This window comes from Snodgrassella sp. CS2 (assembly GCF_050310315.1).
GTDB classification, from domain to species: domain Bacteria; phylum Pseudomonadota; class Gammaproteobacteria; order Burkholderiales; family Neisseriaceae; genus Snodgrassella; species Snodgrassella alvi_E.
The window spans coordinates 1-57671 of the sequence record NZ_JBNPBA010000004.1 but is presented as its reverse complement, the minus strand read 5'-3'; the positions used below and the strand labels follow the sequence as shown (position 1 = coordinate 57671).

46 protein-coding genes, 2 tRNA genes and 1 riboswitch are annotated in these 57671 nt (G+C 42.9%); of the genes, 33 read left to right on the top strand and 15 right to left on the bottom strand.

What is annotated here, in order from left to right; all coding sequences use genetic code 11:
* The first annotated feature begins 399 nt into the window (after window positions 1-399).
* The 5 genes from ACQP6D_RS07015 (at window position 400) to ACQP6D_RS06995 (ending at window position 15817) form a co-directional block, all read left to right on the top strand.
* Window positions 400-473, top strand: a tRNA-Gly gene (locus ACQP6D_RS07015).
* Window positions 474-1228: 755 nt separating this feature from the next.
* Complete coding sequence (locus ACQP6D_RS07010; RefSeq protein WP_427857779.1) at window positions 1229-12175, top strand: ESPR-type extended signal peptide-containing protein; 10947 nt, start codon at window positions 1229-1231, stop codon at window positions 12173-12175.
* 97 nt (window positions 12176-12272) lie between these two features.
* Window positions 12273-13418 (top strand): DUF2827 domain-containing protein, encoded by a 1146-nt coding sequence (locus ACQP6D_RS07005; RefSeq protein ID WP_267390981.1) that lies wholly within the window; start codon window positions 12273-12275, stop codon window positions 13416-13418.
* 3 nt (window positions 13419-13421) lie between these two features.
* Window positions 13422-14552, top strand: coding sequence for a DUF2827 domain-containing protein (locus ACQP6D_RS07000; protein ID WP_427857778.1), 1131 nt, complete (start codon window positions 13422-13424; stop codon window positions 14550-14552).
* Between the two features lie 77 nt (window positions 14553-14629).
* Window positions 14630-15817, top strand: coding sequence for a DUF2827 domain-containing protein (locus ACQP6D_RS06995; protein WP_267390982.1), 1188 nt, complete (start codon window positions 14630-14632; stop codon window positions 15815-15817).
* Window positions 15818-15823: 6 nt separating this feature from the next.
* Here ACQP6D_RS06995 and ACQP6D_RS06990 read toward each other — a convergent pair whose 3' ends face one another.
* Window positions 15824-16756, bottom strand: a complete 933-nt coding sequence (locus tag ACQP6D_RS06990; RefSeq protein WP_427857777.1) for a D-2-hydroxyacid dehydrogenase — start codon at window positions 16754-16756, stop codon at window positions 15824-15826.
* Between the two features lie 100 nt (window positions 16757-16856).
* Here ACQP6D_RS06990 and ACQP6D_RS06985 point away from each other — a divergent pair, with 100 nt between their 5' ends.
* Complete coding sequence (locus ACQP6D_RS06985; RefSeq protein ID WP_427857776.1) at window positions 16857-17183, top strand: FKBP-type peptidyl-prolyl cis-trans isomerase; 327 nt, start codon at window positions 16857-16859, stop codon at window positions 17181-17183.
* A gap of 78 nt (window positions 17184-17261) precedes the next feature.
* Entirely contained in the window at window positions 17262-18635 is a 1374-nt protein-coding gene (gene mnmE, locus ACQP6D_RS06980) for a tRNA uridine-5-carboxymethylaminomethyl(34) synthesis GTPase MnmE (RefSeq protein WP_370388458.1), read from the top strand.
* Between the two features lie 72 nt (window positions 18636-18707).
* On the opposite strand, the gene ACQP6D_RS06975 is transcribed toward mnmE, so the two are convergent.
* Complete coding sequence (locus ACQP6D_RS06975) at window positions 18708-18917, bottom strand: DUF1653 domain-containing protein (RefSeq protein ID WP_267390984.1); 210 nt, start codon at window positions 18915-18917, stop codon at window positions 18708-18710.
* A 132-nt stretch (window positions 18918-19049) separates the two neighbouring features.
* On the opposite strand from ACQP6D_RS06975, the gene cysI reads away from it, so the two are divergent.
* Window positions 19050-20819 (top strand): assimilatory sulfite reductase (NADPH) hemoprotein subunit, encoded by a 1770-nt coding sequence (cysI, locus tag ACQP6D_RS06970; RefSeq protein ID WP_427857775.1) that lies wholly within the window; start codon window positions 19050-19052, stop codon window positions 20817-20819.
* 100 nt (window positions 20820-20919) lie between these two features.
* Here cysI and ACQP6D_RS06965 read toward each other — a convergent pair whose 3' ends face one another.
* Entirely contained in the window at window positions 20920-21939 is a 1020-nt protein-coding gene (locus ACQP6D_RS06965; protein ID WP_370388460.1) for a sulfate ABC transporter substrate-binding protein, read from the bottom strand.
* 202 nt (window positions 21940-22141) lie between these two features.
* Between ACQP6D_RS06965 and ACQP6D_RS06960 the strand changes: the two genes are divergently transcribed.
* Window positions 22142-23437: an MFS transporter gene (locus ACQP6D_RS06960; protein ID WP_267390989.1), complete on the top strand. Its 1296-nt coding sequence runs from the start codon at window positions 22142-22144 to the stop codon at window positions 23435-23437.
* Between the two features lie 90 nt (window positions 23438-23527).
* Here the strand turns inward: ACQP6D_RS06960 and secB are convergent, their stop codons facing one another.
* Window positions 23528-23992, bottom strand: coding sequence for a protein-export chaperone SecB (gene secB, locus ACQP6D_RS06955; protein WP_267390990.1), 465 nt, complete (start codon window positions 23990-23992; stop codon window positions 23528-23530).
* 85 nt (window positions 23993-24077) lie between these two features.
* Window positions 24078-24335: a glutaredoxin 3 gene (grxC, locus tag ACQP6D_RS06950; protein WP_100141223.1), complete on the bottom strand. Its 258-nt coding sequence runs from the start codon at window positions 24333-24335 to the stop codon at window positions 24078-24080.
* A 144-nt stretch (window positions 24336-24479) separates the two neighbouring features.
* On the opposite strand from grxC, the gene ftsE reads away from it, so the two are divergent.
* The gene (gene ftsE, locus ACQP6D_RS06945) at window positions 24480-25133 is read left to right on the top strand and encodes a cell division ATP-binding protein FtsE (RefSeq protein WP_100141019.1); all 654 of its coding nucleotides are present in this window, start codon (window positions 24480-24482) and stop codon (window positions 25131-25133) included.
* The gene (ftsX, locus tag ACQP6D_RS06940; protein ID WP_427857889.1) at window positions 25124-26041 is read left to right on the top strand and encodes a permease-like cell division protein FtsX; all 918 of its coding nucleotides are present in this window, start codon (window positions 25124-25126) and stop codon (window positions 26039-26041) included. Before ftsE ends, ftsX begins: the two co-directional genes overlap by 10 nt.
* A gap of 333 nt (window positions 26042-26374) precedes the next feature.
* On the opposite strand, the gene aroG is transcribed toward ftsX, so the two are convergent.
* On the bottom strand, window positions 26375-27430 hold the full coding sequence (gene aroG, locus ACQP6D_RS06935; protein ID WP_267408696.1) for a 3-deoxy-7-phosphoheptulonate synthase AroG: 1056 nt from the start codon (window positions 27428-27430) through the stop codon (window positions 26375-26377).
* Between the two features lie 269 nt (window positions 27431-27699).
* A riboswitch (PreQ1 riboswitch) is annotated at window positions 27700-27744 on the top strand.
* 6 nt (window positions 27745-27750) lie between these two features.
* Here aroG and queF point away from each other — a divergent pair.
* The 5 genes from queF (at window position 27751) to purB (ending at window position 32522) form a co-directional block, all read left to right on the top strand.
* Complete coding sequence (queF, locus tag ACQP6D_RS06930) at window positions 27751-28221, top strand: preQ(1) synthase (protein ID WP_267390993.1); 471 nt, start codon at window positions 27751-27753, stop codon at window positions 28219-28221.
* Window positions 28222-28314: 93 nt separating this feature from the next.
* Window positions 28315-28974 (top strand): 7-cyano-7-deazaguanine/7-aminomethyl-7-deazaguanine transporter, encoded by a 660-nt coding sequence (locus tag ACQP6D_RS06925; RefSeq protein WP_370388738.1) that lies wholly within the window; start codon window positions 28315-28317, stop codon window positions 28972-28974.
* A 129-nt stretch (window positions 28975-29103) separates the two neighbouring features.
* A protein-coding gene (gene prfB / locus ACQP6D_RS06920) for a peptide chain release factor 2 (protein WP_267390995.1) occupies window positions 29104-30208 on the top strand; the annotation gives its coding sequence in 2 pieces (ribosomal slippage) (window positions 29104-29184 and window positions 29186-30208; 1104 coding nt in all).
* A gap of 61 nt (window positions 30209-30269) precedes the next feature.
* On the top strand, window positions 30270-31082 hold the full coding sequence (locus ACQP6D_RS06915) for a glycosyltransferase family 2 protein (RefSeq protein ID WP_367490149.1): 813 nt from the start codon (window positions 30270-30272) through the stop codon (window positions 31080-31082).
* 69 nt (window positions 31083-31151) lie between these two features.
* Complete coding sequence (purB, locus tag ACQP6D_RS06910) at window positions 31152-32522, top strand: adenylosuccinate lyase (protein ID WP_427857774.1); 1371 nt, start codon at window positions 31152-31154, stop codon at window positions 32520-32522.
* A gap of 147 nt (window positions 32523-32669) precedes the next feature.
* On the opposite strand, the gene ACQP6D_RS06905 is transcribed toward purB, so the two are convergent.
* The 5 genes from ACQP6D_RS06905 to ACQP6D_RS06885 all read right to left on the bottom strand — a co-directional run bounded on the left by ACQP6D_RS06905 (window position 32670) and on the right by ACQP6D_RS06885 (window position 37660).
* Window positions 32670-33059 carry a VOC family protein gene (locus tag ACQP6D_RS06905; RefSeq protein ID WP_267391000.1) on the bottom strand — a complete coding sequence of 130 codons (390 nt, stop codon included), beginning with the start codon at window positions 33057-33059 and terminating at the stop codon, window positions 32670-32672.
* 341 nt (window positions 33060-33400) lie between these two features.
* A complete protein-coding gene (gene hisD / locus ACQP6D_RS06900; RefSeq protein ID WP_427857773.1) occupies window positions 33401-34690 on the bottom strand; it encodes a histidinol dehydrogenase in 1290 nt (429 codons plus the stop codon).
* A gap of 48 nt (window positions 34691-34738) precedes the next feature.
* Window positions 34739-36226, bottom strand: a complete 1488-nt coding sequence (locus ACQP6D_RS06895) for an NYN domain-containing protein (RefSeq protein WP_427857772.1) — start codon at window positions 36224-36226, stop codon at window positions 34739-34741.
* 30 nt (window positions 36227-36256) lie between these two features.
* The gene (gene hisG / locus ACQP6D_RS06890) at window positions 36257-36910 is read right to left on the bottom strand and encodes an ATP phosphoribosyltransferase (protein ID WP_427857771.1); all 654 of its coding nucleotides are present in this window, start codon (window positions 36908-36910) and stop codon (window positions 36257-36259) included.
* A 99-nt stretch (window positions 36911-37009) separates the two neighbouring features.
* A complete protein-coding gene (locus ACQP6D_RS06885) occupies window positions 37010-37660 on the bottom strand; it encodes an SCO family protein (protein ID WP_427857770.1) in 651 nt (216 codons plus the stop codon).
* Window positions 37661-37865: 205 nt separating this feature from the next.
* Here ACQP6D_RS06885 and ACQP6D_RS06880 point away from each other — a divergent pair.
* The 3 genes from ACQP6D_RS06880 to nfsB all read left to right on the top strand — a co-directional run bounded on the left by ACQP6D_RS06880 (window position 37866) and on the right by nfsB (window position 40077).
* Window positions 37866-37950: transfer RNA gene (locus ACQP6D_RS06880), tRNA-Leu, on the top strand.
* Between the two features lie 273 nt (window positions 37951-38223).
* Window positions 38224-39162, top strand: coding sequence for a nuclease-related domain-containing protein (locus ACQP6D_RS06875; RefSeq protein ID WP_427857769.1), 939 nt, complete (start codon window positions 38224-38226; stop codon window positions 39160-39162).
* A 270-nt stretch (window positions 39163-39432) separates the two neighbouring features.
* Complete coding sequence (gene nfsB / locus ACQP6D_RS06870) at window positions 39433-40077, top strand: oxygen-insensitive NAD(P)H nitroreductase (protein WP_427857768.1); 645 nt, start codon at window positions 39433-39435, stop codon at window positions 40075-40077.
* A 189-nt stretch (window positions 40078-40266) separates the two neighbouring features.
* Here nfsB and ACQP6D_RS06865 read toward each other — a convergent pair whose 3' ends face one another.
* Window positions 40267-40869 (bottom strand): 5-formyltetrahydrofolate cyclo-ligase, encoded by a 603-nt coding sequence (locus tag ACQP6D_RS06865; protein WP_427857767.1) that lies wholly within the window; start codon window positions 40867-40869, stop codon window positions 40267-40269.
* A 200-nt stretch (window positions 40870-41069) separates the two neighbouring features.
* Here ACQP6D_RS06865 and rpsB point away from each other — a divergent pair, with 200 nt between their 5' ends.
* The 13 genes from rpsB to lpxA all read left to right on the top strand — a co-directional run bounded on the left by rpsB (window position 41070) and on the right by lpxA (window position 53863).
* On the top strand, window positions 41070-41819 hold the full coding sequence (rpsB, locus tag ACQP6D_RS06860; RefSeq protein ID WP_100141004.1) for a 30S ribosomal protein S2: 750 nt from the start codon (window positions 41070-41072) through the stop codon (window positions 41817-41819).
* A 115-nt stretch (window positions 41820-41934) separates the two neighbouring features.
* Complete coding sequence (gene tsf / locus ACQP6D_RS06855; protein ID WP_100141003.1) at window positions 41935-42807, top strand: translation elongation factor Ts; 873 nt, start codon at window positions 41935-41937, stop codon at window positions 42805-42807.
* Between the two features lie 171 nt (window positions 42808-42978).
* Window positions 42979-43698: a UMP kinase gene (gene pyrH / locus ACQP6D_RS06850; protein WP_100141002.1), complete on the top strand. Its 720-nt coding sequence runs from the start codon at window positions 42979-42981 to the stop codon at window positions 43696-43698.
* A 130-nt stretch (window positions 43699-43828) separates the two neighbouring features.
* Window positions 43829-44386 carry a ribosome recycling factor gene (frr, locus tag ACQP6D_RS06845; RefSeq protein WP_100141001.1) on the top strand — a complete coding sequence of 186 codons (558 nt, stop codon included), beginning with the start codon at window positions 43829-43831 and terminating at the stop codon, window positions 44384-44386.
* A 28-nt stretch (window positions 44387-44414) separates the two neighbouring features.
* Entirely contained in the window at window positions 44415-45164 is a 750-nt protein-coding gene (locus ACQP6D_RS06840) for an isoprenyl transferase (protein WP_427857766.1), read from the top strand.
* 3 nt (window positions 45165-45167) lie between these two features.
* Window positions 45168-45977, top strand: a complete 810-nt coding sequence (locus ACQP6D_RS06835) for a phosphatidate cytidylyltransferase (protein ID WP_427857765.1) — start codon at window positions 45168-45170, stop codon at window positions 45975-45977.
* A gap of 7 nt (window positions 45978-45984) precedes the next feature.
* On the top strand, window positions 45985-47187 hold the full coding sequence (gene ispC, locus ACQP6D_RS06830) for a 1-deoxy-D-xylulose-5-phosphate reductoisomerase (protein WP_367577492.1): 1203 nt from the start codon (window positions 45985-45987) through the stop codon (window positions 47185-47187).
* Window positions 47188-47201: 14 nt separating this feature from the next.
* Complete coding sequence (gene rseP / locus ACQP6D_RS06825) at window positions 47202-48542, top strand: RIP metalloprotease RseP (RefSeq protein WP_367420831.1); 1341 nt, start codon at window positions 47202-47204, stop codon at window positions 48540-48542.
* A 3-nt stretch (window positions 48543-48545) separates the two neighbouring features.
* Window positions 48546-50921 (top strand): outer membrane protein assembly factor BamA, encoded by a 2376-nt coding sequence (bamA, locus tag ACQP6D_RS06820; RefSeq protein WP_100156584.1) that lies wholly within the window; start codon window positions 48546-48548, stop codon window positions 50919-50921.
* Between the two features lie 24 nt (window positions 50922-50945).
* Window positions 50946-51446 carry an OmpH family outer membrane protein gene (locus tag ACQP6D_RS06815; RefSeq protein WP_267408708.1) on the top strand — a complete coding sequence of 167 codons (501 nt, stop codon included), beginning with the start codon at window positions 50946-50948 and terminating at the stop codon, window positions 51444-51446.
* Window positions 51447-51454: 8 nt separating this feature from the next.
* Window positions 51455-52516, top strand: a complete 1062-nt coding sequence (gene lpxD, locus ACQP6D_RS06810) for a UDP-3-O-(3-hydroxymyristoyl)glucosamine N-acyltransferase (protein WP_370469824.1) — start codon at window positions 51455-51457, stop codon at window positions 52514-52516.
* A 4-nt stretch (window positions 52517-52520) separates the two neighbouring features.
* Window positions 52521-52979, top strand: a complete 459-nt coding sequence (fabZ, locus tag ACQP6D_RS06805) for a 3-hydroxyacyl-ACP dehydratase FabZ (RefSeq protein WP_267391021.1) — start codon at window positions 52521-52523, stop codon at window positions 52977-52979.
* Between the two features lie 107 nt (window positions 52980-53086).
* Window positions 53087-53863, top strand: a complete 777-nt coding sequence (gene lpxA / locus ACQP6D_RS06800; protein WP_100151456.1) for an acyl-ACP--UDP-N-acetylglucosamine O-acyltransferase — start codon at window positions 53087-53089, stop codon at window positions 53861-53863.
* Window positions 53864-54334: 471 nt separating this feature from the next.
* Here the strand turns inward: lpxA and ACQP6D_RS06795 are convergent, their stop codons facing one another.
* The 3 genes from ACQP6D_RS06795 to ACQP6D_RS06785 form a co-directional block, all read right to left on the bottom strand.
* Complete coding sequence (locus ACQP6D_RS06795) at window positions 54335-54748, bottom strand: ExbD/TolR family protein (RefSeq protein WP_100151455.1); 414 nt, start codon at window positions 54746-54748, stop codon at window positions 54335-54337.
* Window positions 54749-54751: 3 nt separating this feature from the next.
* On the bottom strand, window positions 54752-55417 hold the full coding sequence (locus ACQP6D_RS06790) for a MotA/TolQ/ExbB proton channel family protein (RefSeq protein WP_100140989.1): 666 nt from the start codon (window positions 55415-55417) through the stop codon (window positions 54752-54754).
* A gap of 82 nt (window positions 55418-55499) precedes the next feature.
* Window positions 55500-56267, bottom strand: coding sequence for an energy transducer TonB (locus ACQP6D_RS06785; RefSeq protein WP_427857764.1), 768 nt, complete (start codon window positions 56265-56267; stop codon window positions 55500-55502).
* A gap of 262 nt (window positions 56268-56529) precedes the next feature.
* Here ACQP6D_RS06785 and ACQP6D_RS06780 point away from each other — a divergent pair, with 262 nt between their 5' ends.
* Window positions 56530-57330, top strand: a complete 801-nt coding sequence (locus ACQP6D_RS06780; protein ID WP_427857763.1) for a DUF3472 domain-containing protein — start codon at window positions 56530-56532, stop codon at window positions 57328-57330.
* The last annotated feature ends 341 nt before the right edge of the window (window positions 57331-57671 follow it).

The window sequence follows — 57671 nt, the reverse complement described above, 5'->3', positions numbered from 1 at the left end:
AGAATACAAAAAAATTCATATGAACAAAATATAATAGGTAGTTAGTATGCTTAAATTTTAAGCTTTTTGCTTTTTATAAATTAGCGAATGTATATAATTTATTATGTATTACACATATAAAATTGGTCTACAATAAACTTTAATTTTTAGTAGATACATAAATGTATAAAATTTTGGTATTTGGCTATCAGCGAATAAATATAAACTAAAAGTATAAATGCTATGCTTACCTAATTGATTAATTATTTACAAATGGAATTTATCTGGACTTATTTGTATAAATAGAAAATACTAGTCAAAAAGCCTGATATAAATGTTGATGATTTCCTGATGATAAAAACGTAAATTGTATTAAATTGATTTCAAGTTTATATGTTAATAAAGCTTAAGAAAATTTTTGCGGATATGATGTAGTGGTAGCATAACTGCTTCCCAAGCAGTTCGGACGGGTTCGAGTCCCGTTATCCGCTCCAAAAAATATTTTTAGTATTTATTTGTAATATTAAAGTTGTATCTACTTAATCTAAAATCTGAAGTATTTGCTTTAGTAGATGAAAAAAACTAGGCCATGATACTTGTCTTAAAAAACTCAGCACATATAAGATTGTTCTGACAGTGAATTATATTGGATTTTCATCATATTATTGGTTTAAATGAAAGTTGGTAAAGTGAAGTTATTCTTATATAGAATGATTAATGTATACAAAAAGTAAAATATAGCAATATAAAAGTTGAATGTTCGATACAGTATAATTTTATTGAACAAAACATTAAATATTACTTATTTTGGATATTGTGTTTTAATCTAATTGTTAATTTACCAACAGGAAATTTAGCAAGCTTTATAAAAATATATAAACCAATTGATTGTTAAGAGTATGAATTCTAAAGTAAGTATCTATTAAACGAAACTGTGTAAAAATAGCATTTCATAAAATATTGTCGCTTTTATAAGACATTTAATAACAGATAAACGAAAAATGCAACTTCTATGTAAACACCTTTTTACTAATAGAAATGTATATAAATATCTGTATTATAATGATTTATCAGAAAATAAATTCGTAGTTTTGCTCTTTTCTTTCAATTTAAAGCAATTTATTTTAACTACAGTTATACAAATATTTATGTTATATTACTTAATAATTTAACTTAATTTTAACATTTCTTTAAGTTATCAAGGTATTTTTGATAAACGCATGATTTTAAAAAATTAGGAGTAAACCAATTGAATAAAATATATCGTGCGATATGGAACGAATCCACACAGACTTGGGTGGCCGCTTCCGAATTAGCTAAAAGTAAAACCAAAGCAAATACAGTTTCCAGTCTTATTGGCACACAACCTTTGTTTAGAAATATTGGTTTGAATGTTTTCAAACTTGGGTTATTGGCTTCTGTTGTTAATTTATCTTTATTATCGCCAAATGCTTATGCTGCAGGTAAATTAGCATTAACAGGATGGACACAGTTAGGGACTAATTATCAGACCGGTGGTAGTGGTCTGCTAAGTACTAATTCAGTTATTGTGTCCGGTGATGATGATTATTGCGGTGCAGACAATGTTTTAGGCCGGTCAGCAACTCCAACTACGGGTATATCTGCATTAGAAGAATATTTACGATTTGCACAAAACAAAAAATTTGGAACTTATACTCCTTATGGCACAACAGCACGTTATGAGAAATGGATTAATCAAACTACTACAACCAATAATATAATCACCAGTGGGTATTATAATGGTTCAGGTTATCAAAGCCCAGTAGTTAATGGTGGACTTGCGAATGTACAGCCGATTGCTTATGGCATTAATTCATTTGCTATGGGCTGCGGAGCATATGCAACAGGTAATCACTCACTTGCTTTTGGTACTAACGCTACCACTAAAGCTGGAGGTGCACAGGCTTTTGGTATTGCTGCTTTGGCCTCTGGACGAGCATCAAATGCTATTGGCGTTTCATCTCAGGCTACAGGGGTTTCTAGCGTAGCTTTGGGTTCTGCTGCTAATTCTGATGGCGTAGGAAGTGTGGCACTTGGTTTAACGTCACAGGCATCTATAGATGGAGCTGTCGCTGTTGGGGTAAAATCTCAGGCAAGTGGCGATTCAGCTGTAGCTATTGGTAATAACAGTATTGCTACTGGTAAGCAAGGTATTAGCATTGGTGCTGGTAATGTGGTTTATGGCGAACAATCCATTGCCATAGGTGGCTCTACCACACCTACTTCATACAAAAAAGAGGATGGAACGCAAGCAACAGGCCCGGATGGCTATACCTTTATTAATGCGAACAACACTTTATCTTTGGGTAATAGTAATAAAAGTACTAGCCCAAATAACGATATTACTGCAGCCAATACGGCTATATTTGGTAATCAAAACACCATTATCAATGCTATTTATGATGTTCATGTAATTGGTAGTGGCAATACAGTTGGTAGCACCGATAGTAGCGGTATTGGTGCGACGATAATTGGTAACAATGCTACTGTTACGACAGATAATGGATTGGCACTTGGTAACAATACAGAAGTTGAAGGTACTGGCGCTATTGCTGTAGGCACAAATGCCAAAGCCATGGTAGAAGGTTCTGTAGCTTTGGGATCAAATTCTATAGCTAATACAGCTGGTAATATTTCTGGCTATAATCCAGATACCAATGTGGCTGCTACTGATCCTTCCCTTAATACACCCACATGGAAAAGTACTACCGGGGCGGTAGCAGTAGGTAACTCTGCTAAGAATGTCACCCGTCAAATTACAGATTTGGCTGCTGGTACACTGGATACTGATGCTGTCAATGTGGCGCAGCTAAAGAGCTTGTATTCATCTATTTCTGGCAGTGCATCCAGTCTTTCGACAGCGATAGATACTAATGTATCTGTGGTAAAAAATAAGATTAATAGTGCTTCTATTTCAACATCTGATGTTATAACTAATCTTAATCAAAATATTACAAAAGCTTCTGGCGATGCTGATGATAAATTAGCACAAATAAATACCAATATTTCTTCTTTAAGTACCTCTACATCTAGCTCTATTAGTGCATTACAAACCAGTGCTTTGGTATATAAAAATGGTGTTTATAATGTCGGTTCGGATGATGGCAGAGAAACTAAAAAAATAACAAATCTGACAGATGCTCGTATTACTGACGACTCCACTGATATGGTTAATGGTGGCCAGTTATTCAGTACCAATTCTTCGCTGAGTTCTATCTCTACTGCTATTTATACTAATATCAGTAACCTTAACGAAGGTACTTCTAAATTAGTATCTGTTGTTAATACTTCGATATCAACAATTGATAGCAATATTAATGGTTTTACTACAACTACTGATAAAGGTATAAAAGATTTACGTGCAGCCATACTCAAATGGAATGGTTCGGATGCATTTGATGCGGGTACTGAAAAGAAAATAACGAATGTAGAAGCAGGTAGTATTGACAGCGCAGATTCTACTGATGCTGTAACGGGTGCACAGCTGCGTGCCACCAATATGAAGCTTAATAAGCTGGATAGTGATATTCAGGATAGCCTTGCAGATAACAATCTTAAGATTGATAAATTTGTAACCGATACAAATATAGCATTATCAAGTTCGAATAAGTCATTAGATGGTCTGTCTACTTCAATTTCGACTGGATTAAGCCAGATTACACGAAATGCTCTTTTATTTGATGGCACTACAGGGGCATTTGTTGAAGATAAAAACAAGACGCCGCAAAAAATCTCAAATGCTGCAGAAGGTGATGTTATTGCAGATTCTGATGATGCGATTACAGGTGGCCAGTTATACACTGTAAACTCCAATATAGCGAGTCTCTCTGTATCTGCTTCCACTGGTTGGCTCAATATAAGTAATAAACGCAGCAGCTTGACTACAGACACTGCCAATAGCCTTACTAATCTTTCTACTGCAATAACAAATAACTTAAACAGTTTAACAACTTCGGCTAATTCTAGTCTGAGCACATTAAGTAATTATTTACAAATATTGTCAGATTCTGCATCTACTGCTATTAGCGGTTTGCAGGAAAGTACCATATTGCGTGGTGAAGACGGCTATTTTCATGCCACTCATGATGGTAAAGCGCAAAAAATCACCGGTGTTGCACCTGGTGATATAAGCAGTCCTAATTCAACAGATATGGTTAATGGTGGCCAGTTATTCAGTACCAATACTGCGATCACTAATTTATCTAGTACTGTAAATACACAATTTGGTAGTTTGTCTGTTTCGGCTTCTTTGTCTGTCGGCCAGAGTCTTGATAAGTTGTCTACGAGCCTGGCTACAACTGGCAGTAAAGTTGCTGCATTGCAAGAAGATGCTTTGCAATGGAACGATGATGACAAAGCATATAGTGCCAGTCATGGTGGTGCAGATGCAAAAATCACTCATGTCAGTGCAGGTGACATTATCAGTGCAACTTCAACTGATGCCGTTGTCGGCAGCCAGTATTATGATTTGAATACTTCAATAGATGCACGAGTAAATACGCTGACCACATCAGCTTTAAGTACGGTGGGAGAAATTAATAGCAGTATTTCCTCTTTGCAACAACAAATGCTCCAGTATACAGATGGCAAATATAATGCTAAACGAGTAGAAAAAGAGCAGAAAATTATAGGTGTTGCTGATGCTACTTTAAATAGTGCTTCAACCGATGCTATTAATGCTAAGCAGTTATATAATACCAATTCATACTTAGATACAGTTTCAACCACTATTTCTAGCGGTTTATCCACCTTGGCTGGTAATATAAATCAGACAGCAGTGAATACTTTGCAAAGTGGCATGGTTCTGGTTAATGGACTGAATTCAAGTATCAGTACTTTGAAGAATAATGCTCTGCTGTGGAATGAAACTGATAAGGCATTTAGTGCTACTCATGATATTGACGGTAATACTACAATTACTAATGTGGCCAATGGTTATGTAGCAGCTGGTTCTACAGATGCAATCAATGCCGGCCAGATTTTTTCGTTTTCTACATCTGCTTCCACAGGAATACAATCTTTAAGCACTGGATTGAATGGGTTATCAGTACAAAAAATCAAAGAATTATCTAGTTCTATTCAGGCCGGTGTGACTGGAACTAATAATAAAATTGCAACATTAAAGCAGAATGTTTTGCTCTGGAATGGTGATGCATATGATGCTAGCCATGGCAGCAGTAGAGGTAAAATTACACATGTAGCTGATGGCAGTGTGCAATCTAATTCAACTGATGCTGTAACCATGGGGCAGTTATACACCACCAGCACTAGTATCAGTACATTGAATACTGATGTGGTGACTAAACCAGCTGAGTTATCCTCAAAATTAGATGTTGCTATGGCTGCTACTAATACCAGTCTGAATAATACTATTTCAGGTAGTATCAGTAGCCTGTCAGATAAAATTAATACCGATATTGGCACAGCCAATTCCAATATTAATGCACTAAAACAGACTGTATTGCAATGGAATGGTAGTTCTTATGATGCCAGCCATGGCCAAGTTGGCGGTAAAAATAAAATTATTAACGCTGCACAAGGCAATGTGAATGATAAATCATCCGATGCGGTAATTGGTGACCAGTTGTCAATGACAAATACCAAAATCTCTGGACTGACTTCAGATTTAACGTCGCAGCTTCAGAGTTTGTCTGGTTCTTTATCTGGAAGTCTGGCTAGTGTTTCAACCACCATGGATAGGTCACTTTCTAGTGGTTTGAATACTTTTGCCTCAACCATTGATACCAGTTTGGTTCCTGTAAATGCTAGTCTAAGTACTATTAAAGAGAATGCATTGCAATGGAATGGCAGCGCTTATGATGCCGGTGGTACTCAAGGTATAAAACGAAAGATTATAAATGTGGATAAAGCTGATTTACAGGCTAAGTCCAGTGATGCGGTAATTGGTGCTCAGTTGTTTAGCACTAACAGTCAGATTAGTGCATTATCTTCTTCGTTTGATAACAAAGTATCGGATTTTACAAGTGCAACTTCTAGTAGTCTAAATAGTCTATCTACAGCATTAGAGAATTCTTCTTTTTCTGGACTGGAAAGCCTTTCTACTACAACAGAGCAACGCCTTCAAGGAATTAACGGCAAACTCCCTGCCCTTCTGCAGAATGCATTGCAATGGAAAAATGGAGCATATGATGCCAGTCATGGTGTAGTAAATGGTAAAAACCGGATCACCAATGCTGCAGATGGATCTTTAGCTAAGGGCTCAAAAGATGCGATTACTGGGAATCAGCTGTATAACACCAATACTGCCATCAATGATCTGGCTAATGAGGTTAAAAGTGGCATTGGAAATTTATCCAGTGCTCTGAGTACTATATCTGATAAAAATATCTCTACTTTAACTGGGTTGCTTGCTCAGACAAATACCAAAGTTAGTAGTCTTTCCACAGCAGCAGGAACACAATTAGGTGTGATTAATAATGGTGTATCTGATTTGCAGAAAGACGCTTTACAATGGAAGCGTTTAGATGATTCAGGTGCAGGAGCATATGATGCCAGCCATGGCATTGCAAATGCTAAAAATACACTGACACATGTATTTTCAGGTAATGTGAAAGAGGGATCGTCTGATGCGATAATCGGTGCACAGCTATATAGTACAAACAACAGTATTTCTGTTTTAAACAATAAATTAGCCGATGTATCGGGCAGTATGCAAGCCGGTATCAGTAGTTTATCAACTTCTTTGGATCAGGTAACCGGTTCTAATTTGGCCAAACTGACTCAAAGCAGAAGTACTATTGAAAACAATATAACTAGCCTGTCTTCAAGTATTTCTTCAGCTTTAAGTACGGCCGACGGAAGTTTGGGTACTCTCAAAACGAATGCCTTGCAGTGGAAAGACGGAGCCTACGATGCAAGTCGTAATGATAAAAATAGCCGTATAACCAATGTTGCTAAAGCTGATATTTATGATGGGTCAACAGATGCCATCACTGCAGGACAGCTGTATAGTACCGAAAATAGTTTTGACACTTTGAACAGTGATATTAATAAGCGTTTTGAAAGTTTTTCAACGACTTTAAGCAGCCTTGTTGATATTGGTATAAGCAGTCTGTCAGCAGGTATAACGGGTATTAATACCGGAGTAAGCACATTGCAGCAGAATGCGTTACAATGGGATGCGAGTATTAGTGCTTATGATGCCGGTTCTGCAACTGGTGCCAGAGCTAAAATTACTCAGGTTGCCGCCGGTCAGGTAGGAGAAAGCTCGTCAGATGCTGTTATTGGTGCACAGCTGTACAGCCTGTCCACGGTGTCTGATGCAAATCTGACCAGTTCCTCCAATTTAATGTCTTCCAGCTTAAGTACAATACAATCTTCATTAACGGGTATTTCTGATAAATACTTTACCCAACTCAGTTCTTTGTCAGACAGTATTCTAAGCAGTACTATTAATCTGTCAGGAGCATCTGCAAATAGCTTATCAACTCTTTCTGATACTCTGTCCAATAGTATTACCAGTTTATCCAACAGCACGAATACTGGCCTGAATAGCCTGACTGCTGATGCCGCAAACAGCCTGAGTAGTCTATCCACGGTGGCTGAATCTGGTATAAGTAGCCTGTCGCAAAGTATTTCAACTTCAGCAGGCACTCTGATAACTTCTCTGTCTACAGTTAATCATGATGCAGGCTCATTGAAACAAAATGCACTTCAATGGAATGATTATGCAGCTGCGTATAATGCTGATCATGGAACGGGTACTGCTCAAAAAATTACAAATGTGTCTACTGGTTTGATAGCATCAGGTTCAAACGATGCTGTGAATGGTGCCCAGTTGTACAGCTTGTCTACCAGTATGGAAAACACAGCTAATACAGCGTTCACCGGTTTATCAGATGCACTGGTTAGCAGTATTTCCACTGTTGATAGTAATTTGCAGAGCTTTTCTGACACTACAACTAGCAATTTGAGCAGATTGGATACCAATCTGCGTACAGCCACAGCTCGTGTAACTACCTTGCAGGCTAATACCTTGCAGTGGAATGGTAGTGTTTATGATGCCGGCAAAAATGGCACTCCACAGCGTATTACCAATGTTAGCGGTGCTGCTAGCGTGGCTGCAAATTCCACTGATGTGATTAATGGTGGTCAATTGTTCAGTCTTTCTAGTTCTACTTCAACTGGTTTAAGTAGTCTTGCAAGTAACCTGAGTGAGATGAGCAAGAATCAGCTAGGCAGTCTGTCTACCGTCGTTACTAACAGCCTCAGTAGTATCACCAACAATATAGATAGTCTTTCTACTGGCTTGAGTTCTACTACCAACAATGTTGCTGCATTGCAAAGAGATGCGCTGCAATGGAACAGCGCTAAAGGAGCTTATAGTGCGGATCACGGTACCAATACAGCTCAGCTGATTACCAGTGTAGCTGCAGGTTCCATAGCTGCAAATTCTACTGATGCTGTAAACGGTGCTCAGATGTATAACTTGTCCACCAGTACAACAGCCAGTGTCAATACTTTGAATCAAAGTCTGAGCTCTACTAATGTAGCGTTAAATACACTGTCTACTGCCTATGGCACTAGCCTGAGTACACTTACAACAGGCCTGAGTAGCACTAAAGATGCGCTGAATCAGTTGTCTGATACAACGACAAACAGCATTACTGGCATCAACAACAGTCTAAGCAGCCTAACCAGTACGACTTCTTCCAATCTACAGATTTTGGATAAAGGATTACAGGCAGCTAATGCTAGTGTATCTTCACTGCAGGCCAATGCGCTGCTGTGGAATGCAGGCAAGGGTGTGTACGATGCTAGTCGAAATGGAGAAGCCAAAGTACTGAGTGGCATCGGTGCAGGTGCAGTCAATGCAGCTTCAACTGAAGCTATTAACGGCGGGCAATTCTATAGTCTGTCTACGGTAACTGCGGCAGGCTTGAACAGTACCAATAGCAATCTGAGCACGCTGAGTAGTAGTACATCATCAGCTCTTGCTGGTTTGACGGGCAGCCTAAGCAGTATCAATCAGAGCATGAATAACCTGCAGACAACTGCTTTACAATGGAATGGTAGTTTTTATGATGTTGGTCGTGACGGTACTGCACAGCGCATTACCAATATTAGTGCCGGACGTCTTGCTGCAGACTCTACCGATGCAGTAAATGGAAGCCAGCTGTATACATTATCTAACTCCACCTCAACCGGACTAAGCAGCTTGTCTACTAATCTGAATGAGGTAACAAAAAATCAGCTGGGTAGTCTGTCTACTATAGTGACAAACAGTCTCAGTACGGTAACGGAAAATGTAAGCAGCCTGTCTACAGGTCTGAGAGAAACCAATACTAATGTAGCAGCCTTGCAGCAAAATGCATTACAGTGGAATAGTACTAGTAACGCATATGATGCAATACGCAGTAATCGTGCCCAAAGACTGACGGGAATTATTGGTGGCGATATAAGCCTCACTTCAACTGATGCCATCAATGGCGCCCAGATGTACAGCCTGTCTACTCTGACACAGGCAGGACTGAGCAGTAGCAGTACGGGGCTGAGCAGCTTAAGTAGTGCTTCATCAGCAGCTTTGACTACTGTCAATGATCGCGTGGATACGCTGACCAGCACCACTCAATTAGGACTGGCTAGTGCCAGCACAGGCTTAACCAGCCTGAGCAGCAGTACTTCAACCGGTCTGACTAGCCTGACATCCAGTCTGAGTAGCACAAATCAGAACCTGACTACCCTGCAGCAAAATGCTCTGCAATGGAATGGTAGTGCTTATGATGCCGGTAGAAATGGTGCGCCTCAGCTTATTACCAATGTAGCGGCTGGCCGTGTTTCAGTGGATTCTACTGATGTAGTTAATGGAGGTCAGTTGTTCAGTCTGTCTAGCTCCACTTCAACCGGACTAAGCAGCCTGTCTACTAATCTGAATGAGGTGACAAAAAATCAGCTGGGTAGCCTATCTACTATTGTTAATGACAGTCTCAGTACGGTAACGAAAAATGTAAGCAGTCTGTCAACTGGTTTAATTGAAACCAATAGTAATGTGACTGCATTACAGCAGAATGCTTTGCTGAGAAATAGGATAAGTGGTAATTTCGATGCCAGCCGTGAGGGTAAGGATCAAAGACTGACCGGTATTGCAGCTGGAGACATCAATATTACTTCAAGTGATGCTATCAACGGTACTCAGATGTATAGCCTGTCTACTCTGACGCAGGCAGGACTGAGTAGTACTAGTACCGGACTAAGCAGCTTGAGCAGTGCCTCATCAGCAGCTTTGACTACGGTCAATGATCGCGTGGATACGTTGACCAGCACCACTCAATTAGGACTGGCTAGCGCCAGCACAGGCTTAACCAGCCTGAGCAGCAGTACTTCATCCGGTCTGACTAGTCTGGCATCCAGTCTGAGTAGCACTAATCAGAACCTGACCACCCTGCAGCAAAATGCCTTGCAGTGGAATAGCACACTGGGCGCTTATGATGCTGGCCATGGTAGTGGTACAGCTCAGCGTATTACCAATGTAGCAGCTGGTAGCGTGACAGTAGATTCTACCGATGCGGTAAACGGTAGCCAGCTGTATGCATTGTCTGGTTCTACTTCCACTGGTCTGAATAGTCTGTCAACAGTAATTTCATCAACAGTAATTTCAAATATCAACAGTATCAGTAGCTCTATGTCTACCGGATACGAGAGTCTGTCACGCAGTATGAGTACAACAAGTGATAGTTTGAACAAACTAACTTCTAGTACGAGTACAGCTTTAAGCAGCCTGTCTACCAGCTATGATCTGACTCAGAAAGATGTGAAACAGCTGAAGGATAAGAGCCTGCAATGGGATGAGAATAAAGGTGGATTTGATGCTGGAAAGACGAATGGTCTCACTCGAGCTGCTACTTATGGCAGGATTATTAATTTAGCTGATGGTTCGGATGATGCGGGCTCACATGAAGCAATTAATGGTCGGCAGCTATACTCATTGAGAAGTGATGTGACAAGCCTTTCTACAGGTACCAGCACTAGCTTGTCTTCATTAAACAGTGCTTTAAGTGGGTTATCCACAGGTAATATTATTACTAATATTTCCAACCTGACTCAAAATGCCTTACTGTGGAATGATAGAGCATATGATGCTAGTCATGGCAGTGCTACGGCACAACATATTACCAATGTGGCTGACGGTAACATGGACAAAGGGTCTTTAGATGCTATTAATGCTGGTCAGCTGTGGACTGTAAGACAAGATTATAATAATTTGTCTACAATGGTTAATAGCCTGCCAACCAGTAATGTTTCTGATGATTCGCTGAATAGTCTGTCTACATCAGTTAGCACAATTGTTGCTAGCCAGATTGCATCGATAGCTTCGGCTCTTGGTACTTCACGAAATCCGGCAGGAAGTATCAATCCACCTAAGTATGATATTTCTACACCTACAGGTGGTAATGTATCAGCAGATAATGTCGCTGATGCACTGCAAAATCTGGAGAATTATGGTACGAAATATGTGAAGATCAACTCTGCTAAAGCTGGATCAATTGCTCAAGGTGCTAATTCTATTGCAGTGGGCGGAGCAGCAATGGCTAGTGGTACATCAGCGATTGCGATTGGTGATTCAGCCAGTGCTCCCGCAGCTAATGGTGTGGCTCTGGGTAGCAATGCTCAGGTGAAACAGACCGGAGGTATAGCACTAGGAGCTGGATCAGTTGCGAGTGTTGCTGCCGGACAAGAAGGATATATTCCAGTAACCGCAACGTCGCAGCAGGCAGCGGCAATCCGTGCCACAAGAAGTACGGAAGGAGCGGTATCTGTGGGTGATGCATCTAAAGGTGTATACCGTCAGATAACCGGTGTGGCGGCTGGTACTGCTGACACTGATGCTGTGAATGTAGCTCAGCTTAAAGGTGTGGATAATCAGGTTACCAGAGTTAATGAATATGTTAATCAGTTGAATGATAATATTCATCATGTTGAGCGCAGAGCTTATTCAGGTACAGCCATGGCCATGGCGCTCTCTGGGGCTTATTTGCCTTCACTGAGTTCTGGTGAGCAGACTGTCGGTATTGGGGTAGGTGCATATCGTAGCTATGGTGCCGTTGGTGTAAACTATAAGGCAGCCAGCAAAAATGGCAAAGTTACGTGGGGTGCAGGTGTTTCCACTACTGGTAAAGAAGTTGCTTTCAATTCAGTACTTGGCTTTAAGTGGTAATTAATCCTGATTAAACAGACTTCTGGACTTCCGTGTGAAGTCCGGAAGTCTTATTTATTCATCATTGACAGTATTTTTAATAAGAATACGGGATAATATGCGCATCGGTATTTCTGTTATTACTCATGCCAACCAGAACATCTGGGAAAATGGTATGGGTCAGAATGTTATATTTTTGGTTCAAAGCCTGAAGGCTATACCTTTTGTTAAATCAGTGGATTTAATTAATGTTGGTGGTCAGCCCCGTATGGCTGAACAAATTGATTTGAATCTGTTTGATCTGCGATTGATGTCAGAACAGGAAGCTATAGATGCTTTTGATGTCATTATTGAACTGGCTGGTGCGCTATCTCCACAATGGTTAGCCTTGCAGCGTGCTCGTGGTAAAAAGGTGGTGTTTTATTGTGTTGGCCAGCCTTATGTGGGATTATCAGAATATAATGTGTTTGAAAAACCAACTAGTTTTCCGCCAGTAGATCGTTGTGATGAAGTATGGCTTTTGCCAAAAGACAAAGCTTATATTCCCATGCTGCGGACAATGTATCGTTGCCCGATATACATTACGCCTCATTTATGGGATCCAATGTTTGTTTCCAGACGCAAACAAGAAATCAGTGAACAAGGCCTTAATTACGGCTGGCATAGCAATGTGCATGATGAGGTAAAAACACCTCTGCGTGTGGCTATATTTGAGCCCAATATTTCAGTTGTTAAAACTTCTTCTATTCCCATGTTAGCTTGTGATGAAGCTTATCGTCACGAACCGCAATCAATTGAAATGATGCATGTGCTTAACACTTTGCACATGAAAGATCATTTAACCATGCTACATCTGGCCAATTCTCTGAATCTTGTTAAAGATCATAAGGCATGTTTTTATGGCCGTCACGATATAGTCGGTTTTATGGCGCAACACGCCAATGCTGTGATTTCACATCAATGGTGTAATGATCACAATAATCTTTATATGGACGTACTGTATGGAGATTATCCATTGATTCATAATACTCCATGGTTAAAAGAGTTCGGTGCTGGATATTATTATCCAGATTTTGATGCACTTGAAGGTGGTAGACAAATAATCCAGGCTTGGCTACATCATGAAGAAAATTTGAGTAGTCAGCGTCAAGCTTCACAGGCACTTTTTAAAGCAACGGATCCTTTATCAGATGCCAATATTAAAGCCCATGTACAACTATTATCTAATTTGTGTGCTGATCGTCCAGAATTATTAAGAGGTTAACCCATGTCGTCCGTGTCTTCACTTCGTGTAGGTGTTTCGATTTATGTACGTAAAGGAGCTCAGTCGCTTTGGGAAAATGGAATTTTCCAGAATTGTCTGTTTCTGGCAATGTTGTTAAAAAAATCTCCAATTGTCAGTAACGTGGTTCTGGTAGCTGGATCAGGTGATGGGGATATGCAGGATGCTATGAATTTTCTGCAGGATTCACCAGTACCGGTAATTGATATGGCCACTGGTTTGAATGAGTTGGATGTCATGATAGAGATGAGTGCCCAGCTTTCCAAAGAATGGATGATAGAGTTCAAAGCCAAAGGTGGAAAAGTAGTCAGTATGCGCGTAGGTAATGATTATGTAATTGATATTGAGCGTATGCTGTTTGATAAGCCGCCTGCCTTGCTGATTACCGGTGCGCCTTACGATGAAGTATGGACATTGCCAGAGTATGAAAAAACCTGTAAGCCATATTTTGCCAGTACATTTCGCACGCCGGTAAAAATCATGCCGCATTTATGGAGTCCGGTTATTCTTAATCGTGCTTGTGAAAAATTGCCAGAAGGCGAGCAGTTTGAATACCAGCCAGGCCGCAATCGCTGGCGTATTGGTATGTTTGAGCCAAATATGTGTATGGTGAAAACCAGTTATATTCCTATGCTGGTATGTGAAAATGCACATCGGCTGAACCCCAATTTCATCGAACATATCTATGCGTGCAATACTATGAATTTGAAGGATCAGACAGCTTTTAATCTGTTTGCTCAAAGTCTGGATATTGTCCGCCATGGCTTGACTTCGTTTGAAGGTCGCTACCCGATCTGGCAGGTGGTATCTATCTATTGTGATGCAATTGTTTGCCATCAATGGGAAAATGCTCAGAATTATATTTACTATGAGGCCTTATATGGTGGCTACCCGCTAATTCATAATTCGCATTTGATTAGTGACTGTGGCTATCGTTATCACGATTTTGATTGTGAAGAGGGTGGCAAAGTATTGGCAGAAGCCTATAAAATGCATGATGAAAATTTGAGTACTTACCGCGAGCGTGCAAAAGTTTTTCTGGCTACACTAGATCCTGAGGCAGAAAGTAATGTCCGCTGTTATACTGATGCTCTTGAGTCATTGTTTAAAGCCTAGATTTTACTAATTTTGCTTACACTTTAGTATAATGTATACATAAAACCTGCCAGCAATCAAACATTTCTAATGAAATTATGAACTTATCTAATACTCCGAATTTAATTTCCAGCCATGGACAGGACGCTGCACCAGCACGTTTGCGTATTGGCATTACCATTGGTCTGAGTCACCCAAAAGAAACATTGTGGAATAATGGTATCAAGCAGAACGCAGTTTTTCTTGCTGACGCACTGAAAAATTGTCCTAATGTTGATTCTGTGGTGTTGGTAAACACAACTGATGTACCAATTACATCAAGTTTGCCATGGGATTTGGAGATATGGCCAACTAAGAGCTTCTTAGAGGCCAAAGATCAGATAGATGTTTTGATTGAGCTGGGAGGGCAAATTGGTGCTGAGCAGACGGCCTATATCAAAGACAGAGGAGTGCGTTTAATATCTTACTGCTGTGGCTTTGAATATATCCATATGATGGAGTCGGTTTTATTCTCTCGTAATATGGGTGGCGGTAATCTATTTATCAACCAGCGTTATGATGATATTTGGATGATTCCGCAGGTAGCCAATTGCAGCAAGGCATATTTTGAAGTATTCCGACGTCATGATGCGCGTGTGGTGCCATTTGTTTGGAGCCCGGTATTTCTGATTCAGAAAACCGCTGCAATGCCATTTCAGGGCTTATGGCAGGTGCCGGTATCTCGTAAGGGCTGGCGCCTGTCTGTAATGGAACCGAATATCGATGTTGTGAAGTTCTGTTTATACCCGATATTGATTGCGGAAATGGCTTATCGTTCCGAACCGGAAGCTATTAATATTTTGCAGGTATGCAACACATTGCCGATGGCTCAAAAATCCATGGAATTCATTGCTTTGATGAATCAGCTGGATATTGTGAAAAATCGAAAATCTGTTTTTCTGGGTCGTTATGATACACCAACTTTTCTGGCAACCAATACTGATGCAGTAATTTCTCATCAATGGGAAAATCCGCTTAACTATTTCTATTTGGAAGTATGTTGGCAAGGTTATCCGTTAATTCACAATGCTGAGCTTATTTCAGATTTGGGTTATTATTATGCTGGTAATGATGTGGAAGCTGGTGCAAAACAATTATTTGCAGCAATGAGCGATCATGCTTATAACGCTGCTCATTATGTATATGACCAGCGTCAACAGATTGCTCGCTTTTTACCAAATAATACTGATCTGGTGGCCAGTTATTCTGCATTGCTGACAGAAGTAATGGCCAGACCATTGCGTTAATAGTTTTTATTCACGCATAAATGTATTGATATTATTTTCAAGCATGGTGCAGATACGCTGTATAGCTTCTTCACTGCCCCATGCCATATGCGGAGTAATAATCAGATTGGGCAGGCGGGCATTCAATAAGGGATTGCCATGTACCGGCGGTTCTTCACTTAGTACATCCACGCCAGCTCCGCCCAACTGCCCGTATTTCAACGCTGCTACCAATGCCTGCTCTGCCACTAGACCACCACGCCCGACATTAATCAGTACAGCCTGTGGTTTCATTGATTTCAATTCTGTTTCATCTATCATGTTGCGAGTTTGCTCATTCAGCGGACAATGTAAAGAGATAACATCTGCTTGCTGTATCAGCTGAGTAAACGGTGTGTAGCCATTACGACAATCTTTTGCATTTTTATGTTCACCCCAGAGCACATGCATGCCGAAAGCTTGAGCTCGTGCTGCCAGCGCCTGCCCGATACCGCCTTTGCCGAAAATACCCAGTGTTTTACCATTCAGGTCGCGGATTGGGGCGCCGAAATGGCAAAAAAAGGGACTGCTTTGCCATAAGCCGGCGGCTACATCTCGCTGATAAGCCGGTAATTGGCGCATTAGTGCCAGAATCAGCATCATTGCATGTTCGGCTACGGTGTCATTACCGTAGCCGCGCACATTTCGGATACCAACGTTATGCTGTTGAGCAGCCTGTTGATCAATGTGGTCCAGTCCGGTGGCGGGTACGGCAATCAATTTCAATTGGGGGCTATTTTTGATGGCTTCTGCATTTATACGAACTTTATTGGATATGACAATATTCGCTTGAGCAATACGGCCTGCTACCTCATCTGGATTGCTGTGGCTGTAGGTTGTGATGTGATGAGAAAAATCGAATTTGAATGGAAAGTCTGGCAGGGTGGCGCGGTCAAGAAAAACAATTTCGCTGGTACTCATGTTGTCTCCTAATATATGAAAAATGCTATATACAATCACATGCATGGGTCTAATGTCTGTGTTACAGTGTACGCTAATTTGTTTGTAAGGATAAATGTGTATGGATTTGGTAATTGAAGATTTAGAGCAGGGAACAGGCCCTGAGGCTGTGAAGGGTAAAGAAATTACGGTGCATTACACAGGCATGTTAGAAGATGGCACAGTTTTTGATTCTAGTATTACCCGCCAACAGCCGCTGTCGTTTACGTTGGGTACCGGTATGGTAATTGCTGGCTGGGATGAGGGTTTTAATGGAATGAAAGTAGGCGGCAAACGTAAATTGACTATTCCTCCTCATATGGGGTATGGCAGCCGTGGAGCTGGTGGGGTGATTCCACCTAATGCTACACTGATATTTGATGTGGAATTGTTAAAGGTTGATGATTGATTTGCAGTGATATGCAGGTTTTGTTCAGGCAGCTTTTTTCGGCTGCCTGAACTGTTTTATTTAGCTGGAGTTTTGATAATGGACAATAATCCGACTATTGCTGCTATTGCAACTGCACCGGGACGCGGTGGTGTAGGGGTGGTGAGGTTATCCGGCAAAAATCTGCTTCCTATGGCTCAAAAATTAAGTAGAGGCAAAACGCCGCAACCACGTAAAGCGTTATATACCGATTTTGTTGATGTAGAAGGCACGGTTATTGATAATGGTTTGCTGCTGTATTTTGCAGCTCCGGCCAGTTTTACGGGTGAAGATGTGATTGAACTACAGGGCCATGGAGGCCCTGTGGTATTGCAGATGTTATTGCAATGCTGCCTGCAACTGGGTGCCCGATTGGCCGAACCGGGGGAATTTACTAAACGAGCATTTTTAAATAATAAACTTGATTTGGCTCAGGCAGAAAGTGTGGCTGATTTGATTGATGCTTCTAGTCAGTCGGCAGCACGTATGGCGGTAAGGAGCTTAAAGGGTGTATTTTCACAGGAAATACACCGATTAGTAGATGATCTGATTACGTTGCGTATGTTGGTCGAAGCAACTTTAGATTTTCCGGAAGAGGATATCGATTTTCTTCAGGCTGCGGACGCTAGTGGTAAGTTGGATCATTTGTGTATTCAGTTGGATAAGGTATTGCGGCAGGCGCAACAGGGTGCGCTTTTGCGTGAAGGTATGAATGTGGTGCTGGTGGGAGCACCTAATGTGGGTAAATCCAGTTTACTTAACGCTCTGGCAGGTGATGAGGTGGCCATTGTGACTGATATTGCTGGTACCACGCGCGATACCGTCAGAGAACAGATTACGCTTGAGGGGGTGCCGGTACATATTATTGATACGGCCGGATTGCGTGAAACCGAAGATGTAGTCGAACGGATTGGTATTGAACGAAGCCAACAGGCGGTACAGCAGGCAGATGTGGCGCTGGTGCTGGTTGACCAACGCGAAGGGATTAATGCCACTACGGCGGCGATTCTGGCGCAGTTGCCAGCCGGTTTGCACAAAATTGAAGTACATAACAAGATTGATTTAACTGGTGAAGCTGCATCCAGTGTTTCACGTGAAACTGGCGATTTAGTTGCCTTTACTGACGCCAGTCAGGTAATTGCTTTGTCTGCTAAAACCGGTACTGGTCTGGATTTGTTGCGGCAAGCGCTGTTGCAACAGGTTGGTTGGCAGGGTGAAAGTGAAGGGCTGTTTTTGGCACGCACTCGTCATATTCAAGCACTAGAGACGGCTCGGAAAGAGCTTGCCAATGCAAGTTTATGTCAGAATAATCAGATTGAATTATTTGCGGAGCATTTGCGGTTGGCACAGAACGCTTTAAACGAAATTACTGGTGAATTCAGCGCTGATGATTTGCTAGGGGTAATTTTTAGCCGCTTTTGTATAGGTAAATAAATATTTGACTGAATCCGTTTTTTATCGCACTGATTATTGCTCGTAAATAGTCAGTGTTTTTTTCTGCTTCTTTTACAGTGGCCGGATCAGGGCAAAGCGAGGCTGTGTCTGGCCATTGTGGGTAATGATTTCGTTGAACATGCTTTTGGGACGTGCCCAGAACGAATAATCACCATATAGACACTGATAAATAACCAATTCTTCTTCGGTTTCACTATGGCGTGCGGTGCCAGTTACCTGATACAGGTTGCCTTTGTAATGTTGGTAGATGCCACGTTGCATGTGTGTGTCCTGTATGGTTGATATAACTAAAATCTCTTTGATTACAACTCGGTATTCTTTTGGCTGTTTGCTGATTGATTATACAATGTTTTGAATGAATTATAACAATATGCATATTAAGGAATACAGAATATGAATAATGATCAGCGTGCCCAAATACCGGATGCACCATTGTCGGATAATGAGCGTCTAAAAGGAGAAAGTAATTATTTGTATGGTGAAATTGCCGCTGATTTGAATGATGGTATTACCGGTGGATTTAATGGTGATGATTTTCAGTTGATTCGTTTTCATGGTATGTATGAGCAGGACGACCGTGATGTGCGTGCTCAGCGGCAGGCAGCTAAACTGGAGCCATTGAAAAATGTAATGATGCGTTGCCGGTTGCCTGGTGGCATTATTACGCCGCAACAGTGGCTAGGTATTGATGAGTTTGCTACGGCGCATACTTTGTATGGCAGTATCCGGCTGACGACACGGCAAACATTTCAGTTTCACGGGGTGTTAAAACAGGATATCAAGCCGATGCATCAGTGGCTGCATCAGCTGGGGCTGGATTCGATTGCAACTGCCGGCGATATCAACCGCAATGTGTTGTGTACTAGTAATCCGGTTGAAAGTAGTTTGCATCGTGAAGCTTATGAATGGGCGTGCCGGATTTCTGAACATTTATTGCCCCGCACCCATGCGTATGCTGATATTTGGCTTGACGGAGAAAAGGTACTCAGCAGCGAACTGGATGCGCCGCTGTCTGCGGGTGTGAGCGGGGATGCGGTAGAACCGATTAATGGCAAGACTTATCTGCCGCGTAAATTCAAAACTGCACTGGTGATTCCGCCATTGAATGATGTGGATTTACATGCCAATGATTTAAATTTTGTTGCTATCGGTGAAAATGGTCATCTGGTGGGATTTAATGTGCTGGTGGGCGGTGGCTTGTCTATTGATCATGGTAATCAGCGTACTTTTCCAAATACTGCTAAGGATTTCGGTTTTATTCCGGTAGAGCAGGTATTGTGTTGTGCAGAAGCGGTGGTGACTACACAGCGAGACTGGGGTAATCGAAGCGACCGCAAGAATGCGCGCACTCGTTATACTTTGCAGCGGGTGGGTGTGAATGTGTTTAAACAAGAAGTTGAAAGGCGGCAAGGGTTTGCCTTTGCACCAAGCCGCCCGTATACGCTCACGGAGCGCGGAGACAGGATTGGCTGGGTAGAAGGGGAAGATGGGCGCTGGCATCTGACTTTGTTTATTGAGAACGGCCGCTTGCTAGATTATCCGGGACGGCCATTGAAAACGGGTATGCGTGAGCTGGCCAGAATTCATCAGGGTGATTTCCGCCTTACTGCCAATCAGAATTTGATAGTAGCCGGTGTGTTGCCTGAGAATAAAGAAAAAATTGAGCACATCGCACGTGAATACCGTTTGATTGATGATGAGGTGACAGAGCAGCGCAAGAATAGTATGGCTTGTGTGGCTTTACCGACCTGTCCGCTGGCCATGGCTGAGTCGGAACGTTTTTTGTCGGGCTTTATTGATCAGGTTGATGAATTAATGGCAAAAAATGGACTGGCTAAGGAGCATATTATTCTGCGTGTGACTGGCTGTCCAAATAATTGTGGCCGTGCATTGCTGGCTGAAATCGGGCTGATTGGTAAGGCCATCGGCCGCTATAATCTGTATGTCGGTGGTAATCGTGCTGGCACACGGATTCCGCGTTTATTCCGTGAGAATATCGACGTAGACGAAATTATGCTGATTCTGCAAGAATGGATTGCACGCTGGGCACAAGAACGACTGGATGCTGAGGATTTTGGTGATTTTGCAATTCGTGCCGGTATTGTTAAACCGGTGGTGGATGCGGCAGTAGATTTTTGGGATCCAGATAAGGTGGCGGTATAGTCACTCTATCTGATAGGGAAAATGTGGTGTTGTTGATTATGGTCTGAACTACTAAAGGATTCAGACCATTTTTGTTAGTTAGAGGTATTAGGGCTTTTGTTTAGGGCTCTGGTTTGACATAGAGCTGGTCAAACAGGCCGCCGTCACTGAAAAAGCGTTTTTGTGCTGCACGCCAGCCACCAAATTCTTGATCAATACTGACCAGTTGCAGGTTGGGGAACTGGTGGCGATATTCGGCCATGATTTTCGGGTTAACCGGCCGGAAATAGCTTTGCGCTATTAGGCGCTGGGCGCTGTCACTGTACAGATGTTGCAGATAGGCGGTAGCCAATCTGCGCTTGTCGGCACTGGTGATATTGCCGTCAACTACGGCTACGGGAGGTTCGCACAGAATAGATAGTGACGGTGTGACGATTTCAAATTCATCCGGCGCCTGTTTCATGGCGAGTTGGGCTTCGTTTTCCCATGCCAGCAAGACGTCTCCTAGTTGTCGATGGGTAAAGGTAATGGTGGCGGCACGGGCTCCGGTGTCCATCATCGGCACATGCTGAAGCAGGGCACGTAAATAAGCCTCTGCGCTGGCATCGCTTCCACCAGACTGGTGTTTGGCCCATGCCCAAGCTGCTAGAATATTCCAGCGTGCGCCACCGGAGGTTTTCGGATTAGGGGTGATAATCTGTACATTGTTTTGAATCAAGTCACCCCAATCGCGGATGTGTTTGGGGTTGCCTTTGCGTACTAGAAATACGATGGTTGAAGTATAAGGGGTGCTGTGGTGGGGCAAGCGCTGTTGCCAATCAGATGGCAGTAACGTTTTTTTACCACGGTTGATAGCGTTGATGTCGCCCGCCAGAGCTAAGGTCACGACATCGGCTTTTAGGCCGTTCTGTACAGCTATTGCCTGTTTGCCGGAGCCACCATTTGACTGACGAATATGTATTTTTTGCCCAGTTTGCCTGTACCAGTAATGCTGAAAATCAGTATTGTAATGCTGATACAGTTCGCGCGTGGCATCATATGAAGCATTGAGCAAAGTAGTGTTGCTGTTGTTCTGGCTGTTGCATGCGTTCAGACCCATTGCTACTGCCGCTAGCAGACCATAACGCCAAAATGTGTTCATACTTGAAAATTTATTGTGCCGTCAAAGTTTTAATGTAGCAATGCAACTGTGGGGACGGAAATACTGTTTTTTTGTTTGTTTATAACTAAAAGCAAGTTATTGGACGGTTTGTTGCTGCGGTAATCGGCCTAAATTTGAAAAAGTTGGCAGGGGCTGTTATAAACCGCATTTGATTTTTAATCTGTTTGATTGAGAAAGTTAGATGAAGAGCGGGAATACAGAGGTTGCAGCACACAGAAAGCTGCTGACACGGGAAGATGTGCGTACGTTGATGCTGTCATCCTTTGGTGGCGCGCTGGAGTTTTATGATTTTGTAATTTACGTATTTTATGCCAAGGTGTTGTCTGAGCTGTTTTTTCCAGCTGGTATGAATCCGTTTTGGGCGATGCTTAATACTTACGGTATCTTTGCTGCCGGCTATTTGTTCCGACCGCTGGGTGGTATTGTAATGGCGCATTTTGGCGATTTGTTTGGGCGTAAACGTTTGTTTGCCCTGTCTATCATGATGATGGCTTTGCCAACGCTGCTGCTGGGATTGATGCCTACATTTGACACAATTGGCTATGTTGCGCCTGTGTTGCTGCTGGTATTACGCATGATACAGGGTGTGGCCATTGGCGGTGAAATTCCGGCGGCTTGGACGTTTGTATCTGAGCATGTGCCTGAAAAACATGTGGGTATGGCCAATGGTTTTCTTACCGGCGGGCTGTCGCTGGGTATTTTATTGGGCTCGTTGATTGCACTGATGATGTCCAGACAGTTTACCAGCGCAGCTATTCTGGATGGTGCATGGCGTATTCCTTTTATTCTGGGAGGTTTATTTGGTCTACTGACCTTGTATCTGCGTAGTTATCTGCGAGAAACACCGGTCTTCAAGGCGATGCAGCAGCGTAAGGAGCTGGCTACGGATATGCCATTAAAATTACTGGTGACTCAGCATAAGACTGCCGTGATTATTGGTATGCTGCTTACTTGGTTTTTGACCGGATGTATCGTTGTGATTTTGCTGGCCATGCCACAATTGCTGACTGCGGGCTTTGGTTTTTCCAGTGCGCTTGCTTTTGAAATGCAGAGTATGGCGATAGTGATGCAGATGATCGGCTGTGTGCTGTATGGTGTTTTAGCCGACCGTGTAGGCAGTGGACGCATGCTGATTTGTGGGATTGTATTGACTGGTGTGATGGCAGTGTTATTCTATCCGGCACTGGGAAATAGCAGTGAAGGTATGGTTTTTGCTCTCTATATGCTGTTGGGACTGGCTGCCGGGGTAGCCGGTATTGTATCTGCTGCGATGATTAAAATGTTTCCACCCGCTATTCGCTTTACTGGTATTTCTTTTTCCTACAATGTGGCTTATGCGATTGTCGGTGGCCTGACTCTGCCTGTCGTGCAGTGGTTAAGCAGCTATAGCCCTATTGGTGCCATGTATTACATTCTGCCATTGTGTGTGGTGGGTTTGCTGGCGGCTTTTGCATTCCAATTTCGTTATCAGCGCTAAAACTATCGCGCCAAAAATGTTAGACACAAAAAAACTGCTTTATCCATAAGTGTTCATCATGTCAGGATAAAGCAGCTTTTTTATTAACAATCAGGCGTTACCGGCATTAGCTTGTTCGGCCTGATACATGGCTTCGAAGTTAATCGGAGCCAGCATCACTGGCGGGAAGCCTGAACGGGTGATGGTATTGGATACGGTTTCACGGGCATACGGGAACAAAATATTCGGTGCTGCTACCGCCAGCAGTAATTCCACATCATCTTCTGGAATATTGGCAATGCGGAAAATACCGCTTTGAGCCACTTCGTTCAGAAATAGTACTTTTTCTTCGGTCATCTTGGCAGTAACTGTCACTGTTACGGTAACATTATAGAATTCATCCTCTAGTTTCTCAGCAGCAGAAGTCACGCGCATTTCGATTTGAGGTTCTCCGCCTTCAAGAAAAATTTGTGGTGCATGGGGCACTTCCAGTGACAAATCTTTCAGGTAGATTTTTTCAATGCTGAATACCGGCTGTTGTTCGTTTTTTTCTGGTGCTTGTTCTTTTTTGCTCATGCTTTTCTTTCAACAAAGGGATAAGGGTTAGGGTGGCAGAACTATCCGGCACAACCGGATAACGGAGAAGAGAAATAGTCTGCGCTTAGCCTGCCAGTAAAGGATCTAGTTTACCTGCTTGGTTCAAAGCATTCAAATCATCAAAGCCGCCAACGTGTACTTCTCCGATATAGATCTGTGGTACGGTACGGCGACCGGTACGCTGCATCATCTGCTCGCGCGCTTGCGGATCGGTATCAATGCGGATTTCATTGATGGCTGTGACGCCTTTCTGTTTCAGTAAGGCTTTTGCCATCTGGCAATACGGGCATACACCCGTGGTATACATGGTAATCGCTTGCATCGTATTTTCCTCGTCTGCGTACAGATACTGATTAGAATAGCCTAGCATACCGCGAACTGAAGCTACTGAACAGGTGCAGGCTTTCTTTGCGAGTATGCTGCGGTATAATTAGTGAATATTTATATCACAAACGGACACCTACAGATGATTCGTTTTGAGCAGGTATCGAAAACGTATCCGGGCGGTTTCACCGCAGTGAAAAACCTTAGCTTTTCTATCAGTAAAGGGGAGATGATTTTTATTGCCGGCCATTCCGGAGCAGGTAAATCAACCATTCTGAAACTGATAAGCGGCATTGTGAAGCCTACCAAGGGAAAAGTGTGGCTAAACAATCAGGATTTGGGACGTCTGAACGACAATCAACTTGGTTATCTGCGTCAGCATATCGGTATTGTATTTCAGGACCATAAACTGCTGTTTGACCGCAATGTGTTGCAAAATGTGATGTTACCTTTGCGAATTACCGGTTATGAACGTAAGCAGGCAGAGCACCGTGCCCGTATAGCAATTGAAAAAGTTGGCCTGAAGGGGCGAGAAATGGCCGACCCGGTGACCTTATCTGGCGGAGAGCAGCAGCGCCTGTGTATTGCTCGTGCAGTGGTGCATCAGCCTGGTTTGCTGATAGCTGATGAGCCCTCAGCCAATCTGGATCGGGCGTACGCACTGGATATTATGGAATTGTTCAAAACCTTTCATGAGGCTGGTACCACAGTAATGGTAGCCGCTCACGATGAAACTCTGATGGCTGATTACGGCCATCGCATTATTCGATTGCAGGAAGGCAGGTTATACGCATGATTCAGTTTGTTTCCCTGCATACAGAAGCGGCGTGTAAAGCATTACGGCAGTTACTGCGCCAGCCGGTGGCCACGCTGTTGATTCTTGTTATGCTTGCAATCGCCATGACGTTACCACTGGCATTGTATCTCGGTGTACAAAGCGGACAGCAGGTGCTGGGACAGATTAACAATGCACCCACCATGACCCTGTATATGCAGATGGAAGCGAAAGCCAGTGATAATCAGGCTGTAGAAAAAGCCTTGCAGGCGAATAAACAGCTTGAAAAAGTAGTGTTTGTGAGTAAGCAGCAGGGACTGGAAGAATTGCAGCAGAGTATGGGGAGTCAGGATCTGGTTTCTATGCTTGATAGTAACCCGCTGCCGGATGCGTTTACCGTCACGCCTCAAGTGGACACTCCAGAAGAATTGGCGGCATTACACACGCAGCTGGCGCAGCTGCCGATGGTGGAAAGTGTGAAAATGGATGCCGAATGGATGCAAACCCTGTATCAGATTAATCACTTTGTGCATCAATTGTTGTGGTTTCTTGCTATAACACTGGGACTGGCGTTTGCGCTGGTGGCGTATAACACCATTCGCTTACAGATTCTTAGCCACCGTGAAGAAATAGAAATTACGAAGCTGCTCGGTGCACCAGCTTCTTTTATTCGCAGGCCTTTTCTGTATCTGGCCATCTGGCAAAGCCTACTGGCTGCCGCCATTAGTATCGGTTTGTGTTACTGGCTTTGCTATATGACTCAGCCTATAGTCAGTGCCATTCTCCAACCTTACGGCGTGCATATTGCCTGGCGGTTTTTCAACCCCTGTGAAATAGTGGTAATTTTATTGCTGGTTTGCGGACTGGGTGTTGTGGGTGCATGGCTGGCTACGCGTCAGCATCTGCTTAGCTTTAAATCCGTACGCTAAATATTTTGTCTATCAGTAACAGAAATCCTCAGTAAACTTGCTTTTACTGAGGATTATTTTCAAGAAAGTTTTCTACAATTTCTATCATAAAAAGCCTGCATAATGTTTTGCCAAATCTAATCATGCGCTTGCACTTACAATACTAACCATTACTGAATATTCAGCAATAAGTGCTACCATTCGTTTATTCATAAATTTGTTGTCCGGTATCTAACGAAACAGATTTTTTTAATATACTCAGACATTGCGGATCAACAGGCATAAAAAAGCGGCACTGATTCACCCTTAAAGTGATTCAGCAACCGCTCATGTATATTTTCAATGTGGTAAAGGCTATTGATTCTGACGAGCCTGAGCTGCCTGTGCCAGTAGTTGGAGCATCGTTTCGGTTTCTTCCCAGCCAATGCAGGCGTCTGTAATACTCTGACCATAATTTTCTGGATTATCCTGCCTGCCTGCCATCAGATTGCTTTCCACCATAACGCCCATTATATGCTGCTCACCGGCCTGAATCTGTGCGGCGATATCCTGAGCCACTTCCATCTGCCGACGATAATCTTTGCGGCTGTTAGCATGACTGCAATCAATCATCAAATATGGTGTAACCTGATGTTTGTTTAGCTCATCTACTGCGGCCTCAACATGCTCATGGCTGTAATTAGGTTCTTTACCACCGCGCAGAATAATGTGGCAATCTGGATTACCGCTAGTACGCACAATAGCCGAATGGCCGGCTTTGGTTACCGAAAGGAAATGATGTGGATGGCTAGATGCGCCAATGGCATCAATGGCAATTTTCAAATTGCCGTCGGTGCCGTTTTTAAAACCTACCGGACAGCTTAAACCAGAAGCCAGCTCGCGGTGTACCTGACTTTCCGTCGTACGGGCACCGATGGCACCCCATGAAATTAGATCGGCAAAATATTGTGGAGTAATCATGTCCAGAAATTCAGTTGCAGCAGGCATACCCATATTGTTTAATTCTAAAAGCAGTTTGCGAGCCAGACGTAGACCATAGTTAATATCGTAGGAACCATCTATTCGCGGGTCGTTAATCAAGCCTTTCCAGCCTACAGTGGTACGTGGTTTTTCAAAGTATACACGCATCACAATCAGCAATTGATTTGCATATTTTTCGCGTAATACATTCAGCCGCCGGCCATATTCCAGTGCAGCGACTGGATCATGGATGGAGCAGGGGCCGATAATGACCAGTAAACGTTTATCATGTCCATGCACCAATGCAGCAATTTCCTCACGAGTATCGTGGACTACTTCAGCAGCTTTATCGGTAATCGGCAATTCATATAAATGGGCAATCGGTGGCAACAATTCTTTAATTTCTTTAATCCGGACATCATCTATTGGTCTGGTTACTGCCTGATTCATAATTTTTCCTGTCGAATGCTATTATTTTAAATTTTAATGATTTACCTATCAGGCTATAATGAATAAGTTTAAAAAGCAAGATTCAAACTTTTGTATCGCTACAATATTGCTTAAATATCAAATTATCTAGCATATAATTATATTTCAAATCTAATATATATCGGTTATTGGCAGAATATTTTAATAAAAACCATTATATTGTTCTGGCACCTTGATTAAAAATTTGCAAGTGCTGTTTTAAGCACGTATGGGTTTCGGGTACAATCGCCTCCCCTGTGGTTCGTAAACCTCCCACATTAAAAAACTAGGAAATCAACTATATGCGTGCACAAAATAATCTGGGCACAGTTAGTCTGCTGGGTAATCAGCACACGCAGTATTGCAGCGATTACGCACCGGAGCTACTGGAAGCCTTTGATAATCAACATCCCGATAACGATTATTTCGTTAAATTCATCTGTCCTGAATTCACCAGTCTGTGCCCGAAAACCGGTCAGCCAGACTTTGCCACCATTTACATCAATTACCTACCCCGCTTGCGCATGGTAGAAAGTAAATCATTGAAACTGTATCTCTTCAGTTTTCGCAATCATGGTGATTTTCATGAAGATTGTGTCAACATCATCATGAAAGATTTGATTGCATTAATGCAGCCTAAATATATAGAAGTATATGGAGAATTTACGCCGCGGGGCGGCATTGCCATCCATCCGTATGCCAATTACGGCGAACCCAATACACGCTACAGTGACATGGCCGCTCAGCGTCTGCTGCAGTTTCAAGTGAAATAAACCTGTCACTGCTGCAAGATACTTTCTGTATGGCTAGCTCGGGTTTTCTGATGATTACCTGTTGCGCAGCCGCATAAATAAACAGGATTACCTATGTATGAATTTTCCGATGCGCAGCGTTTTAAGGCGTTGCGCTGGCTGACTTTCTGGCACATGCTGGTTATCGTGGCCAGTAATTATCTGGTGCAGTTTCCCTTTACTCTGTGGGGGCTACACAATACTTGGGGCGCATTTACTTTTCCGTTTATTTTTCTAACTACTGACTTAACCGTACGCATATTCGGCTCAGGTCTGGCGCGAAAAATTATTTTCTGGGTGATGTTGCCTTCATTGTTGTTTTCCTATGCCATCTCCGTCTTGTTTCAAAACGGACACTGGATGGGCTGGGTGGCATTAAGCCATTTTGATTTATTTGTAGCGCGTATTGCTCTTGCTAGTTTTACCGCTTACGTAGTCGGACAGCTGATGGATATTCTGGTGTTTAACCGGCTACGCCAATGCAAGCGCTGGTGGCCGGCTCCAAGTGCCTCCGCTGTGCTGGGTAGTGCCGTCGATACATTACTGTTTTTCGCAGTAGCATTCTATCATTCACCAGATGCCTTTATGGCGGCCAACTGGTTACAGATATCCTTTACAGATTATGCATTTAAAATCACTGTGGCCGCACTGTTTTTCCTGCCCACGTACGGCGTGATACTGCGTTATTTACTCTATCGGCTGACCGCCTTAGCACCGCGTGCCGTAAACGGTTAAAACGCATCAAAAACGTTGCTACAGCGTAATATCTTACCTTCAACAGGCCGCTTGATAAGTGGCCTGATTGCCGTGAAGGCATCTGTTATAATACGCGCCTATTTTCAAATACCTGGCTGAGAGAACATCATGGAAGCGGAGCAGATTAATCAGTTAAACAATATTCTGGATGATATGGCATCCCGTAGTCACGATTTACGGAGGTATCTTTGACTACGCTGGCAAAAAAGATCGTCTGGAAGAAGTAATCGGTCTGTCGGAAGACCCTGAACTCTGGAATGACCCGAAAAAAGCACAAGAAGTTGGCAAAGAGCGTAAAGTACTGGAAGGCATTGTGCTGACGCTGGATCATCTGCACAGCGGGATTGAAGACAACCGCATACTGTTGCAAATGGCTGTTGAGGAAAACGACAGCGACGGTTTCGCAGCAGTGCAGGCTGATATCACCGCATTGCAAGAAGAGCTGGCGCAGCTAGAATTTAAGCGCATGTTCAATCAGCCAGCCGATGTGAATAATTGCTTCATAGATATCGTGGCTGGCGCAGGTGGCACCGAGGCCGAAGATTGGGCCGGTATGTTATTGCGCATGTACGTACGCTATGGCGAACGCAAAGGTTTCAAAGTAGAAATCCTTGAAGAAGACGAGGGCGAAATTGCAGGGGTTAACCGCGCTACCATCAAGCTAGATGGTGAATACGCCTACGGATTGCTGCGTACCGAAACCGGTATTCACCGACTGGTGCGTTACTCACCGTTTGATTCTAATAACAAAAGACATACATCGTTTGCTTCCGTATTCGTTTATCCGGAAGTGGATGACAGCTTTGAAATTGAAATTAATCCCGCAGATTTGCGTGTCGATACCTATCGCGCTTCCGGTGCCGGCGGCCAACACATCAACAAAACCGATTCGGCTGTTCGCATCACGCATGAACCAACTGGTATTGTCGTACAGTGTCAGAACGACCGTTCCCAGCACCGTAATCGCGAAGAGGCGATGAATATGCTCAAAGCCAAGTTGTTTGAGCTGGAAATGCGTCGCCGCAATGAGGAAAAACAGAATCTTGAAGCCAGCAAGGATGATGTAGGCTGGGGACATCAGATTCGTTCCTATGTATTCGATTCATCGCGTATCAAGGATTTACGCACTGGTTATGAAGTAGGCAATATCAAGGCCGTAATGGATGGCGACCTTGATGGCTTTATCGAAGCCAGCTTGAAACAAGGTGTATAAAAAATATGTCATAAGGCTGCCAGCTATCAGTTAGGCGGCCTTAATTGTTAAGGTAGCCTGTATGAAATCTATTGATGTCATTATTCCCTGCTATAACGCCGAAAATACATTGGCACGAGCAATAGACAGTGTATTGGTACAGCCGGAACTGGGCTGTCTGTGGCTGGTGGATGATGCGTCTGCAGATGGAACAGCCAGTTTGATTCGGCAGTGGCAGCAGCGCCATCCACAACTTATACGAAGTGAGTTTCTGCCCACAAACCGTGGTCCGGCTGTGGCGCGTAACTGGGCCGCCTTAATGTCTAGTCGTAACCACATAGCATTTCTGGATGCAGATGATGCCTACCAGCCGCATGCACTACAGGCAGCCAGCGCCGTGTTCAGTTTCCGGCCGCAAACCGGTTTATTGCGTTTACCGGTCAAGGGACATAATATCCCTGAACGATACCGAGAGCATGAAAAATTTGCTGTGGCATGGCGTACGTTTGAAATGATTACTGCCACCAATACAGTTTTCAACCGTGCCTATTTCCTCGCCTGTGGCGGTTTCCCAGTTGATGCTCTGTTTCGGCACCTTGGTGGCGAAGATGGGGCGCTGGGGCTGGCCACAATAGAAAGCTGCATGGTGGCCACACTGTTTGATGAAGCTGGAATGCCTGATATCGGTGTCGATTTTTATGGCCACGATGGGATGTATGTACGCAAACTGCTTGATGCTATGCTTTATGGGCAAAAGCGGGAGGAATGCGATGATACAGCGATGCAACAGGCCGATGCGGTAACACAAAGTATTGTGCAGCGGTTACACGATTTGCATGAGATACTTGCTTACCCACACCCTGGTAAACAACCCCTGAAATTGTTTACCGATTAAGCATGGCACTCAAAATGCCAGTGCATTAACTGAATTTAGTCTTATCATTACTCTGGAAGTAGAAGAAACATGATCAATCCATTAACTGCCTTGTCACCGCTGGATGGGCGATATGCCTCGGCTGTCTCTGAATTACGGCCAATTTTTTCTGAATACGGTCTGATACATGCTCGCATAAAAGTTGAGCTGGAATGGCTCAAAGCACTGGCTGCCGAAGCCGCAATTAGTGAAGTTCCACCCTTTACTGCCGCTACTGTTGCTGAAATCGACGGCGTAATTGCGGATTTTTCAGTTGAAGATGCGCAGGCAGTCAAAGCTATCGAGGCTACAACCAACCATGATGTAAAAGCCATCGAATACTGGCTGAAACAGCGTTTTGCTAATGTCCCCGAAGTGCTGGCCGTGAGTGAATTCATTCATTTTTCCTGTACCAGTGAAGACATCAATAATTTATCGCATGCACTAATGCTGAAACAGGCTCGTGACGAAGTATTGCTGCCGAAACTTTGCGAGCTGATTGAGGAATTGCGTCAGCTGGCACATACTCATGCTGCCTTACCGATGATGTGCCGAACACATGGGCAGCCTGCTACACCTAGTACGCTAGGTAAAGAAATTGCCAATGTGGTGGCGCGTCTTCAGCGCCAGATTCAATCTGTTCAGCAACAACAGTTTCTGGGCAAAATTAATGGAGCGGTCGGTAATTACAATGCGCATCTGATCGCTTATCCAGATATAAATTGGGAAGGCCATTGCCGCCGTTTTGTTGAATATAATCTGGGACTGACATTTAATCCATATACCATCCAAATAGAACCGCATGATTATATGGCCGAATTTTTCCAGAACATTAGTCGTATCAATACCATTCTGATTGATTTTAACCGCGATATTTGGGGTTATATCTCGATTGGCTACTTTAAGCAGAAAGTGAAAGCCGGAGAAGTTGGTTCCTCTACCATGCCACATAAAGTCAATCCGATTGATTTTGAAAATTCAGAAGGTAATCTGGGTATGGCTAATGCCATACTGGGTTTCCTGGCCGAAAAGCTTCCAGTATCGCGCTGGCAGCGTGATCTAACCGACAGTACTGTATTGAGAAATATGGGCGTTGGTTTCGGCTACACCATTCTCGGGTTAATCTCGCATTTACGTGGATTGCATAAACTGGAAATCAATGAAGCTGCATTTGCTGCTGATTTAGAGGCAACATGGGAATTACTGGCTGAACCAATTCAGACGGTTATGCGTCGCTATGGCGTAGCCAATCCCTACGAGCAGCTCAAAGAGCTTACCCGTGGCAAACACGGCATCACTCCACAGAGTTTACAGGCATTTATCAGCCAGCTTGCTATTCCGGACAACGCCAAAGCACAATTGCTGGCGCTGACTCCGTCATTATATGTTGGTAAAGCGCAAGAACTGGCAGAGCGCATTTAAAACAATACAAGTAGAAGGTGGGCATAGCCCGCCTTTTTTATTTATGGCCGGAAAATATTTTTATCCACAGCTATACCCTTTCCGCTCAAATCTCATAGCTCAACGGTTGTTCAGCTTATTGTGGATGAATTAAAAACTAGCTCAGAATTAAGAATTTTGTGGATAATTAGCCAGTTCAATCAAATTATTATCCGGATCACGAATATAAATTGAAGTCATTTTTCCACAGGCACCATGTCGGCTACTGGGTTGCTTCTCCAGCGGGATGTGATGCTCCTGCAAAATAGCTATCACTTCATCCAGCGATTGTTCCACGATAAAACACAAATCTGCTGAGCCTGGCGTAGGATAAAGTGCTTTCGGATTAAACTCATGTCCTTGCTGGTGTAAATTAATTTTCATTTCGCCAAAATGCAGAGCAGTACGATTGTCGGCAAACCTACTTTCGCGCATGCCCAGTATCTTTGTATAAAAAGCAGTTGAAGCCTGAATATCTTTAACTGTCAAAACCAGATGATCCAGCGTTTTAATCTGCATTACCGGCTCCTTAAATAGCATTCCACAGAATTTCTGCCGAAAAATAACTTTTAACTATTGATTATATTATAAAAAATAAAATTTTCTCAAACAGCAGATAAAGCAAAAATTATTGTATAAGGTTAAAATACCTTATTTGTAAGCAAATATTTTTATCAATTAGAATGCTATTTTTTTAATGATTATTGGCAGTGCTGCAAGCATTAAAAAATTCAAATGACTTTATCCAGAAACAAAAAAACAAACAATAATATTTTTATGCTTAAAGAATAAATGATTTGCCAGAAATTAATAAAAAAGCCAATGCCATTTGTAGCATTGGCTTAAATAAGTCAGGTGTTTTATTCCATACGTAATTCTGCTGCACGAGCATGAGCTGTCAGTCCCTCACCATGCGCTAGAATACTGGCAATCTGTCCCAATTGCTTCGCTCCCTGCGCAGATACCTGAATTAGGCTGCTACGTTTCTGAAAATCGTAGACACCCAGAGGAGATGCAAAACGAGCAGTACGGCTGGTCGGTAAAACATGATTGGGCCCAGCACAATAATCGCCAAGACTTTCACTGGTATACTGACCCATAAATATAGCACCGGCATGGCGTATTTTCGGTGCCCATTCCTGTGGATTGGCTACTGAAAGCTCCAGATGTTCCGGAGCCAAATAATTGGCAATTTCACAGGCTTCTTCCAGATTCTGCACTTGAATAATGGCTCCGCGATTAGCCAGCGATGCTTCAATAATGGCTTTACGTGGCATCTCTTTCATGAGCGTCTGCATTTGTGCTTCTACTTCAGATGCATAGTTTGCATCCGTAGTAATCAGAATTGCCTGAGCGATTTCATCATGTTCTGATTGACTAAACAAATCCATCGCCACCCATTTAGCCGGCGTGGTGCCATCGGCAATAACCAAAATCTCGCTCGGGCCTGCAACCATATCGATACCCACCACACCAAACACCCGCCGTTTGGCAGCAGCCACATAAGCATTGCCTGGGCCGGTAATTTTATCGACTTGCACAATACTTTCCGTACCATATGCCAGCGCTGCCACAGCTTGTGCCCCGCCGATGGTAAAAACTTGTGTGACTCCGGCTACATAAGCAGCACCCAGTACAATATCATTGCGTTCCCCGTTTGGCATGGGCACGACCATAATGATTTCTTTTACTCCTGCCACATGTGCCGGCATCGCATTCATTATCACCGAGCTTGGATAAGCTGCCTTGCCGCCAGGAACATAAATACCCACTCGATCCAGCGCACTAATCTGCTGTCCCAGTAAAGTACCGTTTTCATCTTCATATTGCCACGATTGTAGTTTCTGGTGCTGGTGATAGCTCTCAATCCGTTTTGCTGCCGTTTGCAAAGCAGACTGAACATCTGCAGGCAGCCGTGCAAATGCCTCAGCCAAATCGGCCTGACTTAAAGTCAGTTCAGCCATGGATTGTGCCTGTGTGTGGTCAAAGCGGTTGGTATATTCGACTACTGCTGCATCACCACGTTGCTGTACATCTGTACAGATAGCAGCCACTGCAGCATCCACTTGAGGATCCTGTGCGGTTTCAAATGCCTGAAGGGCAGTTAACTGAGCCTTAAAGTCAGTATCCTGCGAAGAAATATATTTCATACCTTTGTATAACGGGCAGCCTATGCTGCCCGATCCTGATAGATTTAATTAAATATTATTACCGAAATTATCATCATCCACATCGATAACCGGAGACTTTGTTTTAGCAGCTAGCTCATGTGCTGGAATGGTATTGCCATCTACTTCAACATCATACGGTTTGACTACCCGTACTCTCAGACCACGGCCGGCCTTGCGGCTGTCGATCCATTCATTGCTGATGGCTGAAATAGCATTATTGGCATTATCAAAGCCATAGTCTTTAGCGTTGAACCCACCATCACTGGTTACTAGCTCTCGTGCTACCGAGCTTACTGTTGCCCAGCCTTCAATATCACAGGTTCGTTCAATCGCTTTCTGTACCATCGGTACCAGACGGTTCCAATAATGCTGGCTGGAAGTTTCGCCAGAAGACCGATTGGATTTAGCAGTGCGGCTGTTGAAACTAGTCTTAGCTGGCCGGCCGCGGCCGCGACTGTTTTCTGATGCCGTCACTGCCGTTTCAAATACAGCTTTGCGAGGACGGCCACGTCCGCGCTTAGTCTGATCATCACGGCTTTTATCGAAGCTGGTGAATTCAGGCGCCTGAGTTTCAATTTGTACCAATACCGGTTGAGTATTCTTCGTTTTTTCTTCCGGCTCAATCTTGACACTCACCTTTTCCGCCGGTGATGATTTGCTGACAGCCGGAATCGTAATCACCAAAGGTGCGTCATTGTTCTGCTGGAAAGCAGCCGGTTCAGCAACTGGAGCAAAAGATTTATTTTCTGTTTTCGGCAGCAGATTATTACTGCGTTTTTTCAAACGCAGCCATAAATGATTTCCATGCATCTGCGTTTCAAAAATATCGATAGCATTAATCAGATAGGACAATTTAGTATAGCCGTAATTACGAGCATCAAAATCAGAATTAACCTTATTGATGTATTGTCCCACTACCCCAAGCGACGTCCAGCCATCATCATCAGCATGTTCCTTCACTGCATTGCGAAACAGATTCATCAATGCTGTGTCCTGCTTCAGTTCAGTCGGAGATTTACGCTTGTTGCGGAATATAGGTGTCTGGGATTTGTCTTCACCAAGTTCAACCGTTGTATGGCTAAGCAGATTTTCAGTATAAATAAATTTATCACAGGCTTTACGAAAAGATTCAGGCGTTTTCTTTTGCCCGAAACCATAAACAGTCAGGCCATTTTCACGAATACGTGATGCCAAACGGGTAAAATCACTGTCGCTGGACACAATACAGAAACCATCAAAAGTATTGCTGTAAAGTAAATCCATTGCATCAATAACCATAGCCATGTCGGTAGCATTTTTTCCCTTTGTGTAGGCAAACTGCTGCACCGGTGTAATAGCATGCGGAAGCAATGCATCTTTCCATTTGGATAGGCCACTGCTCCAGTCGCCATAAATACGTTTGACACTGGCAATACCATATTTGGCGATTTCTTCCAGTAGAGATTCAACCGTACTGGCTGAAGTGTTGTCTGCATCTATAAGTACTGCCAGTTTGGCCGAATTTTCCGTTGTCATTTAAATAATTCCTGTTCAATATAAATAAAACTAAATTTTTTGATTTTTTGCCTGTGCAAAAACATCAATAATTGGTTGTATACATGAATATTTCAATTTTAAAGCTGCCTTATTCACCACCAGCCGGCTGGATATATCTACCACATGCTCTACAGCCTGTAGATTATTTGCCTGTAATGTATTACCGGTAGAAACCAGATCAACAATTGCATCAGCCAAGCCCACCAGCGGTGCCAATTCCATCGATCCATACAGCTTAATCAAATCAGTATGCACACCTTTACCAGCAAAATGTTCTGCCGCTATATTCGGATATTTAGTAGCTACCCGCAAACGGCAGCCGGGCTGCGAAGCTGCCGCATAATCAAAACCTTTTCGTACGGCTACCATCATCCGGCAGCGGGCAATATTCAAATCCAGAGGCTGATATAGCCCACCTCCATCATGTTCAATTAAAACATCTTTTCCCGCAATTCCAAAATCAGCTGCACCATATTGCACATAAGTAGGCACATCTGTTGCCCGCACAATAATCAAGCGGATATTGTTATGATTCGTATTAATAATCAGTTTGCGGGATGACTCCGGGTCTTCAATAGCCTTAATCCCCGCTGCTGCCAGCAAAGGCAGCGTTTCTTCATAAATACGACCTTTAGATAACGCAATGGTTAATTGTGCAGTCATTTTTTTATCAGTATCTAGACACTGCAAAAATCTTTAGCTATAAATTTATTATTGCGTAAAAATTAATTTGCATATTATAAAAATATTAATTACATAATTTTAATCTAACAATTGTTTCATGTCATGAGCCAATTGTGTTGCTGTCTGGCTGTGTGGCTCATACACCACGGTATGTCCCTGTTTGTCCAGCAAATATGTCCCAGTACTATGATCCAGCTGATAGTCTTTTGCACTACTGCCTGCTACTTTATGTACCGCAATTTTATATTGGGTAATAACACTATTAAGCGCCTGCAAACGCGGTTTGTCTACCGTTAAACCGATAAAATTCGGATTAAATGCTGGTGCATACTCAGCCATAACTTGCGGTGTATCGCGCAGAGGGTCAAGTGTAATAAATAGCACCTGTACTTGCTTACTCTTTTCTCCTAACTGATTTATCGCATCCGCATAAGCCAGCAGATTAGTGGGGCATACATCTGGACAATGCGTGTAGCCGAATACCAGTGCAACCACTTTACCGCGAAAATCACGCAAATGTACTGATTTACCTTTGCCATCCAGCAAAGAAAAATCATCTCCGCCCAGACCGGCATCGCGCACATCGCTTCCTTCAAAAGAATATTGCTGATGCTGCGGCATATCTGCACTGGCAGCTGGCTTGGCTGTAGAAGCCGGTACTTGCGGCTGACATGCTGATAGCATGATTGCCGGAACAATTAACGCCGCAGATAAATGGATTTTAAACATAAATTGATTTGTATTACAAAATTGTACTTTATAATGTTCAGCTAAAAAATACAATACAGATTTTTAATTTTAAATTAATAAGTAAAATATAAAAAAATCCAAATATAAAATCAATATTTTATTCATAAATAATTAAAAAAAATCCCTACCAAGAAAAAAACCTTTACAACTATAGAAAATCCGTTATAATGCCGATTCTTCGCTAGCCCAGATGGCGAAATTGGTAGACGCAGGGGACTCAAAATCCCCCGCCGCAAGGTGTGACGGTTCGAGTCCGTCTCTGGGCACCAGATTTAAAAAACCGCTGAAATCAGCGGTTTTTTTACGTCTGCCGCCTGTAAAGACAACAAAATAAAAGCAGCACAAACTATTTGCCGTTCAAATCATTACCATGTATAAACTTCAACAAAAACGTTTACACAAAAGTGATTAAAATAAATATTGGCAGATATAAGCAATAAACTGAGTGGAAAGAAAAATATCTTAAAAGAACCAAACATCAATCAGCAGGGCAGATATAGCTAAAATATATGCCAGTCTAAATTATTAAAATTGACTACAAAATGATTATTAAGCAAATTGATAGTAAACAAGAGGATTTAGAAATATTGCAACAGCTCCGGCAGCGGCCTGATTTATCACCGCAAACGCAGCGGAAAATTGAGCAACGCATCCGTTTATTGTGTGCTGGCATCAAAGGTGAAGAAGAGTCAGCCTATCTAATGCAATTTCATTTTGGAAATCACCCAGATTGGGTAATTATCAACGATTTAAGGCTGCAATTTCAAAACAAAGTAGCTCAGATAGACCATTTACTGATTAATCGCCATTTGCAGATATTTGTTTGTGAAAGCAAAAGAATAGCCGGTGAATTGATAATAAATGAATTTGGTGAATTTTCGCGCCGATATAATGGGCAAGGACAAGGCATGCCTTCACCACTTGAACAAAACAAACGCCATATCAGTATCCTGAAACAATTGTTACAAAAAAAGCGGATTCAATGCCCCAGTCTTTGCGGCTGGTATTTTAAGCCTTTGATATATAGTCTAATATTAATATCAAACGATAGCTCTATCCGGCGCCCGAAAAAAATAATATCTGGACTAGATAACATTATAAAGAATGAGCAGTTGCAAGAAAAAGTAAAGCAGTTGAGTAAACCTTTAGGCATATTCAGCATTATTCGCACTGTTTCCCGTAGCCGGCTAGAAGAATTTGCTCATCAGTTGGTCAAACTACATCATCCACAAAAGCATGACTGGTTAGCATGTTTTGGATTAAATAAAATAAACAACCATTCAGCCAATATTGCTACGTTTCCACAGCTGCAAACAGAAACCCCTACCCCAATAAAAAAGCCCTTCAGCTATTTTTGCGTAGCTTGTCGTAAAAATATTAGCCCAGATGCTGCCAATTATTGCTGGAATCATAAAAACATATACGGCGGCAAAGCCTATTGTTATCAATGCCAGCAAATAATTAGACAAAAGCAGCAATAATATCCTGTCTGCTGCAATTTCCGTATACAGTCATAAAACTGTAGCATTTTGTTTAAAAAAAAATTTAGTGACTGCAAAAAATATTCAACAATACTTTATCTAAATTATCAGATAACATTATCTGCATACAGGAATTAAACTGTGATTAGGAAATAGTAATGATTTACAGCATGGCTGTCATAGCAGCACACTACCAAGGATAATAAACTGTATAAAATTAAATATCTGAATTATTATACAAATATAGTAGTTAAGTAACAGGAGCCAACCATGAATATTGCTGATATTTCTAAACAGCGTTATACCACGAAACATTATGACAAAACCCGCACAATACCACCTGAACAATTAGCTCAGTTATTTGAAGTAATTAGAAACAGTCCCTCATCGGTTAATTCACAACCTTGGCATTTTTTTGTAGTAGATAACGATACTGCACGGGAAAAAATCATGCCAGCCATCCTAGAACTGAATCATCCGCGTGTCGCTGATGCATCCCATACATTAATATTTTGTGCCAAAAAACCGTTGGAGGAAAAGCATTTACAGCAGGTGTTGGCACAAGAAGAAAAAGATGGCCGTTTCGGTGAAGGAGAAGTAAAAGAAATGATGGACAAAGGTCGCCATTTCTTTGTAAATAAAAACAGTTCTACTCCGCAAAGCCAGCTTGAATGGGAAAGTAAACAACTTTATATCGTGCTAGGGCAACTATTATTTGCGGCCACGGCTGTCGGCATCGATTCTACAGCTATCGAAGGATTTGATGACCAGAAAATGGATGAAATACTTGGTCTACCGCAGCAAGGTCTGAAAAGCGTTTTGGTGGTATGTCTAGGTTATCGTGCAGCCCATGACAGTAATGCCAGCCGTCCAAAATCACGCTTACCGGAACAAAAGATTTTTACGCATTTATAATAATCAGATCTGACTGTCTTCAGACAGCTTCAAGGGCAGTTACATGTAGCCTATATTGCGTAACTGCCCAATTATTTTTTCATAGCTGGATTGCCGACGACTACTTAAAAGTGGATTTATGTAATCGATAAATAGCCAGTGAGAATAATAAGCACAAATAAATATCTTCATTCTGACCAGAAAATCATATTAAAAATTTCGAATTCCCTGTTCACAGATAAAAAATGGTATCCTGATATCGTGTTTTTCCGATTCTATTTTATCAATTAACTGGCATTTAAAACCCACGCCGGTCAATCTCAAATGCCATGGTGGTAAAGCTGCAAGCGTAGCATCATAATAACCTCCACCCTGACCAAGCCGGTTGCCCTGCTGGTCAATGCCAAGTAAAGGGACAATAACTGTGTTTAAGCTGCGGGCGCGTAGGCGTGGTCCGCCAAACTGCGGAATTGTCTTCCGTCTGCGCTTAAGCCCATGCAAAATCAAATAGCGAGCTGTGGCAGGCTGTCGTGGTAGGTGCGGGCAACGTGTAAACCATAATTGGCGCTGCTTGGGTGCAATACTGGGTAAATAGACTTCGGCTCCGCGGTGCTGTGCCGTGGCAATAAAAGACCACAATGATAATTCGCTACCAATGGCCCAGTACGCTGCAATCCGTTTGCCACGTCTTATCAAGGGATAAAGCAGGCAGTTAATTTGCGATGTGGCCTCTTTGCGGAGCTCCGGCTTTATTTGTTGCCGCTGCTGTCGCAAATAGCGGCGTAGTAATGTTTTATCGTAATGCTGGTGCATAAATAAAATAGACGGCTAAATAAATTGATTAACAGAGGTAGTATCGTGCACTTGCCGAAACAGCTTTTTTTCTGTATTATCCGAACGTTTTACCTCGGTAAAAATAAATAACGCTCGCACCGTACGCGAAAGGGTGCTCTTTAATTTACAGAGTTCTATGCGTGGCGGTGTCAGGCTTTAACCCTTTAAGGATAGATATTATGTCACAAATTACTATGCGCCAGATGCTGGAAGCAGGCGTACATTTTGGTCACCAAACCCGCTACTGGAACCCGAAAATGGCTGAATACATTTTCGGTGCGCGTAACAAAATTCATATCATCAATCTGGAAAAAACCCTGCCGCTGTTTATTGAAGCACAGGATGTTGTGCGCCGTCTGGCTGCCAACAAAGGTACCGTATTATTTGTTGGTACTAAACGTCAGGCTCGTGATATTGTTAAGGAAGAAGCAACCCGCGCTGGTGCACCTTACGTAGATCATCGCTGGTTGGGTGGTATGCTCACCAACTACAAAACCGTTAAACAGTCTATCAAACGTCTGGAAGAAAAAACCGCTGCGCTGGAAAATGCTACCGAAGCTGGCTATGGCAAAAAAGAAGTGCTGGAAATGCAGCGTGAAGTAGCCAAACTGGAACGTTCCTTGGGCGGTATCAAAGACATGAAAGGTCTTCCGGATGCTATTTTCGTTATCGATACCGGCTATCAAAAAGGTACACTGGTAGAAGCCGCTAAATTGGGTATTCCAGTTATCGCTGTAGTCGACACCAACAATAGCCCTGACGACGTTAAATATGTAATTCCCGGTAATGATGACTCAGCTAAAGCCATCCGTCTGTATTGTCGCGGTATTGCTGATGCTATTCTGGAAGGCAAAGCCCAATCATTGCAGGAAGTGGTTCAGGCTGCTCAGGCTGCTGAGGAAAAACAGGCTGCAGCAACTGCCGAATAATTAGCTCTTTCGTATTTTTCGTAAAAGAAGGGGGACATTAGTGCCCCTTTTTTTAAAGTATTTTTTCAGTCTGGTATCCATCGGGCTGAGTATAATCAAGTTTAAGGAGTAAAACATGGCTGCAATTACTGCAAAAATGGTTGGTGATTTGCGTGCTGCTACTGGTCTGGGCATGATGGAATGCAAAAAAGCACTGGTGGAAGCCGAAGGTAATATGGAAAAAGCCGAAGAAATTTTGCGCATTAAATCCGGTGCCAAAGCTGGTAAATTGGCTGGACGTACAGCTGCAGAAGGCGTGATTGCCGAATATGTAGATGGTAAAGTAGGTGCCGTAGCCGAAATCAACTGTGAAACTGACTTTGTTGCCAAAGATACCAGCTTCATGGCGTTTGCTCAGGCTGTGGCCAAAGCCGTTGCCGTACATAATCCAGCTAGTCTGGAAGCCTTGGCTGAAGCTAAAACCGACGACGGTGTAACCATTGAAGAAGCCCGCAAAGCTGTGATTGCCAAACTGGGTGAAAACATCACCGTGCGCCGCTTTGAACGCATTGAAACCGACAATAGTCTGGTTACCTATATGCACGGTACCAAAATCGGCGTATTGGTTGAGCACAAAGGTGGTGATACTCAGGCTATTCGCCAAGTGGCTATGCACATTGCAGCTTCCAAACCACAGTGTGTCTCTGCTGCTGAAGTAAATCCGGAAATTGTGGCTAAAGAACGCCACATTTATGAAGAGCAAGCTGCTGCTTCCGGCAAGCCGGCAAACATCATTGAAAAAATGGTGGAAGGCCGTGTACAGAAGTTTCTGGCAGAAGTAACTCTTCTAGGTCAGCAGTTTGTCATCAACCCTGACCAAACCGTGGAAAAATTTCTTAAAGAACAGAATGCCGAAATCAGCCGTTTTGTAGCTTTCCACGTAGGTGAAGGTATTGAGAAAAAAGAAGTAGATTACGCTGCTGAAGTAGCCGCTGCTTCTAAAGTATAGGGCAGTAAATGCCAAGGGCACTCTGGATTCAGATTTCTGAATCAGGGTGCTTTTTTTTGAGTTATCTCTTTCATCGCATTGAGATAGCTGAAATAAAAGTTCCCAATATATTTTGAAAATTATAGTAATAGCTGTTAAAAATCTAATGGCAATCAGATAGAAAGAATGATCATGACCAAACCAGCAAAATACAAGCGTGTATTATTGAAGCTATCCGGTGAATCCCTGATGGGGCCAGATGCTTTCGGTATCAACCGCGATACCATCATGCAAATCACCGCACAGGTTAAAGAAGTGGTCGAAATGGGGGTAGAAGTGGCTATCGTCATAGGTGGTGGTAACATCTTTCGTGGTATGGCTCAGTCTGCTAAAGGCATGGAGCGCGCCACCGCCGATTACATGGGCATGATGGCCACAGTAATGAACGCCCTTGCCTTAAAAGAAGCCTTCGAAACCCAGCAGATAAAGGCTCGCGTCCAGTCTGCCCTGAGTATGCAGCAGGTTGCCGAAACTTATGCGCGCCCCAAAGCCATCCAATATTTAGAAGAAGGTAAAGTAGTCATTTTTGCTGCCGGCACCGGCAATCCATTTTTTACCACCGATACTGCAGCCAGCCTACGTGGTGTGGAAATGAATTGTGATATTATGTTAAAAGCAACCAATGTAGACGGTGTATATACGGCCGACCCCAAAACCAATCCAGAGGCTAGACGTTATCAGCAAATCACCTTTGATGAAGCAATCAGCCAGAATTTAAAAGTAATGGATGCTACAGCCTTTGCCTTATGTCGTGAGCAGAAATTAAATATTGTGGTGTTCGGCATCTTCAAACCGGGTGCATTGAAAAAAGTCATCATGGGTGAAGATGAAGGTACACTGGTGCATGTTTAAAAATCGCCAGACAGATTAACTTAACTTGAGTTGATGCGTATAACTGCGTTAGTATGCGCGTTTGCCATTTTCTGGTTGCCGAAATTTCAACAAATTGAAATAAATGCAATCAGTTCAGACAGGAATGTTCATGATTAACGAAATTCAACACACCGCTGAAACAAAAATGCAGAAATCCTTGGATGTATTGCGCGATAATCTGGCAAAAGTTCGTACCGGCCGTGCACATACCGGTCTGCTGGATCAGGTAGAAGTAGAATACTACGGCAGCATGGTTTCTGTAAGTCAGGTAGCCAGCATAACTCTGCTGGATGCCCGTACCATCGGTGTTAAACCCTTTGAAAGTAAAATGGCCGCCGTTATCGAAAAAGCCATCCGCAATTCCAATCTCGGACTGAATCCAGCTGCCATGGGTGATTTGATACGCGTGCCGATGCCAATGCTTACTGAAGAGCGCCGAAAGGATCTAATAAAAGTAGTACGTGGCGAAGTAGAAGATGGCCGTGTTGTGGTACGTAATGTTCGTCGTGATGCCAATAATGATCTCAAACGTCTACTCAAAGACAAAGAAATCAGCGAAGATGAAGCCCGCCGCGGTGAAGAAGGCATTCAGAAGCTGACTGATAAATACATAGCTGAAATTGATAAAATGCTGGCAACCAAAGAAGCCGACCTGATGGCCATCTAAGCTTGTAAATCCCCGTAAAGGATGTATTTTGACTACCAGTAGTACCCAAACCGTACCAGAACACACAGACATACCTCGTCACATTGCCGTTATCATGGATGGAAACGGGCGCTGGGCCAAAAAACGGTTGATGCCCCGTATCATGGGGCATAAAAAAGGTCTGGAAATGCTGGAAGACATGACAGCAAACTGTGCTCGTATGGGTGTCGAGTATCTGACTGTTTTTGCTTTTTCAACCGAAAACTGGCGGCGGCCGGTAGATGAAGTTAACTTCCTGATGAATCTGTTTCTGCAATCCTTACAGAAACGTGTACAGAAATTGCATAAAAACAACCTGCGCCTGCGAGTTATCGGTGATCGTAGCCGGTTTGCTGCAGAAATTGTACAAGGTATTAAAGAAGCTGAAGCATTAACTGCAGCCAATACCGGCCTTACTCTGACCATCGCTGCAGATTACGGTGGTCGCTGGGATATTCTGCATGCAGCCAATCAGGCCATTCAGGCAGGAGCTACCGAGCTAACTGAAAGCAGCATTTTGCCCTATCTTTCACTTGGCGATGCACCAGAACCAGACCTGTTTATCCGCACCGGTGGTGAAACACGTATCAGTAATTTTCTCTTATGGCAACTAGCCTACACCGAATTATATTTTACACCGGTGCTGTGGCCAGATTTTGACGAAGACCATCTGGCTACTGCCATCCGCTCCTATCAGGTGCGGGAGCGGCGCTTTGGTAGAACTTCGGAGCAGCTGCCTCTTACTCAACAGCGTCCCTGACATATGCTCAAACAACGTATTCTCACTGCACTAATCCTGTTGCCCTTAATGATAGGTATGTTGTTTGGGGCCAATAACAGCTTATGGGCTGCTTTCAGTGGCCTCATTGCATTGCTGGCTTTATGGGAATATGCCCGTATTGTCCATTTCACCCATGTACAAAACCTACTCTATTTACTGCTGAGTGCAGCAGGTGGTTTCTGCCTGTATCTTTATCATCAACAGACTTACACACCTGTATGGTTACAGATAGTTGTATTGCTGTTTTGGCTGATACTCGTACCCTTTTGGTTAAAATTTAAATGGAAAGTTAAAGCAAACTTGCTTGGTGTATTGACCGGTTGGATATTAATGTTGCCTTTCTGGCAAGCTTTAATTTCTCTGCGTCCAGATGCCAGATCAGCTACAGCACTACTGTCGATCATGGCTTTAGTATGGATTGCTGATATTGCCGCCTATTTTGTTGGCCGGACGTTCGGTAAACGTAAACTAGCACCGACCATCAGCCCGAATAAAAGTTGGGAAGGGGCAATAGGTGCCGTATTCTGCGTTGCATTATATACAGTTATATTGCAGCAGCACGGATGGCTACCTGTTAATCTGCCGGCGTGGCAAACCATGATTCTGGCGGCTATTCTGACCGCTGTCAGTATCTGTGGCGATTTGCTTGAAAGTTGGCTCAAACGAGCAGGTGGTGTAAAAGACAGTAGCAAGCTTCTGCCTGGACATGGCGGTGTATTCGATCGGGTAGATTCCCTGATAGCCGTACTCAGCGTTTATGCCGCTTTAGTGGTATGTTTTAATATAAAGTGATTTACTGATGAATGGTTGTAATCCGATATCAATTACCATTCTGGGTGCTACCGGCAGCATAGGCCTGAATACGCTAGATGTTATAGGCCGCCATCCCGAACGCTTTGTTGTCTTTGCTTTGACAGCGCACCAGCAAATTGATCGTTTGGCCGAATTGTGTTTTCGTTTCCAACCGATGTACGCAGTGGTAGCCACCGCCCAGCAGGCCTGCGTATTGCAGGCACAATTACAGACAGCGGCACTGAAAACCGAAGTATTGTATGGTGAGCAGGCGCTGTGTGATGTGGCACAGGCCAGTGAAACTGATGCTGTAATGGCTGCTATTGTTGGCGCGGCCGGACTAAAACCGACTCTTGCCGCAGCTAAAGCCGGTAAAATCATATATCTGGCCAATAAAGAAACTTTAGTAGTGGCTGGTGCCTTATTTATGCAAACTGTACAGCAGTACGGTGCGCGTCTATTACCGGTTGATAGCGAACACAACGCCATTTTTCAGTCTTTGCCTGCTGATTATCAAGGTAATCCTCAACTGGCTGGCGTGGAATCGCTGATTTTAACGGCTTCAGGTGGCCCCTTTCTGCATACACCGTTGGATGAATTTGCCACAATTACCCCAGAAGCCGCTATAAACCATCCTAACTGGAAAATGGGACGTAAAATTTCAGTAGATTCTGCAAGCATGATGAATAAAGGGCTTGAATTGATAGAAGCTCGCTGGCTATTCAATGTAACAGCTAAACAGCTGGAAGTAGTTATCCATCCACAAAGTGTGATACACAGTATGGTACGCTATATTGATGGTTCTGTACTGGCACAAATGGGTAAGCCGGACATGCGCATACCGATTGCGCATTGTCTGGGGTTGCCAGATAGAATTGTTTCAGGTGTCAAACAACTGGATTTTACGCGTTTAAGTGGCTTAAACTTTTTTGCACCGGATTTTGTACGTTTTCCCTGCCTGAAATTGGCATATGATGTACTGAACAGCAGCAATGACGCCAGCTCTTGTGTCCTAAATGCAGCTAATGAAATTGCCGTGGCCGCTTTTCTGGATGAGCAGATTCGGTTTACTGAATTGGCACAGGTCGTTGAAAGCTGCCTGCAGCAATTCAGCGGCTCTACAGCAGCATCCATCGAAGAATTTCTGTTTCTGGATAAGCAGGTGCGCAGTGCTGCTAAAACATGGGTGGCCGGTAGGGCTGCCAGCTGAATACAGGATAAACCATGTTACTAACCATAGTTGCTTTTATCGTTGCCATTTTACTTCTGGTCAGTTTGCATGAATTAGGCCATCTGCTGGTAGCGCGCTGGTGTGGTGTCAAAGTGCTGCGATTTAGCATCGGTTTTGGTAAACCCTTCTATTCTATCAAACGTGCCAATATTGAATGGTGTCTGGCTCCCATTCCGTTAGGCGGTTATGTCAAAATGGTAGACACACGGGAAGGGGAGGTCAGTGAGGCTGATTTACCTTTTGCCTTTGACCGTCAGCATCCTCTGAAACGAATTGCTATCGTCATTGCCGGTCCATTAACTAACTTGATTCTAGCGATAATTTTGTATGCGGCCAGTTTCAGCATCGGCGGTATTACTCAGATGCGGCCATGGGTTGGGATGGTAGAGCCAGCAAGTGTAGCAGCAGATGCCGGTTTTCGGTCTGGTGACCGTATCTTAAGTGTGAATGGACAGCCAGTTACCGATTGGTCAGATGCTCAAGCCAAAATCATGCTTAATCTGGATGCTGGCAAAGTTTTGGTAGATGTCATCAGCGCCGCAGGACAACCTGGAAAGCGTCTACTCAACATTGCTGGTACCGAAGCAGCGGCTAATGTAGCTAAAACAGGATATCTTGGTATCGTGCCGTTTAAAGTAATCAACCAGATAGGCATGGTCGTACCTGACAGCGTAGCTGCCAAAGCAGGTCTGCAAGCTGGGGACATATTGTTAACCATAAATGGCCGCAAAATTAGTAACTGGCAGGAATGGGTGGATAATATCCGCGCCAGTGCCGGAGCGCGACTAGATATTAGTTATCAACGCAATGGACAAATTCAACATACCAGTCTGCGCCCTGAGTCTGTACTCGAAAACGGCACCATCATCGGCCAGGTTGGTGTTGGAGCCATGCGTGATAAAGCATGGGATCGCCAGATACGCCAACATTATCAGCCCAGTTTTTTTCAATCAGTGCAGCTGGCTATGCAGCGCACATGGGATTACATTACACTCACTCTTTCCATGTTTGCCAAATTACTCACTGGTCAGGCATCCTTACATTATTTATCCGGTCCCCTGACCATAGCTGATGTGGCTGGAAAAACTGCAGCCATGGGCTGGCAGAGCTATACTGAATTTCTGGCTTTGGTCAGTGTCAGTCTGGGTGTGCTGAATTTATTACCCGTTCCCGTGTTAGACGGCGGGCATTTATTGTATTATGCGATCGAATGGATTCGCGGCAAGCCCCTCAGTTTACGCATTCAGGAAATGGGGCTGCGTTTTGGTATTGCTGCCATGTTAATGTTGATGCTGGTGGCTTTCTTCAATGATATTACCCGCTTGTTTGGATGAATGATGAAATTAAAACAGATAACTGTCAGTTTAATGGCCTTAGGCCTGTCTTCACTGGCTTTGGCAGTCGAACCGTTTACCATAAAAGACATTCGGGTAGAAGGTTTACAGCGTACCGCACCGACAACCGTTTTCAGTTACCTGCCAGTTAAAATCGGTGATACATTCAATGATGCCGAAGGTGCAGAAATCATTAAAAAATTATACGCTACCGGTTTTTTTGATGATGTTCGAGTGGAAACAATGGGGAATCAGGTTCTCCTGACAGTTGTTGAACGCCCGATTATCAGTAGCTTTGATGTTACCGGCGGTAAATCAATCAACAATAACGATATCAAGAAAAATCTTAGTAATTTTGGTCTGGGTCAGTCACGTGTGTTTAATCCAGCCACACTAGAGCAAGCCCTGCACGGCCTGCAGGATGCATATCATCAACGAGGCAAGAATGCGGTTAAAATCACTCCCAAAGTGACTCGGCTTGAACGTAACCGTGTAGCACTAGAACTAAAAATTGATGAAGGTCCGACTACTACCATCAAGTCTATTAACTTCAGCGGCAACCAACAGTTTTCCGCCCATACCTTGCGCAATCAGATGTCTTTAAGCCAGAAAAGCTGGACCAGCTGGTTGACCCGTGATGACCGCTACTCTGACAGTCAGCTACAGCAGGATCTGGATAAAATCAATAACTTCTATCAAGATCATGGCTATCTGAATTTCCGTATTGCCGATGTCAAAGTTAATAGCAGTGAAGATAAAACGGCGCAAATGATTAATATCAGCGTAAACGAAGGTTCTCGTTATCGTTGGGGCAAGGTAACCATAAGCGGAGACACACGCGAAGTACCCATAGATTCATTGCAGAAGCTGGTTAAAATCAAACAAGGCAAATGGTACAACCGTTCCAAAATGATTGATATCATCAAAGCCATTCAGGAAAAAATGGGTAGTTCCGGCTATGCTTTCTGTCAGGTAGATGTTCGACCCATCCCGAATGAACAAACACACGTTGTAGATTTCGTACTCAACGTCGTGCCAGACCGTAAAGTATACGTCAATCAAATCAACATTACCGGTAACAACAAAACCCGTGATGAAGTCTTGCGGCGTGAGTTAAGACAGATGGAACGCGCGCCCTATGACGTATCCAAAATCAATCGTTCCAAAGAACGTATACAGCAACTGGGTTATTTTGATAATGCGCAAGTAGATGTCAAACCAGTGGCCGGCACACCCGACCAAGTTGACCTGGATATGAGTGTGAAAGAACGCTCTACCGGCTCCATCAATGTTGGCGCTGGCTGGGCTCAAGATGACGGCCTGCTCCTGTCGGCCGGTATTTCTCAGGACAATCTGTTTGGTACCGGTAAATCCGCCAGTCTGCAATTATCCCGTTCCAAGGTAAATCAGGTTGCTGCCTTGTCCTTTACCGATCCGTACTTCACTCCCGACGGCGTCAGTCTGGGTTACAACGTCTATTATCGTGGTTACAACCCTAGCAAATCTGACAGTAATTCCATGGATTATAAAACCACCACAATTGGTGCAGCTATGACCATGGGTGTACCCATTACTGAATATGACCGCGTAAACTTCAGCTTGGGTGCAGAACATCTCGCTGTTAACCTGTATGGCGACTATGCCCCTCAACGTTATGCTGAATTTGTTCAGAAATACGGAAAAGATAACTGGATATTTAAAGGTACCGTAGGCTGGGGACGTAATACCACAGACAGCGCATTATGGCCCACGCGTGGCTACATAATGAATGCTAATATTGACAGCGGTTTACCAGGTGGTGATTTACAATATTACAGCCTAAGCCATGACCAGCGCTGGTATTTCCCAGTTAGCAAAAACTTTACCGTCATGCTGTACGGACAGCTTGGTTATGCCGATGGCTATGGTAAAACCAAAGATCTGCCATTTATGTATGCCTTCAATGGCGGTGGTTTGGGTTCTGTGCGCGGTTATGAGTCCGGCACATTAGGTCCGAAATATTTTAATCGTTACAGTGATGGTTCCTATAGCAGTGATTCCAGCAGTTATGGTGGTAATTATATCGCCACAGCTACTGCTGAACTGTTATTCCCGTTTCCGGGCATTAAAGATCAGCATACAGTCCGCTTGAGTATGTTTGCTGATGCCGGTAGCGTATGGGACAACAAAACTTATAACTATTTTGACGAAAAAAACCCTTATGGTGGTTCCAAAACCCATAAATCCAGCTTTGGCAACGAAGTACGTTATTCAGCTGGTCTGGCTGTAACATGGTTATCACCCATGGGACCATTAAAATTCAGTTATGCTTATCCGATACACAAAAAACCGGAAGACCAGTTACAGCGCTTCCAGTTTCAGTTAGGAACCACGTTCTAATTGCAGTCAGATAAGGACTAACACATGCTTAAAAAATTTTTTTTAACACTAGTAGTTACTCTGTTTTCATACAATTTGGTATGGGCAGAAAGCATACAGAAACTTGGCTTTATTGATACTGGTCGAGTCTATCAGCAATCAATTCAGGCTCAATCTATTCAGAAAGACTTGGATAAAGAATTTGCTCCGAGGCAGAAAAAATTGCAAGCCATGCAGACTGAAGGTCTGAAATTAAAAGAAGCGATTGAATCAGGAAAAATTCCTGTCGCTGAACGAGAAAACAAAATTAAGCAAATGCTGCAAATGGATGAGCAATATAAAACAGCAGCAGCAGAACTAGCAGAAGATTACAATCTGCGCCGCAACGAAGAGTTTGCTTCACTTCAGCAAAATGCCAACAAAGTTATCATCGATATGGCAAGAAAAGAAGGTTATGATCTAATCATACAAGATGCCATATTTGTTAATAGCAAATTTGACATCACTGATGCCGTCATCAAAGCACTTAATGCGCAGAAACAGTAAGGTAAAAAATGGCTGAAAATCACCTAACTGCCTCAGCTTTGGTTAAACAACTGGGTGGAGAACTGCGTGGCGATGATGTCATTCTCACCCGCATTACTTCATTGCAACAGGCACAGGAGCATGATATCAGCTTCCTGAGCAACCCCCGTTTGCGGGAAGATGCAGTAGCCAGCCGTGCAGGCGTCTTAATTGTTACCGAAAAATCAGCGGCAGCACTAGTGGGACGTACACTGATCATTACTGATGATCCTTATCTCTATTTTGCTCGTGTAGCGCGTCTGTTTCATCCATTCCAACAAGCTAGGTCGGGAATTCATCCGAGCGCCATCATCGCACCATCAGCACAAATTGCCGACAGTTGTGAAATCGGAGCTAACGTTGTTATAGGAGAACGTTGCGTTATCGGTGAACACACACGCGTACTGGCAGGTACGGTCATCGAAGAAGACTGCATCATAGGTAATGATTGCGTCATTCACGCCAACGTTACCATTTATCATGGTTGTCAGCTAGGCAACCGTGTTGAACTGCATTCCGGTTGTGTCATCGGTGCCGATGGATTTGGTTTTGCCTGGGATAAACAAAAAAATGAATGGTTTAAAATCGTTCAGACCGGTTGCGTGATTTTGGGGGATGATGTCGATATCGGTGCTAATACCACCATTGATCGCGGTGCCATCGAAAACACCATTGTTGAAAAAGATGCCAAAATCGACAATCAGGTAATGATAGGCCATAACGGTAAAATTGGTGCTCATGTTGCTATTGTTGCCTGTACCGGCATAGCTGGCAGCACAGAAGTCGGTGATTTTTCCGTAATCGGTGGTGCAGCGATGATAGGTGGTCATTTGAATATACCGCCCAAAACGACTATAGGTGCAGCCACTGCTGTCAGCCACAGCATTAAAGAAAGCGGTTACTACGCCTCAATTTTTCCATTACAAAAACACAATGACTGGGTGAAAAATGCCGCACACATTCGGCATTTACACGAAATGAACCAGAAAATAAAAGCTTTGGAACACCAGTTAGCCGAGCTAAACGGCACTTCATCAAACCAACAGGATTAACGCAATGGATTGGTCTCTACCTTTAGACGTTCGAACACTTCAGAAATTATTGCCTCACCGCTATCCATTTCTACTGATTGATCGTGTCACAGCTTACGACAGTGAAGCCATGACCTTAAGTGCAATCAAAAATGTTACCGCTAACGAACCCTTTTTTCTAGGTCATTTCCCTGATTTCCCAGTTATGCCTGGTGTACTCATCATCGAAGCCATGGCTCAGGCCTGCGGTACACTGGCTATCCTGAATCACGGTGGACGGGAAGATGATGAAATTTATTTTTTTGTTGGCATAGATAATGCCCGTTTCAAACGCCAAGTCATACCGGGAGATCAGCTTAGGTTTGAAGTTAATCTTGTGGCTAACAAACGGGATATAGGAAAATTCAAGGCAGTAGCTTGGGTGGATAATCAGATAGCCGCAGAGGCAGATATCATGTGTGCTAAACGAAAAGTTGATAAATAGAAGTTATCCAACAGCCACAAATATTCATGACTTTTATAAAATTTATAATAGTATCATTAATCACTTATGATTAAACTGGTCGTAAATCACGAATGTAGGAAATATACATGACGCAGATTCACCCCACAGCCATTATTGATCCCAAAGCCGAACTCGATAGTAGCGTATCTGTGGGTGCTTATACCGTAATTGGTGCCAATGTGCAGATTGGTGCTGATACCGATATTGGACCGCATGTTGTCATAGACGGGCATACCACTATTGGAGAAGGGAACCGTATTTTTCAGTTTGCTTCGCTCGGAGCAATACCACAGGATAAAAAATACCGTGGGGAGCCCACACGACTGATTATCGGTAACCATAACACTATTCGTGAATTCACTACATTCAATACCGGTACTGTTACCGGTATTGGAGAAACCCGCATTGGTGACGACAACTGGATAATGGCCTATGTCCATCTTGCGCATGATTGCGTCGTTGGCAGTCACACAGTCTTTGCCAACAATGCGTCACTAGCTGGTCACGTAGTGATAGGTGACTATGTAATACTGGGCGGGTTTTCACTTGTACATCAATTTTGTCATATCGGCGATTATGCCATGACAGCTTTCGCAGCTGGTGTACATAAAGATGTGCCACCATATGTCATGGCAGCCGGATATCGTGCTGAGCCAGCAGGACTCAATACCGAAGGCTTGAGGCGACATAAATTCACAGCAGACCAAATTGCCAACATCAAACGCATCTACAAAATTCTTTACCGGCAAGGATTAAGTTATACCGAGGCTAAGTCCAGAATTATTACAGAAGCAGATACAGCAGCGGAATTACATATCTTTAAAGAATTCTTTACTCATTCAACCCGTGGCGTCATTCGCTAAAACAGCATAAATAAAACTGGTAGATTATAAAATCTACCAGTTTTATTTATTAAATCCGGCTTTGCCTGTATAAAGTTATTATCACATTTCAACTCAGATTTATTATTGTTTAATATAAATTTTATCCAGTCCAGCCGACAATTTTATTATCCTGCATAATAAATAATTTTATTTTTCTTATAAAAGTTCTGATTGGATACCTACTTCTATAATTTCATAGCAATTACACAAAATTTTAATAAAAAAATTTAACCCTGTTTATAGTAAATACATATTTAGCTTTCCCAACAAATTGTGCAGAATATTTAAAATCACTAAGGAATTTTTTATATTCATGAGCAAATAAATGGCTTAAATTGATAACCAATTTCATTAAAAATATGAAGCTGAACAAAAAAGGACTTTCTTTTATAAGAAAGTCCATCAATCTTCCAGTAAAATTAGTCTGTATTACAAATCCAAATTAAACCTCTACTTGTCTTCTGTAACAAAGCCAACCTTCACCAAACCTGCATCCCGTGCTGCAGCCAAGACCTGAGCAACATGATCATAAGCAACATGCTTATCAGCAGCTATTGCCAATACCACATCAGGATTAGCCTGCACTTCTGAATGTAAATTATTTTGTAGTTGTGTCAATGTAAGAGACTTGTCACCCAGCTTATATTCTCCATCAGCCCCAATCGATAATCGCAATGGCGCTTTGGGCTCAGCCTTTTGCTGCGGATTTGCTGTAGTAGGCAAGGTTAATGGTATAGAGTGAGTCAGTACCGGCATAGTAATCATAAACACAATTAACAGTACCAGCATCACATCAACCAGTGGCGTTACATTGATATCTGCTGACTCATGAACCTCATCATCGCTAAAATGACCAAATGCCATCACTTATTCCCCATTATTTAATAGCTGCGCATGCAGGTCATGAGCAAAACCATCCAGATCACGACTTAAATTTTTCTTGCTGCGAACCAAACCGTTATAAAACAACAAAGCCGGAATAGCAGCAAACAAACCAATGGCGGTAGAAATCAGCGCCTCCCCTATGGGGCCGGCAACAGCAGCAATACTCATCTGCCCACTATGCCCGATATTAATTAAAGCATGATAAATACCCCATACCGTACCAAAGAGCCCGATAAAAGGCGCACTCGAACTAATAGAAGCCAAAACGGTTAATCCGCTTTCATAGCGCCGTAAAATCTGCTCCATACTATTGCGAATCTGGCTGGTAAGATAGCGATTAAAAGGCATTGCCGCAGCTAAAGAATGATTAGCCTGATCATGATACAGCTTGCTCGCACGCAGAGCATCACGGGTAAGACTTGCTACCGGAGACTGATTATCAGCCAATTCATGCTGTAACTGAGTCAGATTTTCTGCTGAAGCAAAACAATTTAAAGCAGTGCGATTATCCCGTCTGGCACACCATAAGCTCCAGCAACGCATCAATGCAATAATCCAGGTCATAATGCTCATCAAGACAAGAATGGCTAAAACTGTCAGCAAAATCCAGCCACTCTGAGCATAAATTGAAGCAATATTACCGTCCATAAGAATAATTACCTTCAAAGTTAATATTGGTTTAATTAAATCATCTAAATAGATATTAAAACTAAATTACCGCTAGCCACCATTAATTAGGCATTCTAAAAGCAACATTAAAATGATATTTATACGGAATAGGTATACCGCCACGAGTAGCCGGTTTAAATCGATATTTCAGTACAGCCTGTTTGGCTGAACGATCCAAGCGGCTAAATCCACTACTTTTGCTGATTGCTACATCTAGGGGTTTACCATCTGCAGATACTGATACAGTGATTCCAACAACTCCTTCTTCACCGTTATTCATCGATTCAGGAGGATAAACAGGCCGTAAGGCAGCTAGATAGCCGCCCTGATAGTCTTTGGGTACCACTAAACTACCGCCAGCTTGGTCAGCGTTATTTTTATTACTTGTCGATGTTGCGTCAGATTTGCCTTCATTACTAGAAGAAATAGAGGCAGATGAATTATTTTCAGAAGTCGGCTTGATAAGACTGGGTTTCGCCGTTGTGGGTATTAGTTTAGGCTTATCTTCTTTAGGAGGATTAACACTAAATTCACTTTGTTTTTTTATCGAAGCCACAGGTTTAATTATCGATTTATCAGACATCACTTTCTTAGTTGCCGAAACCTTCATGATTTGTTTCTGTACGACAGGTTGTTTAGTTGTTGAACTAGGTGCAACATTTGGAGTAGCCTGATGTCCACTCATACCTAAATCGACAAAACTAAGGGATTGTATTTTTGTATCAATATCAATTTTTTGAGAATGAATAGCAATTGCCCAGAATAAAAGCACATGCATGCTGAGAACAAAAACAACAATCAAAAAATTGGCTTTACGTTGGTTTTCCATATTTTGATTATGATAATAGAAACCATTCCTATTTGCAACATGACTTAACACTAAAACACATGCCTATTCTGATAGTGCAAACTAAGAAATTTACGATGATTAGAGCCAAGCTAGCTAAATATTAAGCTCCATTACCAAGCAAAAAATCTTCTTAATTAAGACAAATATTTTAAGATTCTAATCTCAACACCTACATATATCTAATGAAGATTTTAAGCATTTGAATAATTACTATTTTTTGATAAAATATTAAAGAGACAATATGCGCAAGCATAAAACGCATAAGATTGCTCAAACTCAGATAATTAATAAATATTTTAAGGAGAAAGTTATGAAAAGACGAATTACGGCAATGGCAATGGCATTTACTACTGGTTATGCTTTAGCCGCTACCCCTACGCTAAACTGGAATATTCCTACTAATAAAGTAATAGAAAATATAACCTTTGGTATTACCATTAATCAGGCTGCTCCCGTTGATGAGTTTTATTTTTCAAATCAGTTCGGTTTCACAGGTGGTGGCGGGATTGGGTATACTGGTATTCAACCAACTAAAAACGCAAAAGATGGTTCTCGTCAGTTTATGGTGTTGTTTAGTAGTTTTCGTAAAGACACCATTGCCAGACATGCAAATTGTAAGGGTGGGGCTGATGGTGCTAGAAGTGGTGCCACTTGTCGTATGTATATACCAGGAGAGTTAGGCGATACCTTTGCGTTCCGAGTACAGAAAAATGGAAATTTGCTGATGGGAACTGTAACAAATCTAACTACAGGACGCCGAGATATCATAGGACAGTGGGAAGTAAGTCCATCTGCGGGTAATTTGGCCAGTAAACAAATCTCATGGATCGAAAACTATAAAATGAATAATCCCTCCTTTCATTTGACGTGTGATAAAAAAGGTTGGCCTTACTATGAGGTTAAATTTTTGCCACCAACCGCCAACAACAACACCATTAAAGGTACTATTTCTACATTGTCCAGAGGCTCAGCTGCATGTCCTGGGGCGATCACTTGGCAGCATGACGAAAGTGGAACCTTAGTTAAAGGTGGATATAAATAATTTATAAAACATAAGATAAAAGCACGCTGTCGGCGTGCTTTTATCTTTAATAAATACTACTTATATAAAACATTTAACCAAAAGATTCCCGTATTATGTGAAAGGAATCGTGTCACTCAAACAAAAATCAACTTATGGCCATATTCTTGGCAAGCTAAAGCAAACTTCAATGCAGTCATAAAGACAAAAAATAAATCTTATTAGAACAGTGGTTTGGTGGATTGGATAAAAATAAGAGGAGGAAGTAGTTGACAGGGTGTATGCAGGGGCGTATAGTTCGCCTTCTTCGCTGAGACGCGAGCCGAAACGAACGAAACAGTTTAAAGTAGAACGCAGTCGAA

Coding starts and splice junctions, on each gene's coding strand:
- ACQP6D_RS06975 (WP_267390984.1), bottom strand. CDS start 18,917: ATGCAACGTGGCATCTACCAACATTACAAAGGCAACCTGTATCAGGTA.
- ACQP6D_RS06960 (WP_267390989.1), top strand. CDS start 22,142: ATGAAGAGCGGGAATACAGAGGTTGCAGCACACAGAAAGCTGCTGACA.
- ACQP6D_RS06885 (WP_427857770.1), bottom strand. CDS start 37,660: ATGTTTAAAATCCATTTATCTGCGGCGTTAATTGTTCCGGCAATCATG.
- secB (WP_267390990.1), bottom strand. CDS start 23,992: ATGAGCAAAAAAGAACAAGCACCAGAAAAAAACGAACAACAGCCGGTA.
- queF (WP_267390993.1), top strand. CDS start 27,751: ATGCGTGCACAAAATAATCTGGGCACAGTTAGTCTGCTGGGTAATCAG.
- ACQP6D_RS07005 (WP_267390981.1), top strand. CDS start 12,273: ATGCGCATCGGTATTTCTGTTATTACTCATGCCAACCAGAACATCTGG.
- ispC (WP_367577492.1), top strand. CDS start 45,985: ATGAATGGTTGTAATCCGATATCAATTACCATTCTGGGTGCTACCGGC.
- ACQP6D_RS06895 (WP_427857772.1), bottom strand. CDS start 36,226: ATGACAACGGAAAATTCGGCCAAACTGGCAGTACTTATAGATGCAGAC.
- ACQP6D_RS06990 (WP_427857777.1), bottom strand. CDS start 16,756: ATGAGTACCAGCGAAATTGTTTTTCTTGACCGCGCCACCCTGCCAGAC.
- mnmE (WP_370388458.1), top strand. CDS start 17,262: ATGGACAATAATCCGACTATTGCTGCTATTGCAACTGCACCGGGACGC.
- rpsB (WP_100141004.1), top strand. CDS start 41,070: ATGTCACAAATTACTATGCGCCAGATGCTGGAAGCAGGCGTACATTTT.
- ACQP6D_RS06865 (WP_427857767.1), bottom strand. CDS start 40,869: ATGCACCAGCATTACGATAAAACATTACTACGCCGCTATTTGCGACAG.
- hisD (WP_427857773.1), bottom strand. CDS start 34,690: ATGAAATATATTTCTTCGCAGGATACTGACTTTAAGGCTCAGTTAACT.
- ACQP6D_RS06795 (WP_100151455.1), bottom strand. CDS start 54,748: ATGGCATTTGGTCATTTTAGCGATGATGAGGTTCATGAGTCAGCAGAT.
- ACQP6D_RS06965 (WP_370388460.1), bottom strand. CDS start 21,939: ATGAACACATTTTGGCGTTATGGTCTGCTAGCGGCAGTAGCAATGGGT.
- ACQP6D_RS06780 (WP_427857763.1), top strand. CDS start 56,530: ATGCGCAAGCATAAAACGCATAAGATTGCTCAAACTCAGATAATTAAT.
- ACQP6D_RS06985 (WP_427857776.1), top strand. CDS start 16,857: ATGGATTTGGTAATTGAAGATTTAGAGCAGGGAACAGGCCCTGAGGCT.
- ACQP6D_RS06815 (WP_267408708.1), top strand. CDS start 50,946: ATGCTTAAAAAATTTTTTTTAACACTAGTAGTTACTCTGTTTTCATAC.
- ACQP6D_RS06925 (WP_370388738.1), top strand. CDS start 28,315: ATGTATGAATTTTCCGATGCGCAGCGTTTTAAGGCGTTGCGCTGGCTG.
- ftsE (WP_100141019.1), top strand. CDS start 24,480: ATGATTCGTTTTGAGCAGGTATCGAAAACGTATCCGGGCGGTTTCACC.
- nfsB (WP_427857768.1), top strand. CDS start 39,433: ATGAATATTGCTGATATTTCTAAACAGCGTTATACCACGAAACATTAT.
- ACQP6D_RS06915 (WP_367490149.1), top strand. CDS start 30,270: ATGAAATCTATTGATGTCATTATTCCCTGCTATAACGCCGAAAATACA.
- fabZ (WP_267391021.1), top strand. CDS start 52,521: ATGGATTGGTCTCTACCTTTAGACGTTCGAACACTTCAGAAATTATTG.
- hisG (WP_427857771.1), bottom strand. CDS start 36,910: ATGACTGCACAATTAACCATTGCGTTATCTAAAGGTCGTATTTATGAA.
- ACQP6D_RS06995 (WP_267390982.1), top strand. CDS start 14,630: ATGAACTTATCTAATACTCCGAATTTAATTTCCAGCCATGGACAGGAC.
- ACQP6D_RS06785 (WP_427857764.1), bottom strand. CDS start 56,267: ATGGAAAACCAACGTAAAGCCAATTTTTTGATTGTTGTTTTTGTTCTC.
- grxC (WP_100141223.1), bottom strand. CDS start 24,335: ATGCAAGCGATTACCATGTATACCACGGGTGTATGCCCGTATTGCCAG.
- ACQP6D_RS06835 (WP_427857765.1), top strand. CDS start 45,168: ATGCTCAAACAACGTATTCTCACTGCACTAATCCTGTTGCCCTTAATG.
- ACQP6D_RS06790 (WP_100140989.1), bottom strand. CDS start 55,417: ATGGACGGTAATATTGCTTCAATTTATGCTCAGAGTGGCTGGATTTTG.
- frr (WP_100141001.1), top strand. CDS start 43,829: ATGATTAACGAAATTCAACACACCGCTGAAACAAAAATGCAGAAATCC.
- tsf (WP_100141003.1), top strand. CDS start 41,935: ATGGCTGCAATTACTGCAAAAATGGTTGGTGATTTGCGTGCTGCTACT.
- ACQP6D_RS07000 (WP_427857778.1), top strand. CDS start 13,422: ATGTCGTCCGTGTCTTCACTTCGTGTAGGTGTTTCGATTTATGTACGT.
- rseP (WP_367420831.1), top strand. CDS start 47,202: ATGTTACTAACCATAGTTGCTTTTATCGTTGCCATTTTACTTCTGGTC.
- pyrH (WP_100141002.1), top strand. CDS start 42,979: ATGACCAAACCAGCAAAATACAAGCGTGTATTATTGAAGCTATCCGGT.
- cysI (WP_427857775.1), top strand. CDS start 19,050: ATGAATAATGATCAGCGTGCCCAAATACCGGATGCACCATTGTCGGAT.
- lpxD (WP_370469824.1), top strand. CDS start 51,455: ATGGCTGAAAATCACCTAACTGCCTCAGCTTTGGTTAAACAACTGGGT.
- bamA (WP_100156584.1), top strand. CDS start 48,546: ATGAAATTAAAACAGATAACTGTCAGTTTAATGGCCTTAGGCCTGTCT.
- purB (WP_427857774.1), top strand. CDS start 31,152: ATGATCAATCCATTAACTGCCTTGTCACCGCTGGATGGGCGATATGCC.
- lpxA (WP_100151456.1), top strand. CDS start 53,087: ATGACGCAGATTCACCCCACAGCCATTATTGATCCCAAAGCCGAACTC.
- ACQP6D_RS06905 (WP_267391000.1), bottom strand. CDS start 33,059: ATGCAGATTAAAACGCTGGATCATCTGGTTTTGACAGTTAAAGATATT.
- ACQP6D_RS06875 (WP_427857769.1), top strand. CDS start 38,224: ATGATTATTAAGCAAATTGATAGTAAACAAGAGGATTTAGAAATATTG.
- aroG (WP_267408696.1), bottom strand. CDS start 27,430: ATGAATCAGGCAGTAACCAGACCAATAGATGATGTCCGGATTAAAGAA.